The sequence below is a fragment of the Shewanella sairae genome, assembly GCF_023283535.1.
Lineage (GTDB): Bacteria > Pseudomonadota > Gammaproteobacteria > Enterobacterales > Shewanellaceae > Shewanella > Shewanella sairae.
The window spans coordinates 1-57671 of record NZ_JAKILT010000031.1; the positions used below are offsets into that span (position 1 = coordinate 1).

General features: G+C 42.4%; 51 protein-coding genes and 1 pseudogene (1 of these 52 running past the window's edge). 31 read left to right on the forward strand and 21 right to left on the reverse strand.

Annotation, left to right across the window (positions count from 1 at the left end):
- Together L2748_RS13625 and L2748_RS13630 are read left to right on the forward strand one after the other, a co-directional pair.
- Positions 1–410: pseudogene (locus L2748_RS13625) on the forward strand (ribonuclease E); the annotation flags it as partial.
- A gap of 130 nt (positions 411–540) precedes the next feature.
- Positions 541–2100 (forward strand): SulP family inorganic anion transporter, encoded by a 1560-nt coding sequence (locus L2748_RS13630; protein WP_220780179.1) that lies wholly within the window; start codon positions 541–543, stop codon positions 2098–2100.
- 66 nt (positions 2101–2166) lie between these two features.
- Here L2748_RS13630 and L2748_RS13635 read toward each other — a convergent pair whose 3' ends face one another.
- A complete protein-coding gene (locus tag L2748_RS13635; RefSeq protein ID WP_220780180.1) occupies positions 2167–3072 on the reverse strand; it encodes a bifunctional methionine sulfoxide reductase B/A protein in 906 nt (301 codons plus the stop codon).
- A gap of 496 nt (positions 3073–3568) precedes the next feature.
- Here L2748_RS13635 and L2748_RS13640 point away from each other — a divergent pair, with 496 nt between their 5' ends.
- Complete coding sequence (locus tag L2748_RS13640) at positions 3569–4408, forward strand: isopenicillin N synthase family dioxygenase (RefSeq protein ID WP_220780181.1); 840 nt, start codon at positions 3569–3571, stop codon at positions 4406–4408.
- A 116-nt stretch (positions 4409–4524) separates the two neighbouring features.
- A complete protein-coding gene (gene ylqF, locus L2748_RS13645) occupies positions 4525–5463 on the forward strand; it encodes a ribosome biogenesis GTPase YlqF (protein ID WP_220780182.1) in 939 nt (312 codons plus the stop codon).
- 110 nt (positions 5464–5573) lie between these two features.
- Here the strand turns inward: ylqF and L2748_RS13650 are convergent, their stop codons facing one another.
- Complete coding sequence (locus L2748_RS13650) at positions 5574–6062, reverse strand: low molecular weight protein-tyrosine-phosphatase (protein ID WP_220780183.1); 489 nt, start codon at positions 6060–6062, stop codon at positions 5574–5576.
- A gap of 225 nt (positions 6063–6287) precedes the next feature.
- Between L2748_RS13650 and L2748_RS13655 the strand changes: the two genes are divergently transcribed.
- Positions 6288–6944 (forward strand): NAD(P)H-dependent oxidoreductase, encoded by a 657-nt coding sequence (locus L2748_RS13655; protein WP_220780184.1) that lies wholly within the window; start codon positions 6288–6290, stop codon positions 6942–6944.
- A 199-nt stretch (positions 6945–7143) separates the two neighbouring features.
- Here L2748_RS13655 and L2748_RS13660 read toward each other — a convergent pair whose 3' ends face one another.
- On the reverse strand, positions 7144–8013 hold the full coding sequence (locus L2748_RS13660; protein WP_220780185.1) for a DNA ligase: 870 nt from the start codon (positions 8011–8013) through the stop codon (positions 7144–7146).
- A gap of 223 nt (positions 8014–8236) precedes the next feature.
- Here L2748_RS13660 and L2748_RS13665 point away from each other — a divergent pair, with 223 nt between their 5' ends.
- From L2748_RS13665 to L2748_RS13675, 3 genes are all read left to right on the forward strand, one after another.
- A complete protein-coding gene (locus L2748_RS13665) occupies positions 8237–8608 on the forward strand; it encodes a diacylglycerol kinase (protein WP_220780186.1) in 372 nt (123 codons plus the stop codon).
- 393 nt (positions 8609–9001) lie between these two features.
- A complete protein-coding gene (locus tag L2748_RS13670; protein ID WP_220780187.1) occupies positions 9002–9874 on the forward strand; it encodes a hypothetical protein in 873 nt (290 codons plus the stop codon).
- A 319-nt stretch (positions 9875–10193) separates the two neighbouring features.
- Positions 10194–11213 (forward strand): diguanylate cyclase domain-containing protein, encoded by a 1020-nt coding sequence (locus L2748_RS13675; RefSeq protein WP_220780188.1) that lies wholly within the window; start codon positions 10194–10196, stop codon positions 11211–11213.
- Between the two features lie 73 nt (positions 11214–11286).
- Here the strand turns inward: L2748_RS13675 and L2748_RS13680 are convergent, their stop codons facing one another.
- The 3 genes from L2748_RS13680 to pdsO form a co-directional block, all read right to left on the reverse strand.
- The gene (locus tag L2748_RS13680; RefSeq protein ID WP_220780189.1) at positions 11287–11949 is read right to left on the reverse strand and encodes a class GN sortase; all 663 of its coding nucleotides are present in this window, start codon (positions 11947–11949) and stop codon (positions 11287–11289) included.
- Positions 11950–12005: 56 nt separating this feature from the next.
- Positions 12006–14417 carry a marine proteobacterial sortase target protein gene (locus tag L2748_RS13685; RefSeq protein WP_220780190.1) on the reverse strand — a complete coding sequence of 804 codons (2412 nt, stop codon included), beginning with the start codon at positions 14415–14417 and terminating at the stop codon, positions 12006–12008.
- 91 nt (positions 14418–14508) lie between these two features.
- Positions 14509–15258 (reverse strand): sortase-associated OmpA-like protein PdsO, encoded by a 750-nt coding sequence (gene pdsO / locus L2748_RS13690; RefSeq protein WP_220780191.1) that lies wholly within the window; start codon positions 15256–15258, stop codon positions 14509–14511.
- A gap of 248 nt (positions 15259–15506) precedes the next feature.
- Between pdsO and pdsR the strand changes: the two genes are divergently transcribed.
- The 4 genes from pdsR to L2748_RS13710 all read left to right on the forward strand — a co-directional run bounded on the left by pdsR (position 15507) and on the right by L2748_RS13710 (position 20636).
- Entirely contained in the window at positions 15507–16199 is a 693-nt protein-coding gene (gene pdsR, locus L2748_RS13695) for a proteobacterial dedicated sortase system response regulator (RefSeq protein ID WP_220780192.1), read from the forward strand.
- Positions 16200–16266: 67 nt separating this feature from the next.
- Positions 16267–18450 (forward strand): proteobacterial dedicated sortase system histidine kinase, encoded by a 2184-nt coding sequence (pdsS, locus tag L2748_RS13700; RefSeq protein WP_220780193.1) that lies wholly within the window; start codon positions 16267–16269, stop codon positions 18448–18450.
- Positions 18451–18660: 210 nt separating this feature from the next.
- The gene (locus L2748_RS13705) at positions 18661–19842 is read left to right on the forward strand and encodes a cystathionine beta-lyase (RefSeq protein ID WP_220780194.1); all 1182 of its coding nucleotides are present in this window, start codon (positions 18661–18663) and stop codon (positions 19840–19842) included.
- A 218-nt stretch (positions 19843–20060) separates the two neighbouring features.
- Positions 20061–20636: a pilus assembly FimT family protein gene (locus L2748_RS13710; RefSeq protein WP_220780195.1), complete on the forward strand. Its 576-nt coding sequence runs from the start codon at positions 20061–20063 to the stop codon at positions 20634–20636.
- 160 nt (positions 20637–20796) lie between these two features.
- Here the strand turns inward: L2748_RS13710 and L2748_RS13715 are convergent, their stop codons facing one another.
- The 3 genes from L2748_RS13715 to trhO form a co-directional block, all read right to left on the reverse strand.
- A complete protein-coding gene (locus L2748_RS13715) occupies positions 20797–21291 on the reverse strand; it encodes a CreA family protein (protein WP_220780196.1) in 495 nt (164 codons plus the stop codon).
- A gap of 76 nt (positions 21292–21367) precedes the next feature.
- Positions 21368–22738 (reverse strand): molecular chaperone, encoded by a 1371-nt coding sequence (yegD, locus tag L2748_RS13720; RefSeq protein WP_220780197.1) that lies wholly within the window; start codon positions 22736–22738, stop codon positions 21368–21370.
- A gap of 169 nt (positions 22739–22907) precedes the next feature.
- The gene (gene trhO, locus L2748_RS13725; RefSeq protein WP_220780198.1) at positions 22908–23891 is read right to left on the reverse strand and encodes an oxygen-dependent tRNA uridine(34) hydroxylase TrhO; all 984 of its coding nucleotides are present in this window, start codon (positions 23889–23891) and stop codon (positions 22908–22910) included.
- A 315-nt stretch (positions 23892–24206) separates the two neighbouring features.
- Between trhO and L2748_RS13730 the strand changes: the two genes are divergently transcribed.
- Positions 24207–24866, forward strand: coding sequence for a glutathione S-transferase (locus tag L2748_RS13730; RefSeq protein WP_220780199.1), 660 nt, complete (start codon positions 24207–24209; stop codon positions 24864–24866).
- Positions 24867–25020: 154 nt separating this feature from the next.
- On the opposite strand, the gene L2748_RS13735 is transcribed toward L2748_RS13730, so the two are convergent.
- Positions 25021–25626: a LysE family translocator gene (locus tag L2748_RS13735; protein WP_220780200.1), complete on the reverse strand. Its 606-nt coding sequence runs from the start codon at positions 25624–25626 to the stop codon at positions 25021–25023.
- A gap of 150 nt (positions 25627–25776) precedes the next feature.
- Between L2748_RS13735 and L2748_RS13740 the strand changes: the two genes are divergently transcribed.
- Positions 25777–27144, forward strand: a complete 1368-nt coding sequence (locus tag L2748_RS13740) for an aminotransferase-like domain-containing protein (RefSeq protein ID WP_220780201.1) — start codon at positions 25777–25779, stop codon at positions 27142–27144.
- A 52-nt stretch (positions 27145–27196) separates the two neighbouring features.
- Here L2748_RS13740 and L2748_RS13745 read toward each other — a convergent pair whose 3' ends face one another.
- Positions 27197–27673 carry an outer membrane lipoprotein gene (locus L2748_RS13745; RefSeq protein ID WP_220780202.1) on the reverse strand — a complete coding sequence of 159 codons (477 nt, stop codon included), beginning with the start codon at positions 27671–27673 and terminating at the stop codon, positions 27197–27199.
- Between the two features lie 54 nt (positions 27674–27727).
- Here L2748_RS13745 and aat point away from each other — a divergent pair, with 54 nt between their 5' ends.
- The 3 genes from aat (at position 27728) to infA (ending at position 29484) form a co-directional block, all read left to right on the forward strand.
- Positions 27728–28438 carry a leucyl/phenylalanyl-tRNA--protein transferase gene (gene aat, locus L2748_RS13750; protein WP_220780203.1) on the forward strand — a complete coding sequence of 237 codons (711 nt, stop codon included), beginning with the start codon at positions 27728–27730 and terminating at the stop codon, positions 28436–28438.
- Positions 28428–29147 (forward strand): arginyltransferase, encoded by a 720-nt coding sequence (locus tag L2748_RS13755; RefSeq protein WP_220780204.1) that lies wholly within the window; start codon positions 28428–28430, stop codon positions 29145–29147. The genes aat and L2748_RS13755 overlap by 11 nt, the downstream gene beginning before the upstream one ends.
- A gap of 118 nt (positions 29148–29265) precedes the next feature.
- Positions 29266–29484, forward strand: a complete 219-nt coding sequence (gene infA / locus L2748_RS13760; protein ID WP_005500725.1) for a translation initiation factor IF-1 — start codon at positions 29266–29268, stop codon at positions 29482–29484.
- A 208-nt stretch (positions 29485–29692) separates the two neighbouring features.
- Here infA and clpA read toward each other — a convergent pair whose 3' ends face one another.
- Positions 29693–31954 (reverse strand): ATP-dependent Clp protease ATP-binding subunit ClpA, encoded by a 2262-nt coding sequence (gene clpA / locus L2748_RS13765; RefSeq protein ID WP_220780205.1) that lies wholly within the window; start codon positions 31952–31954, stop codon positions 29693–29695.
- Positions 31955–31992: 38 nt separating this feature from the next.
- Positions 31993–32301 carry an ATP-dependent Clp protease adapter ClpS gene (gene clpS, locus L2748_RS13770; protein ID WP_012155760.1) on the reverse strand — a complete coding sequence of 103 codons (309 nt, stop codon included), beginning with the start codon at positions 32299–32301 and terminating at the stop codon, positions 31993–31995.
- Between the two features lie 239 nt (positions 32302–32540).
- Here clpS and cspD point away from each other — a divergent pair, with 239 nt between their 5' ends.
- Entirely contained in the window at positions 32541–32747 is a 207-nt protein-coding gene (gene cspD / locus L2748_RS13775) for a cold shock domain-containing protein CspD (protein WP_012155761.1), read from the forward strand.
- A gap of 250 nt (positions 32748–32997) precedes the next feature.
- Here cspD and L2748_RS13780 read toward each other — a convergent pair whose 3' ends face one another.
- Entirely contained in the window at positions 32998–35220 is a 2223-nt protein-coding gene (locus tag L2748_RS13780; RefSeq protein WP_220780206.1) for an NADP-dependent isocitrate dehydrogenase, read from the reverse strand.
- A 303-nt stretch (positions 35221–35523) separates the two neighbouring features.
- Between L2748_RS13780 and L2748_RS13785 the strand changes: the two genes are divergently transcribed.
- The 6 genes from L2748_RS13785 to L2748_RS13810 all read left to right on the forward strand — a co-directional run bounded on the left by L2748_RS13785 (position 35524) and on the right by L2748_RS13810 (position 41446).
- On the forward strand, positions 35524–36246 hold the full coding sequence (locus tag L2748_RS13785) for an rRNA large subunit pseudouridine synthase E (protein ID WP_220780207.1): 723 nt from the start codon (positions 35524–35526) through the stop codon (positions 36244–36246).
- Between the two features lie 10 nt (positions 36247–36256).
- Positions 36257–36709 carry an NUDIX hydrolase gene (locus L2748_RS13790; RefSeq protein WP_220780208.1) on the forward strand — a complete coding sequence of 151 codons (453 nt, stop codon included), beginning with the start codon at positions 36257–36259 and terminating at the stop codon, positions 36707–36709.
- Positions 36710–37030: 321 nt separating this feature from the next.
- On the forward strand, positions 37031–38146 hold the full coding sequence (gene mnmA, locus L2748_RS13795; protein WP_220780209.1) for a tRNA 2-thiouridine(34) synthase MnmA: 1116 nt from the start codon (positions 37031–37033) through the stop codon (positions 38144–38146).
- 3 nt (positions 38147–38149) lie between these two features.
- Entirely contained in the window at positions 38150–38767 is a 618-nt protein-coding gene (gene hflD, locus L2748_RS13800; RefSeq protein ID WP_220780210.1) for a high frequency lysogenization protein HflD, read from the forward strand.
- A 30-nt stretch (positions 38768–38797) separates the two neighbouring features.
- Positions 38798–40168 carry an adenylosuccinate lyase gene (gene purB, locus L2748_RS13805; protein WP_220780211.1) on the forward strand — a complete coding sequence of 457 codons (1371 nt, stop codon included), beginning with the start codon at positions 38798–38800 and terminating at the stop codon, positions 40166–40168.
- Between the two features lie 147 nt (positions 40169–40315).
- Positions 40316–41446, forward strand: coding sequence for a ribosomal protein uL16 3-hydroxylase (locus L2748_RS13810; RefSeq protein WP_220780212.1), 1131 nt, complete (start codon positions 40316–40318; stop codon positions 41444–41446).
- Positions 41447–41532: 86 nt separating this feature from the next.
- Here L2748_RS13810 and L2748_RS13815 read toward each other — a convergent pair whose 3' ends face one another.
- On the reverse strand, positions 41533–41958 hold the full coding sequence (locus L2748_RS13815) for a DUF4826 family protein (RefSeq protein ID WP_220780213.1): 426 nt from the start codon (positions 41956–41958) through the stop codon (positions 41533–41535).
- A gap of 266 nt (positions 41959–42224) precedes the next feature.
- On the opposite strand from L2748_RS13815, the gene L2748_RS13820 reads away from it, so the two are divergent.
- On the forward strand, positions 42225–43256 hold the full coding sequence (locus L2748_RS13820) for a Glu/Leu/Phe/Val dehydrogenase dimerization domain-containing protein (protein ID WP_220780214.1): 1032 nt from the start codon (positions 42225–42227) through the stop codon (positions 43254–43256).
- A 183-nt stretch (positions 43257–43439) separates the two neighbouring features.
- Entirely contained in the window at positions 43440–43784 is a 345-nt protein-coding gene (locus L2748_RS13825; protein ID WP_220780215.1) for a hypothetical protein, read from the forward strand.
- A gap of 51 nt (positions 43785–43835) precedes the next feature.
- Here L2748_RS13825 and L2748_RS13830 read toward each other — a convergent pair whose 3' ends face one another.
- The 5 genes from L2748_RS13830 to ppsA all read right to left on the reverse strand — a co-directional run bounded on the left by L2748_RS13830 (position 43836) and on the right by ppsA (position 51442).
- Positions 43836–44282: a PliI family lysozyme inhibitor of I-type lysozyme gene (locus L2748_RS13830; RefSeq protein ID WP_220780216.1), complete on the reverse strand. Its 447-nt coding sequence runs from the start codon at positions 44280–44282 to the stop codon at positions 43836–43838.
- A gap of 144 nt (positions 44283–44426) precedes the next feature.
- On the reverse strand, positions 44427–44840 hold the full coding sequence (locus L2748_RS13835) for a MarR family winged helix-turn-helix transcriptional regulator (protein WP_220780217.1): 414 nt from the start codon (positions 44838–44840) through the stop codon (positions 44427–44429).
- Positions 44841–44996: 156 nt separating this feature from the next.
- Positions 44997–45440: a DUF1285 domain-containing protein gene (locus L2748_RS13840; RefSeq protein ID WP_220780218.1), complete on the reverse strand. Its 444-nt coding sequence runs from the start codon at positions 45438–45440 to the stop codon at positions 44997–44999.
- A 452-nt stretch (positions 45441–45892) separates the two neighbouring features.
- The gene (gene ydiJ / locus L2748_RS13845; RefSeq protein ID WP_220780219.1) at positions 45893–48928 is read right to left on the reverse strand and encodes a D-2-hydroxyglutarate dehydrogenase YdiJ; all 3036 of its coding nucleotides are present in this window, start codon (positions 48926–48928) and stop codon (positions 45893–45895) included.
- Positions 48929–49072: 144 nt separating this feature from the next.
- The gene (gene ppsA / locus L2748_RS13850) at positions 49073–51442 is read right to left on the reverse strand and encodes a phosphoenolpyruvate synthase (protein ID WP_220780220.1); all 2370 of its coding nucleotides are present in this window, start codon (positions 51440–51442) and stop codon (positions 49073–49075) included.
- Between the two features lie 127 nt (positions 51443–51569).
- Here ppsA and ppsR point away from each other — a divergent pair, with 127 nt between their 5' ends.
- From ppsR to L2748_RS13875, 5 genes are all read left to right on the forward strand, one after another.
- Positions 51570–52382 carry a posphoenolpyruvate synthetase regulatory kinase/phosphorylase PpsR gene (gene ppsR, locus L2748_RS13855; RefSeq protein WP_220780221.1) on the forward strand — a complete coding sequence of 271 codons (813 nt, stop codon included), beginning with the start codon at positions 51570–51572 and terminating at the stop codon, positions 52380–52382.
- Positions 52383–52571: 189 nt separating this feature from the next.
- Positions 52572–53639, forward strand: a complete 1068-nt coding sequence (locus L2748_RS13860) for a 3-deoxy-7-phosphoheptulonate synthase (RefSeq protein WP_220780222.1) — start codon at positions 52572–52574, stop codon at positions 53637–53639.
- Between the two features lie 309 nt (positions 53640–53948).
- The gene (locus tag L2748_RS13865; protein ID WP_220780223.1) at positions 53949–54383 is read left to right on the forward strand and encodes an acyl-CoA thioesterase; all 435 of its coding nucleotides are present in this window, start codon (positions 53949–53951) and stop codon (positions 54381–54383) included.
- A gap of 261 nt (positions 54384–54644) precedes the next feature.
- On the forward strand, positions 54645–55304 hold the full coding sequence (locus L2748_RS13870; protein ID WP_220780228.1) for a response regulator transcription factor: 660 nt from the start codon (positions 54645–54647) through the stop codon (positions 55302–55304).
- Between the two features lie 332 nt (positions 55305–55636).
- The gene (locus L2748_RS13875) at positions 55637–55969 is read left to right on the forward strand and encodes a hypothetical protein (protein ID WP_220780224.1); all 333 of its coding nucleotides are present in this window, start codon (positions 55637–55639) and stop codon (positions 55967–55969) included.
- Positions 55970–56320: 351 nt separating this feature from the next.
- Here L2748_RS13875 and L2748_RS13880 read toward each other — a convergent pair whose 3' ends face one another.
- A protein-coding gene (locus L2748_RS13880) for a hybrid sensor histidine kinase/response regulator (protein WP_220780225.1) crosses the window boundary here: on the reverse strand, positions 56321–57671 show its 3' portion. Its footprint extends 2078 nt past the window's final position; the window shows 1351 of its 3429 coding nt (coding positions 2079–3429); its start codon lies off the right edge, out of view — the gene reads right to left on this strand; the stop codon is at positions 56321–56323.

Sequence of the window (57671 nt, forward strand, 5' to 3'; positions counted from 1 at the left end):
TGAAAGCTGAGCCAGTAGTTGAAGCTAAAGTTGCAGCACCTGTTGAAGTGAAAGCTGAGCCAGTAGTTGAAGCTAAAGTTGCAGCACCTGTGGAAGTGAAAGCCGAAGCTCCAGCAGCAAAATCAGCCTCTGCACCAATGGCAAAACCTGCAGCGATTCAACCTGCTCCTGCAGCCGCAGCAGTAGAAGCTACGCCAGTAGCAGTAACAGAAGCTGTTGTAGAGGCTAAGCCTGTGGCTAAGCCTGCAAGCCGCTTTGGTTCTATGGTGATGTCAGAAACGACTAAACCAACAGTTGAAAGCAGAGAGAATATTGCAACACCTACCGGTCGCCAATATGAAGCTTCAACCGCTGAAGCAGCAAAGCCTAGAACGGCTAACACTGCAAACTCTGAAACAGTTCGCACTTAATTTAAGTTAACTGTTGCAGCTGAAAGCCATGCCTCTGGGCATGGCTTTTTTATGTTCAAACTGCCGTAATTTTGTTAGTATTCGCGGCAAATTATTATTACCACCAAAACATATATTTAACAGAGGCTAAATGTTCGATCTTATTCGTCACAAAACAGCCAGCCATAGAGCTGACTTACTTTCTGGTCTTACCGTAGCCCTTGCATTGGTTCCTGAAGCCGTCGCTTTTGCATTTGTTGCTGGCGTAGAACCTATGGTTGGCTTATACGCCGCCTTTATTATGGGCCTTATCACCGCGTTAATTGGTGGACGCCCAGGAATGATTTCAGGTGCAACAGGCGCTATGGCCGTGGTTATGGTCGCTTTAGTTGCTGAACATGGCGTGCAGTACTTATTTGCCGCCGTCGTGCTCGCAGGCCTTATTCAGGTATCAGCAGGTGTATTTAAGCTAGGTAAATTTATCCGTATCGTTCCCTACCCTGTGATGATAGGTTTTGTGAACGGTTTAGCGATTGTGATTTTCCTCGCGCAATTAGGTCAATTTAAAACACCTGATGCAAACGGCATCATGACTTGGTTACCACAAGATCAGCTTATTTTGATGTTAGGTTTAGTTGCCCTCACCATGGCGATTATTCAATTTTTACCTAAACTAACCACCGCGATTCCATCTTCATTAGCTGCGATTTTAACCGTAACCTTGCTAGTAACTTTTCTAAACCTTGATACCCGCACAGTGTTAGATTTTCTAAAATCAATGAGCGGTAACGACAATGCTACGATAGCGGGTAGCCTACCGACATTCTCAATCCCTGCGGTAGAGTTCAGCTTAGAAACCTTGTACATCATTCTGCCATACTCGTTAATTCTAGCTGCAGTAGGCTTAATTGAATCGTTACTAACATTAACAGTTATCGATGAAATGACAGGTACTCGTGGTCGCGGTAACAAAGAATGTATTGGTCAAGGCGTGGGTAACATCACCAGTGGCTTCTTTGGCGCTATGGGTGGCTGCGCGATGATTGGTCAATCTATGATCAACATTAATTCTGGTGGTCGTGGGCGTTTATCAGGTATTACAGCAGCGGTTGCACTGCTTGCCTTTATCTTATTTGGCTCATCATTGATTGAAATGATCCCACTGGCAGCACTTGTTGGTGTGATGTTTATGGTGGTATTAGGTACGTTTGAGTGGGCTAGCTTTAAAGTAATGCGCAAAGTCCCTAAGCACGATGCATTTGTGATTGTGTTAGTAACGATAGTCACTGTATTTACTGACCTTGCTTTTGCTGTATTTGTCGGTGTTATCGTGTCTGCACTTGTGTTTGCTTGGGAACATGCAAAACACATTAACGTTGAAGTCAGCGAAGATCAAAACGGCTGGAAAGTGTATAAGCTAAATGGCCCGCTATTCTTTGGTTCAGTTGCTGAATTCTTAGAGCTATTTGACGCTAAAAGCGATCCACAAGACGTAATTGTTGATTTCCAAAACTCTCGTGTTTGTGATCACTCAGCGTTAGATGCCATCGATACGCTAGCAGAGCGTTATGTTGGTACGGGTAAACGCCTGCACCTGCGCCACTTAAGCAATGACTGTAAGAAATTACTCGCTAAAGCGGGTGATCTCGTTGAAGTTAACTTAATCGAAGATCCACATTATAAAGTGGCTGACGATAAGCTTGATTCATAAATAGTATTCAGCATAAATCAAAAAAGACAGGCAATGCCTGTCTTTTTTATTATCTATCTGCACCAATCATTTCAACTTATCAGCAAATAGTGCTTTAACTTTATCGACTTTTGGCTTAACCACCATCTGACAATAAGGTTGCTCACCATTAAGTTCAAAGTAATCATTATGGTAATTTTCTGCAGCAAAGAAGCCAGCATAAGCAACGACCTCTGTCACAATAGGATCAGGCCAAGCAGCAACTTTGGTGAGATCGGCAATCATACTATTGGCAATTAATGCTTGCTCTTCATCATGGATAAAAATCACCGAACGGTATTGCGGCCCTCTGTCATTACCCTGCCTATTTAACGTCGTTGGATCGTGGCTCACCCAAAACACCTCAAGCAAACTCTCAAAGCTCACCTGTTCGGGATCAAATTCTATCTGTACCACTTCAGCATGCGCAGTTTCACCGCTACATACCGCTCTGTAATTAGCGTCAGCAGCATCACCTCCAGCGTATCCGGACGTGACCTTTTCGACGCCTTTGATTGCCGAAAATACCGCTTCAATACACCAAAAACAGCCCCCCCCCAATGTCGCAACCGCTAATTTTTTACGCTGACTGTCCAGCTCATCAGCACTTTTAAACGTCATTGATACAGAGTTAACACAATGCCTGACATTTTTCGGCGTTAAAAACTCGCCCTCGAACACATGTCCTAAGTGACCATCGCAGCGGCTACAAACAATTTCAACTCGTCTACCATCTGCATCAATATTACGTTTTACCGCCCCGGCAATTTCATCATCAAAAGCAGGCCAACCACAGTGAGCATTAAATTTACTGTCTGAATGGTAAAGCGGAGCATCACACTTTTTACAACAATAAACGCCATTAGCACCATGTTGATTATATTCGCCACTGAAAGGACGCTCAGTGCCTTTTTGCTCAATGACGTGCTTTTCAAATTCAGTGAGTTTACGCATCAAAATCTCAGCCCCTTATACTGTCTAGCTGTTTTGCTAATTAAACCTTTATCTCATTAAGTCACTCTTAATTATCTATAAACTCGCTCGTTGGTATAGATAACGAATAACGTTATACAGTAGACCCTATACGTCCATAAAAGCTTTCAAGATTACTTAATAGCTTATCGTAGTTAAGATTGGCTGTTAACTTAAGTCTTTGACTTTAATTCTTAGCGTGCCGTCTTCACTTGACCTTTAGCTAACGTCATAGACTCAAGTCTACTTCACCGGCTCACTATTGGTTTGAATCACCAACAAAATGACGCAATATTTATGATTATTTTTCATGCTAATGTTATCGCTTAAGCCGCTAAAATTTAGATAATTATTACCTTGTAACAGAAGCGTTTTCGATACACCGAACAATAACCAGTGTGATCAAGGTCACTTAGGTTTGCGCACGGTGTTTTGCACCGCTAAACTTGCTCGGGGTTTAATAATAAGAAGAATCAAGATGACATTAGAAACGATCGATTATCGCGCACAAGATGCAGCAGAAAAGTTTGTATCCTCATTAAGAGAGACTGGCTTTGGTGTATTAAGTAACCACCCTATCAATAAAGACCTTGTTGAAAATATCTATAAAGAGTGGCATAGCTTTTTCAATACCGAAGCAAAGCAGGCTTACCTTTTTAACCCAGAAACTCAAGATGGTTTCTTTCCAGCTGAAATCTCTGAGACCGCAAAAGGCCACAGCGTAAAAGATATCAAAGAATATTTTCATGTTTATCCATGGGGACGTATTCCTGACTCTTTGAGAGATAATATTCTTAAATATTACGATGATGCTAACACACTAGCTGCAGAGCTACTTGAATGGGTTGAGCAATATTCTCCAGCAGATGTAAAACAGAAGTTTTCAATCGCATTGCCAAAGATGATTGAAGATAGCCAAAAGACCTTATTACGTGTTTTACACTACCCGCCAATGTCCGGTAATGAAGAGCCTGGTGCTATTCGCGCGGCTGCGCACGAAGATATTAATCTACTGACTGTATTGCCTGCAGCCAATGAACCGGGATTGCAGGTGCAATTAAAAGATGGCAATTGGATTGATGTGCCAAGTGATTTTGGCAACTTGATTATTAATATCGGCGATATGCTGCAAGAAGCATCGAACGGCTATTTCCCATCAACCAGCCATAGAGTGATCAACCCACAAGGACTGGATAAAACTAAATCGCGAATTTCTTTACCGCTATTTTTACACCCAAACCCCGAGGTTAAACTGTCAGATAAATATACTGCCGACAGTTATTTGATGGAACGCTTGCGTGAATTAGGGGTTATTTAGCTGCATTAGCACTGAATAACAGCCCAATAAGCGCCTTAGGGCGCTTTTTGTTTGTTAAACTTAAGCGTTACAAGGTAAAATCCTTTAATTATGTAATTTGATAGTAGAGCACACACATGGCAATTCAGTGGTATCCAGGACACATGCACAAAGCACGAAAAGAGATCGAAGAGGTGATGCCTCAAGTCGATTTGGTGATAGAAGTGCTTGACGCAAGGATCCCTTACAGTAGTGAAAACCCTATGGTGCAAACACTCCGTGGAGATAAGCCATGTATCAAACTACTGAATAAATCCGACTTAGCCGACCCTGAAACGACTCAAGCTTGGATTGAATACCTTGAGCAAGAGCAAGGGGTAAGAGCAATGGCGATTACCACATTACAGGCTGGACAAGTCAAAAAAATCCCTGACTTATGCCGTAAGTTTGTGCCCGGTCGTGACAAAATCGAAAAAGATATTCGAACTATGATCATGGGGATCCCGAACGTCGGTAAATCTACCATTATTAATACTCTAGCCGGCAGAATGATTGCTAAAACCGGTAACGAGCCTGCGGTCACTAAGACCCAGCAACGCATTAATTTAAAAAACGGTATTGTGCTTTCTGATACCCCAGGTATTTTGTGGCCAAAAGTTGATAATGAAAAAAGTAGCTACCGACTAGCGGTAACTGGCGCGATTAAAGACACCGCAATGGAATATGAAGATGTGGCGATGTTTGCAGCTGAATATTTCCTAACCGCTTATCCAGAAGCGATTGCTGAGCGTTATAAAATCAAGCAGATGCCAAATACAGATATTGAGTTACTTGAAGCGATTGGCCGTAACCGCGGTGCACTGCGCCCTGGTGGACGTATCGATTTGCATAAAGCATCTGAAGTATTGCTACATGACTTCCGCGCTGGACGAATTGGTCAGTTGTCACTTGAAACACCTGAAATGGCTGAAATTGAAAAGATTGAAGTGGCAAAACTACTTGCTGAAAAACAAGCTAAAGAAGAAGCACGTAAAGAACAAGAACGCCTTAAGCGCTCAGGTAAACGCTTTAGCTAATAGCTGATTATTTATGTAAAAGCGCTCATATAGAGCGCTTTTACATTAACTCCCGCCTATTTATTCTCATCAAGAAATTAATCCCAGCAACAAACTATTATCATCAGAGATCACAACTGCCCACTTTGGATGCGACTAATAAGACCATTACAGCTATTTTCAAGCAAATCTAAAACAAGCTCAAAACCGTCCCCTTCACCATAATAGGGATCTGGAACTTCTGTATAAATAGCATCTTGTTCTCCAAAAGCACAAAAATCTAACATGAGTGCCAGCTTTGCTTGATACTCCGAAGGGCAAATTCGCTTTAAGTCCTGCAGGTTTTGCTCATCTGCCGCAAGAATTAAGTCAAAGTCACTAAAATCAGTCTGAGTCACCTGTCTGGCTTGCATGCCGCTAAAGTTCAAACCACGTTTAACTCCGGCCGCAATCGAGCGTTTATCGGGAGTATTTCCTTGGTGATAGGCAATCGTCCCTGCAGAATCAATCCTAATATCAAGCTTCGCTGCAGAAGCTTTTGCTCTAAACATCGCTTCAGCGGACGGAGATCGACAGATGTTGCCCATACATACAAATAGAACAGAGGAAATGTGTTTCATTGTCGCCCCTTAATAAAAATGTTTAACATTTCCGATGAATCAATTACTTGCCCTACTTCAATGTAAACCATTGCGGTATTAGCTACACTTTTTATTGTGATAATTTCATTATCAATAAAATCTTGATAATCATTCAACTAAAACACTATTTTTCAAATACACTGATACAGGTAGCATAGCGGCAACTGTTAAATAAGTACTACCGCTCTACATTAGGAAAAGATTATGACTCACCCTATTATTGCTGATCTTGAAAGCCGTTACACAGCAAAACGCTATGATGCTTCTAAGCGTATTCCTCAAGCCGATCTTGATGTTATTTATCAAGCAATGAATCTTTCTGCATCGTCTATCAACTCACAACCATGGAAATTTATTGTGATTGAAAGCGATGAAGCAAAACAGCGTATGCACGACACTTTTGCTAATAAGTTTCAATTCAATCAGCCACATATTAAAGCTGCATCGCATATTGTTTTGTTTGCTCACAATCCTAAATATACTCGTGAAGACTACGCAAAAGTGGTTGATAAAGGCATTGAAGATAAACGTTCAACCGCTGATGAAAGAGAGCAAGCTTTTGGTGCGTTTGCCTTTGTTGATCTTAACACTGATGAAAACGGCAACAATGCGACATGGACTAAAGCACAGACTTACTTAGCACTGGGTAACACCTTACACGTACTTGCACGCTTAGGCATCGACTCTACCACCATGGAAGGCGTTGATAGTGAGTTAATTGGTGAAATCTTTAAAGATGAGCTTGATGGCTATGAGTGCGGTGTTGCACTCGCAATGGGTTATCACCACAGCGCTGAAGATTATAATGCTGCATTACCTAAATCACGTCTGCCATTAGAGCAAGTTTTACAGGTACTGTAATCGTTTGAATTAGCGAGCTAAATCGTTATGTAAGTATTTCAGCTCTAAGATAGACCCAATGAATGTCTTTTAAGGCTCAAGATAAAATTCTTGAGCCTTTTTACTATTTGCAACTTAAACAAAAAATAAAGTGCTTCATTCAAACTTAATAGCCCGACTATAAAGAAAAACGGTTAATTTAAATCCTTTTCAGGCGTTACTATTGAGCTGTTCTCACTCTTAAAAAGCTAGCAAACCTCGGCGTGCCCTTTTGCGTCAAACCATAATACTTATAGGTCACTAAACTACCGACCTTTGGCGGATTAAGCCGTTGTTCATTGCTTAAGCCACTACCTAGCTTAAATACTTTACCGTCTTGATTTTCAACAACTAGCGCACCTAGCATGCCACTAAATTTTCCCTTACCTTCATTGTGAGCGATAACCACAGCTTCAGCATCGTAAAAGGGTTTTAGCTTAACAATATCTTGAGAACGTCCAGCCTGATAAAATGCGGTCTTTTTATGTAACATTAGTCCTTCACCGCCTAGCTCAATTATGGCTTGTAAATCTGCATCTAATACGCCAGTTGTTGTGAGCGAATATTGCTTAATCACCTGCAAATAGGCGCTAACACCAGTAAGTTCATTCTCTGCTTTTTTATAGCGGCTAGCAAAGGGAGTTGTCTCAGTAGGTAAGTCAAATACCATAAATAAAACCCTGCTCCACTCAGTATCTGTCGCTTTAGTTTTTCGGATGATGGCAGATACTTGCTCAAACGCTCCGCGCTTTATCCAAAGTTCACCGTCTAATGGATATTTTGGGAAGTGCTGAACAAACCAATCTGGCGCCGCAATTATTCTGCCACTGCGACTGTAAAGGTTTTTACCATCCCAATAGCCTCTTACGCCATCAAGCTTTTCACTAATCAGATAATCTGACACATTAGATATGGGGCTTGACGCTGTAGTTGCCAGTTGAATTAATGGTTTGGTTGGAGGCATATTACCTACATCAGCAATCGCGATATTGGCAATATATAAAGAAAAACTAAGACTAATGCATAAAAACTGTATCATTCTGATCATCATATCATGGCTCCTTGCTTGATAATTTTACTTTCACATCCTGTGAAGTACTCGCTAAGTCTAGGTGCTTAGTTTGTTAGATGCCAAGCCAGTTGCTGTTAGAGCAGTATCAATTCCAACAAAAACTTGATGCACACACTGCATTTATCCTCAAAATGTTCATGCTATAATCGGAAAAATGCCTAACGATTTTCTCTCGAACGGCCAAATTACATTACGGAACATTATGAAACCTGCTAATAACCACGGTATAAAACGCGTCATTAGAGCAACTGGATTTTCAATACAGGGGTTGAAGCTAGCATGGAAGAACGAAGCGGCTTTTAGGCAAGAACTGATATTAGCAGCGATTATGTTACCGATTGCTCTTATTGTTGACGTCACGAGTGTTGAACGGGTATTACTTATATTAGGGCTGTTTCTGGTGCTGATTGTTGAGCTAATTAACTCCGCGATTGAAGCCGTTGTCGATAGAATCAGCGATGAATTTCACCCTTTAAGCGGTCAAGCTAAAGATATTGCATCTGCCGCAGTTTTTATGAGCCTAGCCTTCTGTGGATTAACCTGGGCAATCATTCTTATTCCAAAATTATTTTAACCCACCTATCGCGTGGCATAACGCCCTCTAAGATCACTGATAACTTTATGAGATTTTAGAGGGCTGCAACCTTTACTCATTTGCGTACTAGATATCAATCCAGTGTGAGTGTTGCCAAGACAGTGCACCAAACTAGCGGTATTATTTAGCCCATATAGCCTTAATTAATAAAATACTCAGAACAGATTTTAAGCTACAGCTCCTCAATACAAGATCTTCAGCTCCCGCTATATTTCAAGTGTTCCCTCTTTTAAATTGCATTAGATCAAACAAGATGTAACTTTTTGAAACAATTTATTCACAAATAGGAAGATCCTGCTATGCTAGAGCTCGAACATCAAAAAGCGTTATTGATTTAAACAAATAAAAATAAGAACGACGGAGTCACTTTTAATGCTTAAAAGTTTCATCATTCGCAGTATGGTTATGCTTACTTTAGTTGCCAGTCCTTTAAGTTATGCTGATAACAATACCGTTATCCGTATCGGCGGCTTTTATGCAAACACAGATTCTACAATTGATGTAAACGATCCAATTTTAGGCAATGCATTTACACTTGATTTCGAATCTGATTTAAAGCTAGAAGAATCACAATTTTTACCTTTTTTCGAATTTTCTCACCACTTCAATGACCGTCATATTTTATATGTTGACTGGAAGCAATTGCATCGAAATGCCCTTGTGCAGTCGGTTGAAAAACCATTTCAATTTACTTGGGATGACACAACCTATGATATCAAGTCAGGTATTTCATTAGACAGCACCTTAAATATCGACATTATGCGCGTGGGTTATGGCTACGATATTTGGCAAGGTCATAACTATGATGTGGGCGTATCAGTCGGTTTGCATGCCATGTTCATCAAAACCGCCTTTAAAGGTCGCATAGGGATCTGTGATTCAGGTACTGAAACACGCTGTCCAGACACAATTGATGTGCCTAAAGTCGTTGATGAGAAATTGTCAGCACCGCTACCCGATATAGGGGTTTACGGGGGGTATGAGTTTTATCCTGGATTTAGGTTAAATGGTCACGCTCAGTATTTCTATATAAAACTTGACGATCTTAAAGGCGGTTTAGTCGACATTCGCCTTGGTGTTGAGGCTGAGATTAGTGAAAACTGGCATATGACAGCCGCATTTAACTACTATGAAGTGGATGTTGAATATACATCAACCTTTACTGATGCTGATATTAAGCTTGCTGATTACAATATCTATTACAGCTTTACCGGTCCAATGCTCTCAGTCAGTTATCAATTCTAAGGGGGAATGGATTCTGGCTTGCTAAATACGACAATTGCGAGTTGCACCACACGCCCCAAATGAAACCACTGTTATAAGTTAAATCTGCTAGCTCAGCTATTTCGATGCGCAACGAATACTCTACTACCTCTGCTAAAGCGAAAAAGTTCGATATACCTTTAATCTCTATCCTAGGTAGCTTCCCCCTCTTTGTTAAGATTATTAATTCAATCATACCTAAAATGCTACATTTATGATTATTCAAGTTTTTTATCCTTTGAAAACATAATAGAATGAGCAAAATAATAATACGCTAATCGATTAGTGATAAGGCTCAAAAATGGCAACTCCCCTACTAAAGGAATCCGCATCTAAGTTAAAAAAAGCGATCCCTTTAATGCTGAAACACCAAATCCCCACAACACCAACAAACTATGCCCTTTGGTACACTTATGTTGGTGAAAAAAGCCCAATGTTAAACCAGCATTTAGACAAGGTCATCGCCCAATATAACACTTGTCCACCTAGCCAAAGCGAATGTCTATACCAAGAGTTCTTATCGGATCCAATGGAGCTAGATATCATTGATATGCAGCTTAATCTTGATGCGATGGTGACAGAGCTTTCTCAATCGATTAAAGATACCAACTTAGATGCTGGCCAGTTCCAAAGTAAAATTAATCAAAATCACAGCAAACTCAACAAAATTGAAAATGAAGGTTTTACGATTGAAGAAGTGCTAACTGTCGTCAAAAGCCTTGTACGCGACTCTAACGAAATCAAATTAAGTGCTCAGCACTTTTCCGAGCAACTCGCCAAAGCCCAGTCTGAAATAGATGCTTTAAAAGCACAATTGAAAAAATCAGAACATGAAATCCGTTTTGATGCGCTAACAGGGTCTTTAAATCGCCGCGCATTTAATAAAGATCTCAAAGGTATTCTCGAACAGTATCCTCAAGGACTTTGCTTGATCATCGCCGATATCGATCACTTTAAAGTGTTTAATGATACTTATGGCCACCAGCTAGGTGATCAAGTACTAAAAGCGGTCAGCAGGCGCTTAGATGAAAGCTGCCAAAACGGCACTAAATTGTATCGTTTCGGCGGAGAAGAGTTTGCCTTAATCGTACCCAATAGTCAGTTAAGACGGGCAAGACAACTGGCGGAGTCAATGCGCAGAAGCTTAGAAAAACTTGTCGTTAAAGATAAACGAAAAGGCGATAACATCAATAATATTAACGCCTCGTTTGGTGTTGCAGAGTTTAGCCAACAAGATACGATTAATACACTTATCGAGCGCGCAGACAAACAGTTATACCAAGCAAAACGCTTAGGCCGTAATCGAGTTATGCCTATTTGATAAGTTATTTTGAGTGTTTGTCTATGTGATAAATCGTTAGCCAAACACTCCAGTTTCCATCCGTAAACAACCACTAGTTTATTGGCCGCGCTTGCACGACATAACGTAGCGGTCCACCCGCAAATTCTGCACCAAATGGATAGCAAGTCACCAAAGTTAAAAGACTCTCACCATCATCTTCAGTGACGCTCATATCCGATTCATGGGTAATCATTGTATGAGTGACTTTATAGAGCAGACTTTTGCCCGAAACACCTTGCACTCGAATCATCTGATCTATTTTGACATCATTAAGCCGAGCAAAATGGGTATCTCTATGGCCTGCAATCACTGTATTTCCACGGCTATTTATATTGGCGGACGACAGTATTTGCGCAGGACCAAAAGCTAAATTTCGGCCCGATGCCCCTGACAGCACATAAAGAGTCGACTCTGTTGAGAAGTTAGATTGGTCATTTTTGGCAGCCAAAAACTCCAGCTTAGCCACGGGATGCGTATCAGCCCAAGACCATGGTTTATGAGTTTGTCGGTCTTGTAGCGTCTTTTGCCACACTTGTTGAATTAAAAATTGGGCAAAATGTGCCTTAGCTTGCATATATCCACCTTGTACTAATAATCCAACGCCGACGATAAGTAGTAACCCAGCGACCAGTCGATGAAAGTAGTGTCCCTTGGCTTGGCTTTTGTTGCTGTTGTCCAAACTTGTAAACAAGTTCAGCCCGTCTATATTTTGCATAAGTGTTCTCGTCAAGTGAGCTAATTCCATCAACTCTTTGTTACCTCAATAGCGCCTCATATCGATGAATTGTCACTTCGGTAAAAAGACAAACGATACAAAGCTGCGAGTAATAAAAGCATGCCGCCAAAAATCAGTAACACATAACTATTGGTCCCCGTTTGCGGCAGTGTTTGCGTTACCCCCTGCAAATTACTATGCCAGCCGTGGGGTAAATGTTGCTTTACTTGAGCACCTAGTACCACAGCGCCTTGTGGTTTAGCCGGGGTGATGTCTACCGCGACCAAACTTGTATAGGCACTCATGATATGAAAGTTCATTGCAACCGCCGTAATCTGCTTTTCTATACGTGCTTTATTCGCTCCTTGTTTGCTTAACTCCAAAGCAGCAATCTGTTTTCTTGCCCAAACCAGATCTAAACCTTTTGCCTCGCCTTTGCTGTCCAGCGGTAAGCGATGCTGCCAAAACTGACCAGCTAAAAAACCTTGGATAAGTAAGTCATCATCCACAAAGCTAGGAATGCGAACCGCAACTAAAATAGGTTCATGGGCATATAGATCGGGGATCCGTACAGGCCAATAATCAGGAATACTGCCATCACTAAACTTAAGGTCGACATCTGTCACTTGTGGCTTTTCAATTTTCTCAAGTAACTTAACCATTTTGTTATTTACTTCATCAAGCTTACCTATGTAGGTATAAGTCCCTCGTCCTAGTTCAGCCGCCCGCTGCATAAAATGCGCATTAGGTGCAGAGCCTATGCCAATGGTGAACAAGCGGCTGTCTGCTAATTGATCTTCGATTTGGGTAAATAACATTGATTCATTTGCCACTGCGCCATCAGTAATAAACAGGACTTGCCTAAGAGTTTGCTCTTTTACAGGATGTGAACTGTGACTTAACAGGCTCTGTTGCGCTAACGCGGCATCAAGCGCTAAGGCCATTTCTGTGCCGCCATTAGCTTGCAAAGCATGAATATAGCGTTGAGCAGCGCCAATGTTGGCAGCGGTGGCAGGCATGGCTTGCTCAGACCATTTAGACACCCCGGAGTTAAATTGCAAAATATTAAAGCTGTCTTGAGATCTTAAGCCTGCAAGGGCATGCTTTAATGCTGATTTTGCCTGAACAATGGCATCTCCAGACATAGAGCCCGATGTATCAATAACCAAAATTAACTCTCTAGGGGTCGATAAGTATGTTTTATCACCTGCTTGTGGCGGCATTAACATCACTAATGCGTACTTATCTTGTTCCTGTTGTTGCGGCTGATTTTTTACCTTTGGCTCTGCTTCGCTACTAACCCCTTCCCCACTCATTAACTTACCACTAACGAATGGTGCTTTTGCAGCAGTACCGGTTGGACTCACTTGGTGAGTTTTACCTTGCTGAGTAAACACAGCTGCAGTAGGTTCGCTGCCTTGCAAGGGCTGCCAAGTCAGCACAAAGTCACGGTTAGCTTTAACATCGCGCTGCAATGTCACCTTAGCGGCGGCATCTTCTACCATATTTATGCTTACGCTATGATAAGGGCTGACGATGTTATCAACCGCCATTGCTGCATCAAACACAACCTCAATGACAACAGTATTTTCGCTATCTGCATTTTCAATATCACTGCTTCTGGTGACTTCCCCAATTGCCGCAACCTGTTGATGTAGGCTCCGATCAGACAAATTGTCAGTATTTGCCAGCCCCGCAACATATTGCTGATACTCCTCAGGCCGGATCTGCTTCATGATTTGTTGGCTCAGCGCCTGCGCTTCATTAAGCTGAGCGTGATCTTGGCGATTAAGCTCCGTTTGCTCAGGCGTATACCTTGGGGCTACAACCATAGGAAAACGCAAACTAAACTCGCCATCTTTATAATCAAGGGTTTCTTGATAGCTAAGCTCTACAATAAGTGTTTCATTAGGCGCAAGGTTTGCCACCTCAGCCTTAAAAATATTTGCCCGTTTTTGCTCAAGTAAGCTGGCCTTCTTGCCTTGAGCTTTAGCTTGTTCAAACATAGCTTTGGCTTTTTTCTTTGGCTGGATCTGCCCTTCTATCACTCTATCGCCGATATAAAGCTTGAGCGTGTCAACCGCCGCCTCATTCGGTAATGGAAAAATATATTGACCATTAACCCATTGAGTCGAATGATTGCTAAATTCATGACGCACAGCCACACGGTTTGTCCAACCAGAAACATGCATGCTCACTATAGTCTGCAGCGGTAATGCCAGGCTCAATTCACCTTGCGCATTCTCAAACACTAAGCTGCCTTGTTTAATTTGATCTAAGTTAAACGGCTTGGCTATTACACCATTCACAGCTGTGGTTGTGTCTTCTATAGACTCTGGTGTTGTTGCCAACGCCGACACATTTGCTGCGAACAATAAACACAACATCGATAATGTTATCGGCGCTCTTTTTAACATGGTGTTGGAGGTTAAAGGCTCTTTTGCCTTAAATGTAAACAACCCAGTCATCTTGACTCCCTAATCCTTGTCAGCAATTTGCTGCGCACTGAGCCAACTCTGCTCTCAATAAATCAACTCAGTGCTTAGCAATCCTTTGCGGTTACTTGGCAGAAAACGCCGCTAACGAGCCATCTTGATTTTGTAGTTTTAGGGTCACTCGGCGATCAAAGAAATCATTCTCAAAGTTTTGCTCCGCCATTAATGGCGATGAATCACCGAATGCTTGATTATGTAAGCGCTGCTCGGCAACCCCCTGTTCAATAAGATAGCTTTTCACTTCAGCAACGCGTTGCTCTGACAAAGCTTGGTTGTAATCGCCATCTCCTCGACGGTCAGCGTAGCCGGTTAAGTCCAGCGTTAACTCAGGCGATAATGACATTGCATAAGCAATATCATTTAGCTGACTCTGAAAGTGCGGCTCAATAGTTGAAGAGCCGGTTTTAAACTGGATATTTAACCCTAATGCCAATTCCGTTAACTTCTGCTCTTGCGCCATTTTTAAATTAGCTAGTTGTTGCTGCGCTTGCTCATACTGTTCTGATAGTTCAACCAGCGATTCATTTTGCTGATTGAGGGCAATTAACTGCTGCTCTTTTTCATCTAACATCGCTTGCTGACTTTTTAAGGTATCGTCATCCCCAACAGACTTACCCACTAATGTACCGGTGAAAGCGCCGATAATGGCACCAACGGGCCCCCCGACTACCGCGCCAAGCACAATGCCAGATGTAAGACCAATCAGTTCTTCGTTATTACTGCTGCTTTCAACTTCAACATTCTGCTCTGCTGCAGCTTGGGTAGAAAATACTAAGGCGCCAATAACGAGAGTAGAGATAAGTTGCTTTTTCATGGTGTTCCCCTTGAGATATTGATTTAATTGCGAATGGTTATAACCGGTCGCTAAATTAAGTTGGTTAAGTGTTGTTGTTTCGATGACTGTATTTAAACTGATTGAAATGGCTTTTAAGGGGAGCAAAAAAGGCGATTTCAGGGTCAATTGTGGCAACAAAATGGCAATCACGGTTCACGACTTCAAACCCAAGTATTTTGCTGTATAGTCACAACCCATTAGGCAGATAAGGTGCAAGTAAAGACATCATGAAACGAATTGCTATAGTCGAAGATGAAGCAGCGATTAGAGAGAACTACAAAGAAGTATTACAGCAACAAGGTTACTGTGTGCAGGCTTATGCTAACCGCCCACAAGCCATGCAAGCATTTAATACCCGCTTACCCGATTTGGCGATTATAGACATTGGCTTAGAAAACGAGATTGATGGTGGTTTTACCCTTTGTCAGTCACTCAGAGCTATGTCGAGTACTTTACCGATTATCTTCTTAACTGCTCGCGATAGTGACTTTGACACTGTGTGTGGCCTGCGCCTTGGCGCCGATGACTACCTAAGTAAAGATGTTAGCTTCCCTCACCTTATTGCACGTCTAGCGGCTTTATTTAGACGCTCAGATCTAAAAAATGCCAGCAGTGATGAGAGCCATATTGTTGAACATGGTTTATTAACGATTGACGTAAATCGAATGCAAGTGTTTTGGAATGGCGTGCAAATTGAGCTCACTGTGACTGAATTTTGGATGGTTCACGCGCTAGCTAAACGCCCAGGTCATGTGCGTCAACGCCAGGAGTTGATGCAAGAAGCTAAAATCTTTGTCGACGACTCAACCATTACCTCCCATGTAAAGCGTATACGTAAAAAGTTTATCGCACAGGATCCACAGTTCGATTGTATCGATACCGTGTATGGCATGGGTTATCGCTGGGACTCACACAGTTAATTATTAAGTTTCGAGCTAAAATAATCAGTTCGCTGAGTAATATCATCATTTAGGTATTGGTTACACCATGTTTAATTTTCCCATAGGTCTGCGCACTAAAGTCGCAGTGTTATCGCTTTTCTTACTCTGCCTACCTTGGCTTGGGTACCAGTACGTATGGGAAATGGAAAAATACCTGCGCCACGGCCAAGAAAAAACCTTAGAAGGCACCACCCAAGCTTTGGCAACAGCCCTGCATGAGCGACCAAAGCTATTTGATAGCCAAGCCAGCTTTTTAACTCAAGTAGAAAAAGGCCGCGACTTATATGCCTATCCACTATCAGGCCCGATTCAACTCGATGGCAAGCTCAACGATTGGAGCAATTATCGCCACCGCACACTTAACTATGGCGTCGATAACCAAATCTATAAACGCGATGAGTCCCAGCCTCTGCAGATGAGCTTCACTCATATGGTGGGCAAATATGCTGGCTACCTATATGCATTCTTTGAAGTCACAGATCCTAGCGTTATCTACCGCGGCAAAAACAGCCTAAGCATAGATAGAAACGATCATATCGCCATTGCCACCCTTGCGCCCGATGGTCAGTTTCGTCGCTATATTGTGGCAACAACTCAAGATGGCTGGATAAGTGCGTTTGAGTTACCCGAAGATCCAGCACTATCAAAACCGGTTACCCCTGAAGTTAAAATTCAAGGAAAGTGGACTAAAAGCAAACAAGGTTACAATGTTGAGCTACGTATCCCGCTTAATATGGTCGGTAGTAAGCTTGGCTTTGCTGTTTACGATATAAACGATAGCAAAACTCGCGCACTTGACGCAGTTGTTGGCACCTCGGCCATCGATGATGTCAGTAAGCTCGGCACTGTATTGGTACCATCACCAGAGATAGAAAGCATTATTAAAGGCATGAGCCATAATAGCTCACGTATTTGGGTTGTTGATAAACACGGCCGCGTATTGGCAAAGTCTGGCGATATTCGCTCAGATAACAGCGTATGGTCACGTTCATCGATTGATAAAGAAGATAACTCTGGCTGGGGTAAGTTTAAGCAAGAATACTTACGCCCACTGTACTACAAAATACTGACCATCCCCGCCAAAGACTTTATTGATTCCTTACAAGATTCTACGGTCCTTCAAGGCAGTCATATCACCAAAGCGCTCAATGGTCAGCAAGGCTCAACTTGGCGCCTCACTCCCGATAGCAAAGCCGTGGTACTTGCCGCTGCAAGCCCTATTTGGATTGACGACAAAGTGATGGGCGTGGTGATTGCAGAAGAAACCACCCATGGTATTCGCACGCTCAGAAACAAAGCTTTAGAAAAGTTGTTCAACGTGATCTTAACCATCATGAGTATGGGCACCTTAGCGCTATTTTTCTTCGCCTCGAATATTTCAAGCCGTATACGTAAACTGCGCGATGAAGCTGAGCAAGCAATTGATAGCCAAGGGCGGATTAAAAATGAAATCCAGGGCTCTAAAGTACGCGATGAAATTGGCGACCTCTCAAGAAGTTTTGCCAGTATTGTTAGCCGCTTAAGTCAGTACACTCATTATTTAGAAAATATGTCTTCACGCTTGTCTCATGAGTTAAGAACCCCTGTAGCCGTGGTGCGATCATCGCTTGAGCACCTAGGACTGCAAGAGTTAAACCCTGATAGCCGTAAATATGTTGATCGGGCACAAGAAGGGGTTAATCGCCTCAATATGATCCTCAATAATATGAGCGAAGCAACCCGTTTAGAAGAGAGCCTCTCTCATGCAGAGCAAACTGTATTTCCTTTAGAGAAAGTCATCAGTGGTTGCATGCAAGGCTATCAAATGACCTACCCGGAGCAAACTTTTACACTGGATATCACACAAGAGAATATCCCTGTAAAAGGAGTGCCCGAGTACATTGCGCAGCTGATGGACAAACTCATCGCCAATGCACTTGAGTTTAGCCATAACAATACACCGATTGAGGTGTCGCTCAACCTAAAAGGCAAGTCTGCTGAGCTCAGTGTGTGTAACCAAGGACCCGCGCTCCCCGAAAATATGGCAGAGCAAATTTTTGAGTCTATGGTGTCGGTTAGAGCGCAAAAAGCCCAAGATAAACCTCACCTTGGTTTAGGGCTTTATATTGCGAGATTAATTTGCCAATTTCACGACGGCAAAATCATCGCACGTAATACCCAAGATAAACAAGCTGAGATCAATGGGGTGAAAATCACCATTAGTCTGCCTATTACCAAAACGTCGGCTTAAGCGTTTTAGCATTTTTGGATTACAGCCATAATGAAAATAGCGACTGACGATAACACTCAAATCCTGCTTCAGTGGACGAGATTAACGTCAGTTACTAAAGCGGCTAATGATAAGTATATGGTGGCATCTTAAAAACTGAAAATATTGGCACTTCCTTTTAGCCGTTTAGATGTTAAGATGGCTAAAAATAAAACTGATGGAATTCACCCTATGAAAAAAGAAACACAAATAATCAGTCTAGGCCGTGATAAAAAGTGGACTCAAGGGGTGATTAACCCGCCAGTTTACCGCGCATCAACCATGGTGTTTGATACCATTGAAGACATGCGTTTTGCTGCAAAAAATAAAGCTAACGGCGAGATGTTTTATGGCCGCCGTGGCGGCCCCACTCACTTTGCGTTCCAAGCTGCAATTGCAGAACTCGAAGGCGGCGTGGGTACTGCATTATATCCATCAGGAAGCGCGGCCATCAGCAACAGTTTATTGTCGTTTTTAAAGGCCGGCGACCATTTGTTAATGGTTGATAGTGCCTATGAACCGACACGCGATCTCTGTAATAAGCTACTGGCAGGCTATGGCATTGAAACCACTTATTACGACCCAATGATTGGCGCGGGTATTGAGGCACTTATTCAGCCCAATACCAAAGTGCTGTTTCTTGAATCACCAGGTTCTATCACCATGGAAATTCAAGATGTACCGACGCTAAGCCGTATCGCCCACCAGCACGATATCGTTGTCATGCTCGACAATACCTGGGCCTCCCCCATTAATTCGCGTCCATTTGAAATGGGCGTCGATATCTCGATTCAAGCCGCGACTAAATACATTGTCGGTCACTCTGATGTAATGATGGGAACAGCAACTGCCAATGCACAGCATTGGGAGCAACTACGTGAAAATAGCTACTTGCTAGGTCAATGTACTTCTCCTGATGACGTGTATCTTGCAAGTCGTGGACTGAGAACATTAGGCATTCGCTTAGCCCAGCATGAGCAAAATGCACTGAAAGTCGCTAATTGGTTGGCGACTCGCCCAGAGGTCGATCATCTGCGACATCCAGCCTTTGAATCCTGTCCGGGTCATGAGTTCTTTAAACGTGACTTTAGTGCTTCAAACGGCTTGTTTTCATTTGTGTTAAAACAAGGAGATGTACGCTCGGTCACCGCCTTTGTTGAAAATATGCAGCACTTTAAAATGGGCTTCTCATGGGGTGGGTTTGAAAGCTTAATTCTTGGCGTATTTGGCATAGATAAATTACGTACTGCAACCCAATGGGACAGCAGTAAACCATTAATTCGTTTACATATTGGTCTTGAAAATGTCGATGACTTAATTGCCGATTTAGATGCCGCCTTTGAGCGTTACAACCAAGTGCTCAATAATCAATAAAATCACCAGTTAATACCTACAAGCCAGCACTATGCTGGCTTTTTATCTAAGAGGCCACTTAAACAATCTGCTCAAAAGTGCCGATAAGCCAAATTGCTAACATCTGCCAAATATATGATCCTTTTACCAAAAAATTCAAATTAGCCCTGAGTTTATTTTTGCATATGCCTAAAATGCATTACTATTAAAGCCATACATTCTAATTAAAGCTGAGCATAATGATAAAACAACGCAATACATCCCAAGGTTTTACTCTCATCGAGCTCGTCGTTGTCATTATTGTTTTAGGCATTTTAGCTGTGGTAGCTGCAGCAAAATATATTGATCTTAGGCGTGACGCAGAAATAGCCCGAGTACAGGCAACCGCGAGCGCATTGCAGCAGTCTTTAACTTTTGCCCACAGTAAATGGCAGCTTATTGCAGGAATGGGAGCGATGAATGACTTACCAGACTTTGCTGGCGGCGAACTTGATATGAATAGTCATGGCTACCCCTTAGGCATCGATAAAAATTCGCCGATGGGACAGCCTAAAAATATCGGTAAAGGTGAGCAAGGTTGCGTGGATTTATGGAATACTTTGCAACAAGATCCCGCCAGCGTTTCACTTTCAAGCGTTGATAATGGCAGTGATTTTCAAGCTTATCGCCATCAGGCTGATACTAACCCTGATGGGCAAAGCCAATGCACCTATGTACTGCGAAAATTGGGTGACACTAAAGGCCGCCGACAAGCCGATATTAAAATTATTTATGATTCAGTTGCTGGCAGTGCCAGCAGCCTCATCAATAATTAATGAGTGTGCTCAGATAGCATCAGAAAACAAAAAAGACGAATATTATATTCGTCTTTTTATTATTAGTTATTATTAGTTATTATTAGTTATTGTTAGTTATTGTTAGTTATTGTTAGTTATTGTTAGTTTCAAACACCATAGGATTTATATAACAGCAACACTAATCTTGAATAACAGCCCCACCAGCTATCCAAGCCTGAGTGCCATACAAAGGCACTGTTGATAGCGCATGCTTATGGCTGCCATTGGTTTCTTTGGTTGAGTAAGACAAATACAAAAGCGTTTGATTCTGAGCATCGTAAATGCGACGTACTTTAAGAGACTTAAACAAAATGCTTAATGACTCTTTAAATACCACTTCGCCGTTTTTACTCTTATCGATATTAGCAATCTCAGCAGCGGTAATTGGCCCGGTTTGACGACAAGAAATGCTCATATCAGACGGGTCTGCAAGACTTAAATCTGCTTCAATTCGGCTAATATGACAAGTCACACCCGGTATTTTAGGGTCGTGGCGTGCATCTATAATCACATCTTTAGTGGTAAATAAGCCTAAACTCACTTTCCCCACATCATCACCACAACCACTCAAACCTAATGTTAAAGCAATCGCTACACTCGTTGTAGTAAGCAGTCTTTTTGTCAAACCTGTCATTTAACACTCCTTAAGAAAAACGATTTAATATTAAATCGTTTTACATTAATCCACGTCATTGTGGCAATCATACAGCTTAAGCAAATACTCTTTGCGCCCAGCGTGTCAATCCGGCTGTCACACTACCAAAGTGATCACCAACTACAATTGGGATCTCAGGGAATAATCCAGCAATGCGTTTATAAATCGCAGGGCTGCGAGCGGTACCACCCGTCACATAGATTCTGTCTGGCGTGACACCCGATTGCTCTAGCGCTTCACGCATCAAGGCCTCAACCTTTGAAAGTGGCATAGTGATTGCTGTTTCAAAGTCGCTATCACTTACCTTAGCATGTAAACCACTGTGGATATAATCCAGCGGTGTATCGACGCTATTGGCATCAGATAAGGCTATTTTGCTTTGCTCTGCACTGCGTACAATCTTATAACCGAGCTGCTCTTTTTGAACCTTTAGCAAACGCTGGATCAGCTCTGGATGCTGCGCATCTTTTATCAGATCTTCAATCAGCTTTTTAGAACCAAGAGCACTGAAATCTCGCTGCGCACTGATATCATTTACCGCAACGGCATTCCAAAAAGGTTTACTTGGCACAGGAAGCTTATTGACCATCAAACTACCTAAACCGAGGTGTGGCATAAATGACGCCATCGACAGTGCGATATCTAAATCGTTACCGCCAATACGTTGGCCACTATGACCAAGAAAATCCGCACTGCGGTCTCGGTTATCAATATGATTAGGCCCCATTTTCACCATAGAGCAATCGGTAGTACCACCACCAACGTCAACTACGAGTACTGTGACGTTTTCGTCAAGTGATGCTTCGTAGTCCATGCCTGCTGCTAAGGGCTCAAACAAGAAATCAACTTCAATAAAGCCAGCTCGCTTAGCAGCTAAAGAAAGAATCGCTTCTGCTTGCTGGTTACTTTCTTCACCGCCAATACCTTGGAAGTTTACCGGACGACCGATAACCGCATGGGTAATTGTACTCTTACCTTGCTCAAGCTGACTTTCTGCCTGCTTTTTAATATGCATCATCATTAAGGTGACGATATCTTCAAACAAGGCTATTTGACTGTCGCGAAGACCTGTCGCGCCTAAAAATGACTTAGGAGAGCGAACATAAAAACCTTCATCCGGCATATCAAGATACGCTTCAATGGCTTGCTCACCGACAAATACTGCTTGTTCATTAGGCAATAGGTCAAGGTCGCGTCTCGCCGCAGCGCCGCGGCTCAATTGGGCTGCACGTATACGTGTATATTCAGCTTGTTCAGCTTGAGGTAATTGTTTTAACACCGCTTCTGCAATTAACTCTCTGTCCATCGCATAAAGGGTAGAACTCATATATTTTGAGTCACCAGATAAGGGCACCAACCGCACGTCATCGCCATCAATAACACCAATAGCGCAATTAGCACTACCGTAGTCAAAACCTACAAACATTCCCTTATCCTTTAAAGCGTAAAAAAGCCGTGCAAAATATCACAGTCAGCGCAGAGTAAAAAGCGCATTTTGAAAATAAAAAAGGCAGCCAATGGCTACCTTTAATTATCGTTTAGCGGGATACAACACAAATCTTTATTCGGCTGTAACCGTGAAGCCCAGCGACCGCTTATTCGGGCTTAGTGTTCTGCGCTTTTTTGAGCTGCGCTTTCTGGTTTCTGCGTGCTTCAATCACTTGGCTAACATCACTGCCAATATGCGCTTCTCCGCGCTGCTTAGACAGTTGAACTTGACGCTCTCGTTCGAGAAAACGTTGGCGCTGTTTCTCGCTAGTTTTATCAATACAGTGCAGACAACTCACACCTTGCACAAAACTCTCTAGCGCCATCTCCTGTTCCGTTACCGGCATACGGCAGGCATTACATTGATCATATTGACCTTTTTCTAAGTCATGATTAACCGCAACCCGATTATCAAACACAAAGCATTCGCCCTGCCATAAGCTCTCTTCTTGCTCAACTTCTTCAAGGTACTTTAAGATCCCGCCTTCTAAATGATAAACCTCATCAAAACCTTGCTCCTTGAGGTATGCAGTTGATTTTTCACAACGTATACCGCCGGTACAAAACATTGCCACTTTTTTGTGCTTAGCAGGATCGAGGTTTTGCTTGACGTATTCAGGGAACTCTCTAAAGGTTTCAGTTTTCGGGTCGACGGCATTTTTAAAGGTACCGATCTGTACTTCATAATCGTTACGAGTATCAACCAACAAGACATCTGGATCTGAAATCAATTGATTCCAATCTTTGGGCTTAACGTAAGTACCGACGACTTTATTAGGGTCAACACCTTCAACCCCCATAGTTACAATTTCTTTCTTCAACTTCACTTTAGTACGGTAAAACGGCATAGCATCATCAAAAGAGAGCTTATAAACAATATTATCTAAACCTGGCTGAGTAGATAGCCAATCCATAAGCCCATCAATTGCAGCTTGTGAACCTGCAACAGTACCGTTAATTCCTTCTTGAGCTAACAGTAAGGTGCCTTTCACGTCTGAATCTTGCATCACTTGTAGCAGTGGTGCTTGCAGAGTTTCAAAGTTAGGCAAACTAACAAATTTGTACATGGCGCATACTACAACTTTTGACATATCTATCCCTTTTACGGCGAGCTGAAGCTTCATCTCCAGTGCTAATAACGGTTACCACAAATGCAATCGCCAATGTGAGCAACTACGCAAATTCGCCGCGAATTCTACCTGAGTCACACACAAACAAACAGGTATAAAAAGTAAGGTTAATAAATAGCTCATAGTTAAATACCAATAGTACTGAAGCAGTTTTCGCTAGCTAACACAAACTGATATGCCGCCAAACTCCAGATGTAAAGTTAGATTATTAATTGTTATTTACCGTTTAACAGTTAACAATATGCGCTATAACATAATCAAAAATAAGTCTTGTATATGCCCCTCCCTACACTCTACTCATTTCGTCGTTGCCCTTATGCTATGCGCGCAAGACTGGGGATTTTACTATCCAAGCAACAAGTTAGCTTGCGAGAAATAGTACTAAAACATAAACCAGAAGCCATGCTAGCAGCGTCACCTAAAGGCACGGTTCCAGTACTGATATTGCCTGATGCAAGTGTGATTGAAGAGAGTATTGAGATCATGTGCTGGGCACTAATGCAATATGATCCGCTGAATTTGTTATTGAGTGAAGCGCCACAACAAGAGATAGCCCAAGCGCTAATTCATACCAATGACCATAGCTTTAAACCTTGGCTAGATAAGTATAAGTACGCAGATAGACACCCAGGCCATAGTGAGCAGTATTATCGACAACAAGCTGAAGTATTTATTGCGCAGCTGGAAAGTATATTGACGAAACACTCGCAATTAATGGGTGATAAGGTTTCCATTGCCGATTACGCCATTTTTCCGTTTATTCGCCAATTCGCGTCCGTAGACAAAGCTTGGTTTGACGCCAGTCACTACACACATCTTAAAAAGTGGCTAAAATTTCATATTGAAAGTGATGCATTTACACAAATCATGAAAAAGTATCCAACATGGTTAGAAAGCGGTGAAAGTTTTGAGTTTGGTGCCAATATCGCTGTTTAAGCTTACAAAAAAGTCGCGCTTAAAAATTTAATTCCAGAATGTGGCGTCATTAAAGTCCACTCACTTTAATGACGCCCTCCACAACTAACATTAACTAAATCAAACAAGATAAAAGCGATAGCTTCAAGTTAACCTTATTCAATACAGCATTGCGCTAGCGAATAATTAGGGGAATGGTCACTAACAAGAGCCCTGCCATCACTATATTAAAGCCTTTACGTCGTTTTACTGTGTTGAGTTTACGCCTAATTGTTGCTCCCAATATCACCCAAGTAAATGACGCAGGAAAACCAATAATATTAAAAATGAATACTCCTGCAATAGCACTTAACCAATAAGCCTCTCCTCCAACGGTAAACGCGGTACACAAGGTTATTGTTGCCATCCATGTCTTAGGGTTTATCCATTGAAATAAAGCAGATTCTTTTATCGTCATTGGTTGGCGCTCAGTAACTGCAACCTCATCATCGACTGGTAAAGTAGCTACTTTATAGGCTAAAAATAATAAGTATGCTAACGAGGCAAATTGCAGCACTTGATGCATAACAGGCCAAGTTTCAAAGACCCCGCCTAATCCCAGCAGTATCGAGACATGCAAAAAAGTTTGCCCCACCCGAATACCTATCAGATGTGGCAAAGTACGCCTAATGCCAAAATTAGCACCAGATGTCGCTAAAAGGACATTATTAGGCCCTGGAGTCATAGTCATTGTTGCGCAAAAGATTGCCGCTGATATCATTAAGGGCCACATACTTTCCATCTTACTGCCTCCAAAATTCAAGGATATTGTCGATATAAAATATCATTCGACAAAGTTAAACCCGCAAATTGCACCCGCACAATTGTTGAGCAATTAAACTATTAGGTGCATACTAACGCCAACGATTATCAATACAATGGTTTTATTGTCATGGGTACAATTTGGACGCCGCAGTTAAACAGTTATTCTGGAGCTAAATATTTACGCCTTGCACAAGCAGCAGAAGATGCCATCAACCAAAGAGAGTTATTACCAAACACCAAGTTACCGCCGCAAAGACGTTTGGCTGATGCGTTAGGTGTTACGGTAGGCACGGTTACTCGGGCTTACGCGGTACTTGAACAACGTGGCTACGTGTATGCAAAAGTTGGCGCAGGGACATTTGTAAGAGCTGAAGATAGCGGATTCAAAAATAAACAAGTTAATTTCGCGACTTGTCAGCCACCGCTGACCAACCAGATTAGCGTGTTAAGTGACGCAATGAATCAATTGGCAAAGTCACCCCAACGGCTAACACAATTAATGGCATATCATGGTGAGCCTTTACTTGAGCATCAACAGATCTTTAGTCAATGGTTACACAAGCGAGGGATTGCGCAGCAAGCGAAACAAATCGTTTTCACCCACGGCGCACAACAAGGTATTTTTGCGGTGCTAAATGGGTTAATGCAAGCCGGTGATACCCTACTTTGCGAAGGCAATTGCTACCCGGGGATCCATACAGCAGCGGCGCAATTAGCAATTAATATTGAGCCCATTACGCTAAATGATGAAGGTTTAGACTTAAGTGAGCTTGAAGAAAAGATTATCGCTCACAAACCAAAAGTACTTTACATCACCCCTAACAACCAAAATCCAACTTGTATTCAGTACAGCCAAAGTCAGCGCCATACAATTTTAGCGTTAGCTAAAAAATACAATGTCGTGATCCTTGAAGATGATGTTAATTATTGCCTTAGCAATGAATGGTATTCTCCAATGTGGTCTTTAGAGCAAGACTTTGATCATAACGAAGAACAAAGACAAATTATTTACTTATCAAGCTTGTCGAAGGTATTTTGTGGTGGATTACGTCAAGGCTTTTTGTTGGTCCCAAGTCATTATGCTCTCAAGATCAAACAAGCCATCCATAGCCAGTGTTGGATGATATCCCCCCTCAATACTGAACTCGCTTGTCGAGTTATTCAAAACCCTGAGTTTATGGGGCAGCGTGAGCAAATTATCGCTCAACGGCAACAGTTATGTATCGAGATGGGGCAGCGCCTAGGACTGAAACAAAGGTGGCGAGGTTTAAATGGTTGGTTACAGTTAACCTTGCCGCTAAAAGCGCACCATGTAGTTACAGCCCTTGCGCAACAAAATTTACTGGTCAGAAATGGCGATGACTTTAATAATCACCAAAACTATATTCGACTGAGTATCGGTGACGCCGCTGACAACCAGCTATTTGCAGAGCAATTAGCGCAAATAGAATCGTGTATCAAATCGCTTAGTCAAACAACGTATTCGGTTGTTTAACCTTGGGCAATAAAAAAGCCGCTCTATGCGGCTGTTAAAGATTCCATCTAAATTACATCTGTCTGTCGACTCGAACAAAGCCTTGTAAATAGACGACTCTAACATCGTCATCGACATTAAACACCATACCTGGGTCAAGATCTTGGAGCACCATCACTTGTTCGCCAGTATCAAGGCTTATCATCATTTCAACCAAGCTTAGTTCTTGATAATAAGAGCTATCACCGTAGCGATTACCGACACCTGCGCCAAGTAAGGCTCCTAGCACCGTAGCAACATCTTGGCCTGAACCACCACCAAACTGATGGCCAATAACGCCGCCAACTAAAGCACCGCCAAAAGTTTTCCAGCCGGTATTGCGGTCTTCAACCAGCTGTTTTTGAGTGATATTACGTACAGAGGTCACCTGACCAAATTCGACTTTTTCAACGGCAACAGCCTGATTACGATCATAAGGCGCTGCAATCGTCGTTGATGTAGCAAAAAATAAACAGATAACAGTGAAAACAATAAGATGAGGTTTCAACATATGACTTTTTCCGCTAACTTTAAGGATAAGTATATTTATTAATCTTACTCAATTGTGAACTCACTGTCTTATTTAAATCATGATCAGCAAGGTTTCCCGCCTCCTGAGCAAGCATTAACAGATCCTAACGGTCTATTGGCGGTAGGCGGCGACTTGCGGCCTGAACGCCTACTCAACGCTTATTATAACGGCATATTCCCTTGGTTTAATTTCGATGACCCTATTTTGTGGTGGTCACCAGACCCCCGCGCCGTTTTTGTGCCTGGCAATATGAAAATTAGCCGCAGTTTAATTAAGTATCTCAAAAAACAAGACTGGACCTTTACCATTAACCATAGCTTTAAATCTGTTACCGAAGGCTGTGCAGCACCTCGAGCTGGTCAAGACGGCACTTGGATCTCGACTGAAATTCAACAGGCCTATTTGACTCTCCATGAGCAAGGCCACGCCCATTCTCTTGAAGTTTGGCAAGGCTCAGAGCTTATTGGCGGCCTTTATGGCTTAGCAATAGGGCAAGTTTTTTGTGGTGAATCTATGTTCCATCGAACAACGAACGCCTCGAAAGCTGCTATGATCGTATTACAGCAACATCTGCAGCACTGTGGGTTTAAGCTTATCGACGCCCAAGTCGTTAACCCACATTTAGACAGCTTAGGCGCAAAGTCTATTAGGCGTGAAGATTTTCTTCGGCTATTGACCCATTTGAGAGACGGTCAAGTAAGCTCCGATAGCTGGCTTAAAACAGAGGTATTCCTTGAACTCTAAATCGAGACCCGTCACTGTAGGTAGAACTAAAACCTTTCCTTGCAGCTATTTAGACGATGAACAAGAACAGCTAATGGTTTTGCAAGAAGATGTCATCGATAGCAATTTATTCGAGCAACTACTTGCGCTTGGATTTCGCCGCAGTGGCAGTATGATCTACAAGCCACAATGCCCACAATGCAGCGCTTGTTTACCTATTCGTTTACCCATTAATGATTTTACTCTGTCTAAGCGCCAAAAACGCACCTTGAAAAATAATCAAGATTTAAGCTGGAAAATCATTGACCATAAAACTGAGCAGCAATATGCGCTTTACGAGCGCTATGTGAATACTCGCCATCATGACGGCCCTATGTTTCCAGCAACACCTGAACAATATGATAGTTTTGCCACCGCTAACTGGATGCAGCCGTTATTTATTGAGCTGCGTTTAGGTGATGAACTGATTGGCGTCGCGGTTACAGACGTTTTGCCTCACAGCCTATCAGCAATATACAGCTATTTTGCCCCAGAGCATGAAAAACGCTCATTAGGCAGTTTGCTCATTTTACTCCAAACTCAAATTGCCAAAATGATGCAAAAACAATTTTTATATCTCGGCTATCAAATTGATGAGTCTCGAAAAATGAATTACAAACGCGACTATCGCCCTCACCAAATCTTGACTCAATCAGGTTGGGTTAATGAGATTAAGATCAAAAACCAGTGAATTAAACCATAACTAAGCTGCAGATAGCGTATATACTCAACCTTTGCTTTACAGCGGGGCTAATTTGCGGCATGATGTGCCCGTTTTATTATTTGAAGGCTAACAGGATAACTGATTAATGGCGAAAGAAGACAACATTGAAATGCAAGGCACAATCCTTGAAACCTTGCCAAATACAATGTTTCGTGTAGAACTTGAAAATGGTCATGTCGTAACGGCACACATTTCAGGAAAAATGCGTAAAAACTACATCCGTATTTTAACGGGTGACAAGGTAACGGTTCAGCTGACACCTTACGATTTGAGCAAAGGACGCATCGTCTTCCGTTCACGCTAAGAGTTATTAGCCTACAACGTAATGAAAAAGCCGGCAATGCCGGCTTTTTGTTGTCTAAAATTTGTAAGCACACCAATAATGATAAAGCTTTATCCAAAAACGCACTGAGTTTCTCTCATTCTTATACTGATTGGTATAAAAGCAAAGAGCCAATAACTCTGCAGCTATTGGCTCTATTATCATTGCTTAAAAAGTTAACGCACTCGCTTTAGGAATGAGTCACTTTTTCCAGTGATTCGGTAGAAATAACGATTTCATCGCCCTTCACATCCACTCTCGCAATGCCGCCCTTCTCAAGCTCGCCGAATAAGATCTCATCCGCTAACGGACGCTTAATCAATTCAGTCACTACCCGTGCCATCGGACGAGCGCCCATAGACTTATCGTAGCCCTTCTCAGCCAGTAAAGTTCTAGCTTCATCACTCACTTCAAGCGTAACTGACTTATCATCAAGCTGTGCTTGTAGCTCCACTAAGAACTTATCAACGACTTTGGCGATAACCGTCATATCTAAATGGTTAAACCAAATAATCGAATCTAATCGGTTACGGAACTCTGGTGAGAAAACTTTATTGATTTCAGATAACGCATCCTGAGTATGATCCTGCTGTTTAAAACCAATCGACTTACGAATCGTTTCTTGTACACCAGCGTTAGTGGTCATCACTAAGGTTACATGCCTAAAGTCCGCTTTACGGCCATTGTTATCAGTCAGTGTACCGTGGTCCATCACTTGCAGTAGCAAGTTGTAAACGTCCGGATGCGCTTTTTCAATCTCATCGAGCAGCACCACACAATGTGGGTTTTTAATCACTGCATCGGTCAGCAAACCACCTTGGTCATAACCCACATAGCCCGGTGGTGCACCAATTAAGCGTGACACCGTATGGCTTTCCATATACTCAGACATATCAAATCGAACAAGGTTAAGGCTTAAACATTTAGCAAGTTGACTGGTAACCTCTGTTTTACCCACACCGGTAGGTCCAGCAAATAGGAAACTACCAACAGGTTTGTTTTCACCGCCTAGACCACTGCGAGATAAGCGAATTGCCGAGCTAAGCCCCTCAATTGCTGGATTTTGACCGAACACCACCATTTTAAGGTTACGCTCAAGATTCTTCAGTAAGTCTCTATCAGAGCTTGATACGGACTTCTCAGGGATCCGTGCCATCTTAGCGATAATCGACTCGATTTCAGTCTGACCAATGGTCTTTTTACGTTTGCTTGCTGGCTGCATAGCCATGCGCGCGCCGGCTTCATCAATCACGTCAATCGCTTTGTCTGGCAAATGTCTGTCATTAATATGTTTGTCAGACAACCTTGCTGCCACACTGAGTGCCGCCAAGGTATAGCGCACGTTGTGGTGCTCTTCATACTTTGACTTGAGCCCTTGCAAAATCTTCGTGGTTTCAGCAACCGAAGGCTCATTAATATCCACCTTCTGGAAACGACGCGCTAAAGCTCGGTCTTTCTCAAAAATACTTTGATACTCTTGGAATGTGGTTGACCCCATGCAACGTAATTTACCTCCGGATAATAATGGCTTAAGTAAGTTAGAGGCATCCATCACGCCACCAGAAGCAGAACCAGCACCGATAATCGTATGGATTTCATCGATAAATAAAATCGCATGTTCATCATTTGCCAGCTCTTTTAATAAGCCTTTGAAGCGTTTTTCAAAATCGCCGCGGTATTTAGTCCCCGCAAGCAGCGCACCTAAGTCGAGTGAGTAAACTGTCGCTTTACTCATCACCTCTGGCACTTCTTCTTTAACAATTCGGTAAGCTAAGCCTTCCGCGATTGCGGTTTTACCTACACCCGCCTCACCCACTAACAGTGGATTGTTCTTACGTCGGCGGCAAAGAATTTGAATAGAACGCTCAATTTCCTCGGTACGACCAATCAGCGGATCAATATTGCCGCTTTTAGCAAGTTCGTTCAGGTTAGCTGTGAACTGCGATAAAATACTGCGCTCTTCTTCAGTCTCGCTTTGATCTTCAATTCTGCTTGGCTCACCATCAGTATCAATGTCGTTTTTAGAAAATCCGTGAGAAATAAAATTAACGACATCTAAGCGTGTTACATCGCCAGTGCGCAGCAAGTAAACAGCTTGCGATTCTTGTTCGCTAAAAATAGCCACCAGCACATTAGCACCTGTCACTTCATTGCGACCAGATGACTGCACATGAAAGACCGCTCGTTGTAAAACACGTTGGAACCCAAGCGTAGGTTGTGTTTCCTTTTCGTCTTCGGGATCAGAAATAATCGGCGTGGTTTGTTGAATGAAGCTGGCCACTTCATCCCTGAGTTTTTCTATATTTGCTCCGCAAGCAACAAGCGCCTCTTGTGCGGCTGGGTTATCGATTAACGCCAACAATAGATGCTCTACCGTCATGTACTCATGACGCGCATCTCTGGCTTGTTGAAAAGCCAGGTTTAAGGTGACTTCAAGATCTTTGTTTAGCATAAGCACCCCCTAAAAATTAACAACAGAGCAAAGCCAAATTAGGCTTCCTCTAAAGAACACAGTAACGGATGTTGGTTTTGTCTTGCAAATTGATTTACTTGCGCAACCTTAGTTTCTGCAATTCCAAATGGGTAAATACCGCAAATTCCTTTACCTTTATGATGGATTGCTAACATGATTTCCGTTGCTTGTTGCTCATCTTTCTTGAAGAACAGTTGTAATATCTCGATGACAAAATCCATTGGTGTGTAGTCATCGTTGTTTAAAATGACTTTATACATAGAAGGCTGTTTAAGCTCTGACTCAACACTTTCTTCTACGTGTTCAATATTTTCTGTTCTACTCATATCCCAATATTAGCCTCTAGTTTTGGCTTGTACCAATTGATTATGTAACTCAGTCTGTTTGTTGGACAAATTCTATCAAATTATACTCAGGTACGACTTGTTAAAAAATGTTGCTTTTTTGTTAACTTTATCTTGACAACCACTTATTCAGCTTTCATTCTGTTCATTAAGCGAGGAGTTTCCCCGCTGATAAGTTTTACTATCTTACTGGGAAGTGGACAACAGAAGGAAGTGGAAGTATGGCAAGCGGAACTGTTAAATGGTTCAACAACGCCAAAGGATTCGGGTTTATATGCCCTGATGCTGGCGGTGAAGATGTTTTTGCACACTATTCTACCATTGAAATGGAAGGCTATCGAACGCTAAAAGCGGGCCAACCAGTCAGTTTTGAGGTAGAAGCAGGTCCAAAAGGAATGCACGCGTCAGCAATATCGCCAACGAACTAAAATAAAATTAGATAAACCCAGCTATATAAGTAAAGATATTTATATAGATTGGTTTATGTTGCGATACGAACATAAAAAGCAGAGTAGCTAAGCTATTCTGCTTTTTTATTGGTTAAATGCATCTCGCCACTACTGTAAACAACAAAAAGGCCTGCATTACGCAGACCTTAGAGGTTAAATTGAATCTATTGCTTTACATCACATGGGCGCTATCAAATACCCATGTGACTCAAACAATTTGTCACTCAACCTAGCCAACAATAGCGTTCAATGTCGCACTTGGACGCATTGCAACTGACGCTTTAGCTGCATCCAAACGATAATAACCGCCTAAATCAACAGCAGGTCCTTGGACGCCATTTAATTCAGCAATAATCTTAGCTTCATTGCTAGTTAACGACTCTGCAAGTTGAGCAAACTCAACTTGAAGAGCAGCGTCGTTAGCTTGAGCCACTAATGCTTGTGCCCAGTACATAGCAAGATAGAAGTGACTACCACGATTATCCAGTTCACCTACACGGCGTGAAGGCGACTTGTTGCTATCTAGGAACTGACCAATCGCAATATCTAACGTGTCAGCAAGCACTTGCGCCTGTGCATTGTCAGTCGTTTGGCTTAGGTGCTCTAAAGATGCGCCTAATGCTAAGAATTCACCAAGTGAATCCCAACGTAAGTGACCTTCTTTTTCTACCTGTTGCACGTGTTTAGGTGCACTACCACCCGCGCCAGTTTCAAATAAACCACCACCATTCATTAGCGGCACAATAGACAACATTTTAGCACTGGTGCCCAATTCTAGGATTGGGAACAAGTCCGTTAAGTAGTCACGCAGTACGTTACCGGTAACAGAAATAGTGTCTTTACCTGCTTTAACGCGATCTAGTGTAAAGCGAGTTGCCGCAACTGGTGACATGACATGCAGTTCAAGACCACTTGTGTCGTGATCTTGTAAGTAAAGCTCTACTTTCTTAATGATTTCAGCATCGTGGGCACGATCTGCATCTAACCAAAATACTGCAGGTGTATTTGATAGACGCGAGCGGTTAACCGCAAGCTTAACCCAGTCACGGATTGGCGCGTCTTTAACCTGACACATTCTGAAAATATCGCCCACTTCTACATTGTGCGACATTAATACATTGCCGTTTTGGTCAACGACGTTAACCGTGCCGGCAGCTGCAATTTCAAATGTCTTATCGTGGCTACCGTATTCTTCCGCTTTTTGCGCCATTAGGCCAACGTTTGGTACGCTACCCATAGTGCTAGGGTCGAAGGCGCCGTTATTGATACAGAAATCGATAGTTTCTTGATAAACACCGGCATAACAACGATCTGGGATCATCGCTTTCATGTCTTTTAATTGGCCATCAGGACCCCACATCTGCCCTGAAGTACGAATAGCAGCAGGCATAGATGCATCAATGATCACATCACTTGGTACATGCAAGTTAGTAATGCCACGATCAGAATCGACCATAGCAAGCTCAGCGCGCTCACTATAAACCGCCGCTAAATCAGCCTCGACTGCCGCTTTTTGTTCTGCCGGTAATGTTGCGATTTTCGCGTAAACATCACCCACACCGTTGTTTACATCAACACCTAGCTGTTCAAACAACTCCCCGTGCTTAGCAAATACGTCTTTGTAGTAAACCTTTACCGCGTGGCCAAATAAAATTGGATCTGACACTTTCATCATTGTTGCTTTCAAGTGCAAGGATAATAATACATCTTGCTCTTTAGCCAGATTCGTTTCACGCTCGTAAAACTCAAGCAATGCCTTTTTGCTCATCACAGCTGAATCAATCACTTCACCCGCTTGCAGTGTTATTGCGCTACGTAGCACCTGCTCTGAACCATCAGCTTTATTCAATACAATAGAAACGCTACCAGCGTCAGCTACAGTGACAGACTTTTCGCTACCGTAAAAATCACCTTCGTTCATGTGTGCGACGTGTGATTTAGAGTCTGCTAGCCACTTACCCATTGAGTGTGGATTTTTCTGGGCAAACTTTTTAACAGAACCTGGTGCGCGACGATCAGAGTTACCTTCACGTAGTACTGGGTTTACCGCACTACCTTTGATCTTGTCGTAACGTGATTGAATCTCTTTTTCAGCGTCGTTTTGCGGCTCATCAGGGTAGTTAGGAATATCGTATCCCTTGTTTTGTAGCTCTAAAATACAGGCTTTTAGCTGCGGAATAGACGCACTGATGTTTGGTAATTTAATAATGTTCGCTTCTGGGGTTTTAGCCAGCTCACCTAATTCAGCCAGCGCATCATTAATACGCTGCTCTGCTGTTAAGTTTTCAGGGAAATTAGCAATCACGCGACCAGATAAAGAGATGTCACGCGTTTCTACGTCAACACCTGCAGTTCGGGTAAACTTTTGGATAAGAGGCAATAGAGATAAGGTTGCGAGTGCCGGTGCTTCGTCAGTTTCGGTATAGATGATCGTTGATGTTTTATCGTTCATTTTGTGTCCTACATTGATTTAAATTTAAGATTTTTATAATAATTATTCTGTATTTTTACGATTAAAAAACTGTAACGGTCTTGAGTTATCACTTTGAATTGCTAGTGATAATTTATGCGATCTTGTGTGCAATAAGCCAGCGACATTATTCGCACACCTCTCACAAATGAAAATAATTAGTTGCGGATCACACTTTTTAATTTGCCGACATCATAAAACATTCCGCGCAATTTTCAAATTCCACTAAAAGCCAATGCGCAGTACAATAGTGAAATAGCCCGTATAGATGAAAAGTATTCCAGCGTGACGCAACCATTTTCAAAGAAAAATACCAGTAATAAAAAAAATCTCCGCAGTGTGCGTGCTAGCAATAGCGGTAATCGCCCCAGTAGTAACAACACAGGGTCGAATAATTCATTTTCTCGGGTAGGCTTTAAACGTAAGAGCACGGCTAATCCCAAAAGCGTCGCCAATCCGATTATCGTGCTGTTTAACAAACCCTTTGATGTGCTTTGCCAATTCACTGACGAGCAAGGACGTCAGACCTTAAAAGATTTTATTCCTGTGCCTGGCGTTTATGCCGCAGGTCGACTCGACAGAGATAGCGAAGGTTTATTATTGCTGACTAATGACGGTAAATTGCAGTCACAAATTACTGAACCTAAAAAGAAAACCTTTAAAACCTATTGGGCTCAGGTAGAAGGTTCACCGACTGAAGCGGCGCTTGAGCAATTGCGTCAAGGTGTTGAGTTAAAAGACGGTATGACGCTACCGGCTAAAATTAGCATTATGGATAAGCCCAAGGTCTGGGATAGAACCCCGCCTATTCGCGAGCGCGCTAATATTCCGACGACTTGGTTAGAAATACAGATCTGTGAAGGTAGAAATCGACAAGTAAGACGTATGACGGCGCATATCGGTTTTCCGACATTAAGATTAATCCGCTATAAAATAGGTCAATGGAGTCTAGATGATCTGCAAAACGGTGAATATCGTCAACTTGATATGAAAAACAAATCTGTGTGAGTAATTAGCCATGACTGAGCGCTACAAACCCAATACCACTGTCGCCTGCGTTATTGAGGCTCAAGGTAAATACTTGTTAGTTGAAGAGCTCATTGACGGTGAAGTTAAATATAATCAGCCTGCAGGGCATCTTGAAGCCCATGAATCGATTATCAGCGCCTGCTCTCGTGAGGTATATGAAGAGACAGGTCTTAGGCTTGCCCCTCAAGGCTTGGTGGGGATTTATCAATTTAGCGCCAGTGAATCACTTGCCTTTGTGCGTTACACCTTTTACGTTCAGCTTGACAAAATCATAACCTCAGCCCCTATAGATCCGGCAATTAATGCCTTAGCTTGGTTAACGCTTGAAGAAATTCGTTCATTAAGCCCACAACTTAGAAGTCCGTTAGTCATTAAATCGATTAACGATTACTTAGCGGGGAAACATTTTCCTTTAGCGCTGCTTAATGACGACTATTTCTAGCTTAAGTGTGAGTATAGGTGTGCAGACGCTGATTCTCCGTTTGACTAGCGCTGGCGGATTGTCATCTGAAATGCCCTTACTTGCAGCAATTAATACTCATCAGTTTAAGTCCTTTGATAGTTCAGTATGAGTGAATATTCAACGCCGTAGCAGCCAAAATAAAAGATAGCTCTTCACTAGATAGCCCAGCCTTATAATGCATGATAGAATATGCACCCGCAGAAAGCCGCGGCTTGAACAACGTATCTCGATTATCACTGTTATTCATTGAGATACCGATTCGCAGCAATATTCAGTAAACACAAGGTTTTTTTAGGATTTATGACGTCAATCGAACCCACTCATCTTGGTAAAAAAGTCATCGTCGGTATGTCCGGTGGTGTTGATTCATCAGTTTCAGCCTACCTGTTAATGAAACAGGGTTACCAGGTTGAAGGCCTGTTCATGAAGAACTGGGAAGAAGATGACACGGATGAATATTGCGCGGCAGCAGACGATCTTAAAGATGCACAAGCTGTATGCGACAAATTAGGCATTAAATTGCACACGGTTAACTTCGCATCAGAGTATTGGGACAATGTGTTCGAATACTTCCTAGCAGAGTACAAAGCCGGCCGTACCCCCAATCCAGATATCATGTGTAACAAAGAGATTAAGTTTAAAGCTTTTCTCGAGTTTGCAGATGAAATCTTAGACGCTGATTACATCGCGATGGGCCATTATGTGCGCCGCCGTGATATTGATGGCACCAGCCAGATGCTGCGTGGCGTTGATGGCAATAAAGATCAAAGCTATTTCTTATACACATTAGGCTACGAGCAAGTTGCTCGCTCATTGTTCCCAGTTGGTGAACTCGATAAGAGCGAAGTTCGCGAAATTGCTAAAGAAATGGGCTTAATCACCCACGATAAGAAAGACAGCACAGGTATTTGTTTTATCGGTGAACGCAAGTTTACTGATTTCTTACAAACCTTCTTACCAGCACAACCTGGCAATATTGAAACCAGCGAAGGTGAAGTCATTGGTACTCATCAAGGTTTGATGTACCACACCTTAGGTCAACGTAAGGGCCTAGGTATTGGCGGTCTTAAAAACAGTAATGAAGACCCATGGTACGTGGTTGAGAAAGATTTAGTCCGTAATGTATTGATTGTAGGACAAGGTGGTAACCACCCTCGCCTAATGTCAAATGGTCTAATCGCCAACCAACTGCACTGGGTTGACCGTAAAGGCCCTGCTGATGGCTCAAACATCACAGTGAAAACACGCTATCGCCAACAAGATGTACCGTGTCGCGTTACCTATGATAGCGATGACGTGCTACGGGTGATTTTTGATGAGCCTGTTGCTGCGGTAACGCCTGGCCAATCAGCGGTTTTCTATGATGGTGAAATCTGCCTAGGTGGCGGTATTATTGACGCACTAATAAGAGATTAATTGATGAGTGATCAGCTGTTTGAACGCACTATGGCCTTTGCTGGTATTTTACAAGCAGTGGCCCAAGTTCAATATATTGCAAGGCATGGTGATTCAGATAAAGACGCATTAGCAGCAAGCCTACAATCAGTATTAGTGACCAATCCAGAGTCGACAAGTGATGTCTATGCAGACAAATTTGCGCTAAGAAAAGGTTACGAGCTGATTGTTAGCCAGCTTGGTGACGTAAAGCAAAAAGACGTGGAAGTGACTCGCTATTTAGTCGGCATTCTAGCTTTAGAGCGCAAACTAACCCGCTCTTCAAACGCGATGGGCATGCTAAGCGAGCGCATTAACCAAGTTCACCGTCAACTCAATCACTTTGAGATCACCGACGAGCAAGTCATCGCTAATTTTGCCGGTATTTATAGCGACATTATTAGTGAGCTTGGGCCTAAACTGCAGATCTCTGGCAATCCTGAGTTTCTTAAGCGTACCCAAACACAACATAAAATTCGCGCTTTATTGCTGTCTGCCATGCGCAGCGCAGTGCTATGGCGTCAATTAGGAGGCAAGCGTAGGCATCTTGTCTTCGCAAGAAAAACAATAGTCGATACAGCTATGAAAAGCCTCACCCTATAATTTTAAGCCTAGTTCACCAAGGAGCTTCAAATGGAACTTTCCGCACTAACTGCTATCTCTCCGGTAGACGGTCGTTATGGTAGTAAAACCGCCTCATTAAGAGGGATTTTCAGCGAGTACGGCCTGACCAAATACCGTGTTCAAGTCGAAATTAACTGGCTTAAGCTGCTTTCAAGCTGCCCAGAAATTGAAGAAGTTCCACCTTTTAGCGAAGCTGCATTGACTTTGCTTGATCAAATTAAAGATAACTTTAGCGAAGCTGATGCATTGCGCGTTAAAGAAATTGAAGCAACAACTAACCATGACGTTAAAGCGGTTGAATACTTCATTAAAGAACGTATTGCCGATAACGCTGAGCTAGTTGCAATTGACGAGTTCGTGCACTTTGCTTGTACCTCTGAAGACATTAACAACCTGTCTCATGCTTTGATGCTAACAGAAGCGCGTGATCAAGTGATTCTGCCTTATTGCCAAAAAGTCGTTGATGCCGTTAAAGCGTTAGCACATGAGCATAAGTCAGTACCGTTAATGTCACGTACTCACGGCCAACCAGCTTCACCTTCAACATTAGGTAAAGAGATGGCTAACGTGGCTGTACGTTTAGAGCGTCAGCTATCTCAAGTTTCTAAAGTTGAAATCATGGGTAAGATCAATGGCGCAGTAGGTAACTACAACGCTCACATCTCTGCTTATCCAGAAGTTGACTGGCATGCTCTGTCACAGCGCTTCGTTACTAGCCTTGGCATTAACTGGAACCCATACACCACGCAAATTGAGCCACACGATTACATCGCAGAATTGTTTGATGCCCTAGCGCGCTTCAACACAATCTTGATCGATTTCGACCGCGACATTTGGGGTTACATTGCATTAGGTCACTTTAAGCAAAAGACCATTGCCGGTGAAATTGGTTCTTCAACCATGCCACACAAAGTTAACCCAATCGACTTTGAAAACTCTGAAGGTAACCTAGGTATTGCTAACGCATTAATGCAACACCTTGCCGCTAAGCTTCCAGTTTCTCGCTGGCAGCGTGACCTTACCGACTCTACAGTGCTACGTAACTTAGGTGTAGGTATGGCGCACTCTCTAATCGCTTACCAAGCAACATTAAAAGGGATTAGCAAGCTAGAAGTTAACGAAGAACAACTTCGTAAAGAGCTAGATGGCAACTGGGAAGTTCTAGCAGAGCCTGTGCAAACTGTTATGCGTCGTTACGGTATTGAAAAGCCATATGAGAAGCTAAAAGAGCTAACTCGTGGTAAGCGTATTGATGGCGCACAGCTTGCAGTATTCATCGATGGTCTTGAGCTACCAGAAGACGTTAAAGTTGAACTTAAAAAGATGACTCCTGCTAACTACATTGGTCGTGCTGAAGCATTTGTTGACGAGTTAAACTAATAACCTTTGTAGCAACTTGCTATTAAAGAATTGATAAAGGCGTTAAGCTTAGGCTTAGCGCCTTTATTTTATCTAAGATTTAGCCACTGCTTACAGCAATATTTCTCATTTAAACCTTCTCCATCCAACAAGAGTAGCCTCCTCATTATGTTTAGTCTTAACTTTGATATCAGCGAATTCTTAACTCAATACTGGCAAAAAAAGCCCATCTTAATAAAGAATGCTTTTCCCAATTTTGAAGATCTTATTAGCGCAGATGAACTTGCCGGCCTTGCCTGTGAAGAGTCAGTGGCATCGCGAGTGGTAGTGACCAAGCCTAATGATTGGCAAATTATTGAAGGTCCGTTTAAAGACTATGAGCAATTTGGTGATGAAAACTGGCAATTACTGGTTCAAGCATTAAACCACTGGCATCCAGATTCAAGCGAATTTATTAATGCATTTCGCTTTATTCCTGACTGGCGCTTTGATGATTTGATGGTTTCTTTTGCCACGCCAGGTGGCGGCGTCGGTGCGCATATCGATAATTACGATGTATTTATTATTCAGGGCGAAGGTGAGCGCCACTGGACTGTGGGTGATAAAGGCCAATACGCCCCTAAAAATAACGATCCAACTACACCGCTAATTGAAAGCTTTGAGCCCATTATCGATGTGGTATTAGAAAAAGGCGATATGTTATATATCCCTCCAGGCTTCCCACATCAAGGTCAAACATTAACCTTAGCAATGAGCTACTCGATTGGCTTTCGCGCGCCAAGCCAGCAAGAACTGTTTAGCGAAATGGCTGATGCATTAATTGACGCCAATAGCGGATTAAAACGCTTCACCTCAAGCTATGAACCAAAGCTTGCTAGCCAAATAAGTAGCTCGCAGCAGAAAGATATGATGGCATTGATTACTGAGCTCGCTGCAAACCCTAATTGTTACCAAGCCATGCTAGGTAAAATGCTAAGCCAAAACCGTTTTGAGCTCGATATTTGCGAACCTGAAGAGGCTTATACCAGCGATGATATCAGTGACTATATTGAACAAGGCGCGCTGTTATACCGTATTGGCGGTTTAAAGTTACTTAAACTTGAAGATGATAGTGAGTCTCGAATCTTTGTTAATGGCGAAGCCTTTGGCTATAGCGACGCGATTGACGCAGATGTACAGCAACTATGCGAGCACTTCAGCTTTGATAATGAACAAGCTGCACACTTGATTCAAACAACAGCAACACAAAGCTTATTACTTGAATTGCTCAATCGCGGCTACTTCTATTTTGGCGAGTAATAGCTTTAACTTACTAATAATCGCGATCAAAAAAGGCATCTAGTGATGCCTTTTTAGTACAACAAATACTTGCCGGTGAAATGAACTTAAGCGCTAGGGCCCCAGATAGAATCATCGGCTTGCATCTTGTAAAGGCTTTCAGCGCGCGATACCAACAGCTGAGCAAACTTGGCTTGTGCCGGATCTTTGGTTAAGCCAGAGCGCTGAATGTTTTCAGCTTTCATCTGCCACATCATTGAAAAATGACGTAATGCGTCACGGGCTGTTTCAGCGACACTCACTTCAACATAATCAGACGGTAAGTCACCCGACATCACCCAGTAAGTCTTTTTAGTTGGCTTTTTAGAATCGATTTTCCATATAGCAACATAAGGGGCTAAAAAGCGGCTTTCGTCTGGATGAACCTTACTCGGCATAACACCTTTTTCAGCCAAAAACTTATTTGCCTTTTGAAACTGAACTCTGGTCCACTCTTGGATCTGCTGCTCTTGATCTACTACTTCTTCAGCCATCTAACACTTCCTTTCTTATTGTTATCTTTGTTTCTGCCTTTTCGAAAATATAAAAAAACTTTCACACTTCTGAGCTTTAAATTAAGCAACAACTTTACGTTAACGTAAAGTGGAAAGCAAAATTGCCAGAAAGATCACAAATATTCCGAATCTTTACTTTATTGAGAGTATCCCTAAATGCTATCGTTCTGCAATAAATATAACAAGTAGACTACTCTGTAATCCTACAGCGGCGGTCATTCGATGCTCAAAGCGGAGATCAACAAGTGGCAATTTTCAATCACATCTCTTTCGACGACCATGAACAGGTCGTTTTTTGTCATGATAAAGAAAGCGGCTTAAAGGCCATCATTGCAATCCACAACACTAACCTTGGACCTGCTGTTGGTGGTTGTAGAATGTGGAACTACGAGTCAGACGATGAAGCTGTCACTGACGTTCTGCGTTTATCACGTGGCATGACTTATAAGAATGCGATGGCTGGTTTAGCAATGGGGGGCGGTAAGTCTGTCATTATTGCCGATCCAAAAGTACAAGACCGTGAAGCGTTATTTAGAGCTTTTGGTCGCTGTATTGATACCTTAGGCGGTAAATACTACTCAGCAGAAGATGTTGGCGTTTCAACTTCGGATATCATGATTGCCCACCAAGAAACCCCTTATATGGCTGGTCTTGAAGGCAAAAGTGGCGATCCATCTCCATTTACTGCGCTAGGTACATACTTAGGCATTAAAGCCGCGGTAAAGCATCAACGCGGCATTGATAGCTTGAAGGGACTTAAGATTTCAGTGCAAGGCGTTGGTCATGTCGGTTATTACCTATGCCGTCACCTGCATGCAGAAGGCGCAGAGCTAATTGTTACTGATATCCATCAAGCCTCTTTAGACAAAGTTGCCACTGAGTTTGGTGCAACTGTTGTTGCTCCACAGGATATCTACCATCAAGATGTAGATGTTTACGCACCGTGCGCTTTAGGTGCAACCATCAACGACATCACGATTCCAATGATTAAGGCGACAATTGTTGCTGGTTGTGCCAACAATCAGTTAGCTGAAGTACGCCATGGCGAAATGCTAAAAGATTTAGGTATTTTGTACGCTCCAGACTATGTCATTAATGCAGGCGGGATCATCAACGTATCTTTTGAAAAAGATTATGATGCATCTGCTGCCACAGCGAAAGTTGAAGAGATTTATAACACGTTGCTCACCGTTTTCTCTCATGCAGATGAGCAAAACCGTACCACAGGTGATGTTGCAGATGAGATGGCACGAGCCATTATTGACGCCGCAAAATAAACCAGCTGTATTCATGAGATACCCAGCCTTAGCGCTGGGTATTTTTTTGCCTATTTACTGGAAGATAGAGTAATTATCAGCATTTTTTAAACGCTGGCTTTCATCACCTGCCGTTGTTAAGACTGGCAAACTGTCACATCCTCTGCTTGAATTAATAGCTATCAATTAAAAAGGTAGGATTAAATGGCGATATTTAAGTATGCACTTAATCAAGACTATATTGAGCTACAAGCCAGTAACTGGTGCGGTTTAGAGCAGATGTTTATTAACGGTAAACGGGTTTCTAGAAAGCTCAATTTCGGTCGGCAAAGTGAACACTCTCTAACACTAAACGATGGCAAAGCGGCCAAGCTACAACTTTTACTCGATCCTATAACAGAGCAACTTACTTGTAAGATCTACAAGCAAAACAACTTAATTGCGAGTCTCAAGCAAGGAAAAAAAGAGTTATATCGTAGCCGCCAATTAACCCAGCAAGGCATTTTAGCGATTGGCCTATTTATCGTTTTTTTACTGACTTTTAGTTAGTTCAAGCCTATTTCAGGACCAGTCACAATCAAAACAACTTTCAAAAACAATTTACTCACACAGGGCTATGCTGGAAGTCGTTATACAAATTAACTGTGTGTTTTGGTAATTACCGCTATCGGCAGTAACCGTAGTCACTGCAAGTTTTTGTTCATTCACGCTATTGTCTAATAACTTTGTGGTTAAAATCGTGCCATCACGAGCAAAACTCACCGCACCGACAAAATCTCCAACATTCAAATCTCGGTATAACTTCACGGTTATGCTACCGATTGAACGAGGCTCCAGCCGTCCCTCTTCTATAATTAAACTGCTGCCGTTGCCTAAGGTGACAGTTTGTAAATAACCTGCGTTATGACTCGGTTTTTGCGTGCTGTCTGTAACCCTGGATACAGAGCCATTGGCCCTATCATCAACATTTTTTTCTTTACCTTGATGCAGGTTTATCGAGCATCCTGCGATAAAGAACGCGACACAAACAACCATTAATCTATGCATACTATTTCTCTAAGTTAATAAGCTTAAACTCATAAACCTAAAAATTTATAGGCCTAAGTGAATAGCCAAGATTCAAGAGCGACCAGTACCTGTCTCACAGGCGAATTTGTAAGCTAAGTCTATAGACAATCTAGGCAGTAAAATTTAGTAGCGGTTAATCTTATTTAGTAAGGCTAAAAACAGCTCACGCTCTTCTTCAGCAAGATGATTTAAGAAAGTCTCATTCACTCTCTCAGCTTCTCGAACGAGATCTTGCTCTAGCGCCTTACCATTATCAGTGAGATAAATTTGAAACGCGCGGCGATTTTCCGCGTCTTGATGGCGGGTAATTAACCCTTGTGATTGCAGTTGATCTAGCAGGCGAGTCATGGTGTAGTTTGCAACTGCGCAGCGCTTAGAGAGAGCGGTTTGAGTCACGCCCTCCTCTTGCCAAAGTGAAAATAGCACTGGCCAAAGTTTAATATCTAACTGGTATCGTTTAAGACGCTGATCTAACTCATTTTGTAGATCAACATTCAAGTGAGAAACCAAGTCACCTAGACTCTCAAATCGATTCAATTAGCACCTCCAGTTCGCTTTATAAGCTGCTTTTAATCTTACCACTTACACAAAAAGAAACTAGCCTAGATGAACAATTATCACTCAAAATGATTTAAACAACATATAAATCATTGCGTTAAATAAGAACAATTTACCTTGATGTTGCAAATGACCTTAAATGATAAATTCTTCAATAAATCGATAGAAACAGGCGCGGTTTAACCTTGCCTCTACACCTTTACCTAACAGCAATGTTATCGAATCATCAGTCACAACAAATTGTGCTAATGACGCCACTTTATGCTCGGTGTTAATACTTGATTTAACCCTAAAGCTGCCATCAGCTTGCTTATCATAATCAACCAGAATAAGCGCTTGAGAAGCAACGCAGACTTTGAGTTTTTCAACCGGAGTTATCAAAAAGTACTCCCGTTCAATGCGATGCAAAATACTCGCGAACAGCTTACAAAACTTAATTGGCAACTTACCACCTTGATAAAACCACTCTCCGCAATCAGTGATGACAAAGATTGGTTTTTCGCTGCATAGTGATGCCCCTGACGTTAATGACGACATCGCTTCAGCAACTTGCTTGTTATCAAAATTCCGCTGTGACATAAGGCTTCTCATTTCCCTGCTTAACGAATAATACCAATCAGTATAAACATTTAGTCGCTCAGCGAGAGTTTAGCGGTTTTGAGGCAAGGCAACGAACGAAGGGCATAGTTATTCTACGTTCAAGTTCGTTAACACAGCATCAGAATCGCTAAAACTCGCCAGTCTGGAACGTTTTTGGCTGCCTACTTCTGCGTTGAATAGATTTATAAGGGAATAACCATTATTACAGCTATTCGTCTTGAATTAGTTTGCCAAAAATCGTTCAGAGCTGATCAAATTCTTATACTGATTGGTATAACAGCTTTACATGAACCTGTATTGCGAAAAGCAAAAAACTAGCCCAAAGCTAGTTCTTTGTATTTATACTTAAAATTCAATTTAAGCCATTTTGACAGTCTATTAGTTCGCAGCCTTTATAAACATTAGCCTAAACTCAATTAATAAACAGTAAACTAAATTAACGTTAATAATGCCTCTAGCGGATGTTTTGGTTTAAAACCGCTAAAACGCTTAACTTGACTTCGGCATGAATAACCAGAGATCAGCACTTGCGATTGTGGCAGCTTGGATAAAGTCTGTTCCCACGACATGCTATAGAGTGTTTTAGAGCGCTCAAGATTCTCCGCTTCATGACCATAAGTACCCGCCATACCACAACAGCCTAAATTAACCGTATTAAGCTTAGCGCCAAAGTGCGCAAAGATGCCTTGCCATTCATTGGCGGTATTAGGCTTAGCGGTTGATTCTGTGCAGTGGCTAAACCAGGTAAACTCTGACTCAGCAGCCTCACGCTTGGGTTGATTTACAACTACTTCTAACAACCACTCATTTGCCAGCTGCACATGGAAGTTGCCACGAGCACCACCTAATACCTCGGCATATTCATCACGGTAACAAAGCACTAATGCTGGGTCGATTCCGACCATCGGCATATTAAGCTTAGCCACCTGATTGAGAAAATCAGCTGTTGACTTAGCGGTTCGAGCAAACTTGTCGAGGAAACCTTTAATATGAATAGGTTTTCCATTTGGTTTAAATGGCAATAAAACAGGTTTAAGACCTAACTTTTCAATAAGTTGGATAAAGTGATAAACCGTTCCTGCCTCATAAAAACTATTGAAAGGATCTTGTACCACCAGCACATATTGGCTACGTTCGCTTTCAGGGATTTGTTGTAGCGCCGCTAGGTCATAACCACGGCTAGGATGCCCTTCTAAGCGTTGCTTTAACGTTGGTACAGATAACGCCGGTGCGTCAACATACCCTAACGACTTTTTAATTACCCATTTACTTAGACTATTTTGCGATACCGCATTCACCAGTCTCGGTGCACTCGCCATTAACGGCAATGAATCTTCGATACCTGCCACTAAATAGTCTTTTGCTGGACGTAAATAACGCTGGTAGTAAATATCAAAAAACTGCGCTCTAAATTTTGGCACATCCACTTTTACCGGGCACTGACTTGAGCACGCTTTACAGGCTAAACACCCCTTTAAAGACTCCATCACCTCATGGGAGTAATCGTATTCTTTATCTATTTTTAAGCTGTTCTGTGCACGCTGCAGCCAACCTAGTGGTTTGCTACGGCTAAGCTCATTAACATCAATCCCTTCAGCTTCGAGTAAACGCAGCCATTCTCGCATTAAACCCGCGCGACCCTTTGGCGATTGTACTCTGTCGCCAGTGACTTTAAATGAAGGACACATAGGTGAGTAAGCGCTGTAATTAAAGCACAAACCGTTACCATTGCAATTCATCACATCAGGAAACGCTTCACGGACCTTAATTGGGATCTGTCTGTCAAAAGCGCCACGCTTTACACTATCGACGTTATATAGCATTGGACCGCTATTTTTTGGCGCGACAAGTTTACCTGGATTGAGCTTATTTCTAGGGTCAAATAAGCCCTTAACCTCTTCCAGTAATCCATACAAATGCTCGCCAAATACCGCGGGGCCATATTCACCGCGTACGCCTTTACCGTGCTCGCCCCACATCAAGCCGCCATATTTAAGCGTTAGATCAGCGACTTGGTCTGAAATGGTTTTCAGTAGCCTTTCATCTTGCTCATCACACATATCCAGTGCAGGGCGAACATGCAGCACCCCGGCATCAACATGACCAAACATGCCATATTGTAATTGGTGGCTATCAAGCAGCGCTCTGAACTCTAAAATAAAATCAGCTAACTTTTCAGGTGGTACCGCCGTATCTTCAGCAAAAGCTATCGGTTTACGAGTGCCTTTTGCTGCGCCTAATAAGCCCACCGCCTTTTTACGCATAGCATAAATAGTGTTAATACTGGCTTTATCGGAAGTGACTTGATAACCAAGCAGTCCGGCTTCACTTTGACTGATTTGCGCAGTTAACATGGCTTCAAGATTAGCGACTCGCGCCTCTACATCCGCTTGCTCACCAGCAAACTCAACCATATTAAGGCCATCTATTTCTTTACCTGGCACATCTTTAATCAGTGACGACACTGAATGCCAAATAATGTCTTGTTTAGCAAGGTTAAGGACTTTTGAGTCTACAGTTTCAACCACTGTCGCGTTTGCTTCTACTAAAGTCGGAGCATGACGCAGCGCTGATTCAAACGAGTCGTACTTGATATTAACCATCATGCGACAAGTCGGCAGTGGCGTAATATTCAATTTAGCTTCGGTAATTACCGCTAATGTACCTTCAGAGCCTGCAATGATGCGTGATAAGTCAAAATGCTCTAGCTTGTCATCCCAGACATTTTTCAAATCATAGCCAGTTAAAAAGCGATTTAACTTAGGAAAACGTTGCTCAATTTGGTCACGATTGCCCTTACACATATCAGCAATAGTAGAGATAAGCTTCTGAGCCAATACATTATCGGTAATGGTATCGATATTGGCTAACTGTTCACGACTCACGGGACGAGTTGCAAGCTCAGAGCCATCAAATAAAATACTGGTTAAGCCCAGCACGTGATCAGAGGTTTTACCATAAACCAATGACCCCGCACCGGATGCGTCTGTGTTAATCATTCCACCTAAAGTGGCACGATTGGATGTTGATAAGTCCGGACTGAAAAAGAAACCATGTGGTCTAAGCGCATCATTGAGCGCATCTTTAACCACTCCCGCTTGTACTTTTACCCAACCTTCAGTGGCGTTAACTTCAAGCACTTGATTCATGTAACGCGACATGTCGATGATGATACCGTGGGTCAATGACTGACCATTGGTACCTGTACCGCCACCACGGGCACTAAATACCACTTCATCAAACTCAGTTGTTGCCGCAAGGATTAACGCAGCTTGCACATCACGTTGGCTTTTAGGATATATCACTGCTTGGGGCAAAAATTGATACACCGAGTTATCGGTCGCTTGGGCTAAACGCGCACTGTAACGGGTGTCGATATCCCCCGAAAATGCACTTTCTTCTAACGCAGATAAAAAAGAAAGGTAAATTGGTTCAAGCGTTTGTTGATGCGATAACTTGGGTAACATAGGGACTTCTATCAATTATTATTCTTTAGGTATGCCAGCATTATAAACAAAAAAAAGCCGCTAAATAGCGGCTTTTTTAATGTTTTTAACGAAATGTTAAATCGCGCAGAAGAAACACCCCATTTTAACGCTTAACGAATGCTGTTAGGCGTGTGCTTCAGCTAGGTATAACCAAGTGTCGATAACGGTATCTGGGTTAAGCGATACGGTATCAATGCCTTGCTCTACTAACCATGCAGCAAAGTCAGGGTGGTCCGATGGGCCTTGACCACAAATCCCCACATAAGCACCTTTTGCTTTCGCTGCTTTAATTGCAAGAGACAATAGCGCTTTAACCGCTTCATTGCGCTCATCGAATAGATGACTAATGATGCCTGAATCTCGGTCAAGACCAAGAGTCAACTGGGTTAAGTCATTAGAACCGATAGAGAAACCATCGAAATATTCTAGGAACTGCTCTGCAAGTAAAGCGTTTGAAGGTAACTCACACATCATGATAACGCGTAGACCATCTTTACCGCGTTCTAAACCTTGCTCTTTTAGTAGCTCAATCACTTGCGCCGCTTCATCAAGGGTACGTACGAATGGGATCATGATTTCAACGTTCTTCAGACCCATATCATTACGAACTCGCTTAATCGCTTCACACTCTAATGCAAAACAATCGCGGAATGATTCAGATATATAACGACTTGCCCCGCGGAAGCCCAACATTGGGTTTTCTTCTTCAGGCTCGTAACGGTCACCACCAACCAAGTTAGCATATTCGTTTGACTTAAAGTCAGACATACGCACAATCACTTTTTTCGGATGGAAAGCAGAGCCAATTGTTGCGATACCTTCAACAAGACGTGCCACGTAGTATTCTACTGGTGACTCGTAACCCGCGATCATCTCGTGGATCTCTTGTTGTAGTTCAGCAGTTTGGTCATTGAACTCAAGCAATGCTTTAGGGTGAATACCAATCATGCGGTTAATGATGAACTCAAGACGCGCAAGACCCACACCTTCGTTAGGAAGACGAGCAAAGTCAAATGCTCTATCTGGGTTACCCACGTTCATAGTGATCTTCATTGGCAGTTCAGGCATCGCGTCAACACGTGATGAAATCACTTCGAAGTCTTGTAAGCCGCTGTAGATAAAGCCTGTATCCCCTTCAGCACAAGAAACAGTAATTTCTTGACCGCTTTGGATACGCTCAGTCACGTCACCACAACCAACAACTGCAGGAACACCTAGTTCACGTGCGATAATCGCAGCGTGACAAGTACGGCCACCACGGTTAGTCACAATCGCGCTTGCACGCTTCATGATTGGTTCCCAATCTGGGTCAGTCATGTCTGTAACTAATACGTCACCTGGTTGGATTTGATCCATGTCTTCGATTGACTTAAGCACTTTAGCAACGCCTTTACCAATCTTGTGACCAATTGCGCGACCTTCACAAACAACATCACCTTGCGTTTTAAGGTGGTAACGCTCAATAAGCTGCACATCTTCACGAGAACGAACAGTTTCAGGACGAGCCTGTACGATATACAACTTACCGTCGTTACCGTCTTTAGCCCATTCGATGTCCATTGGACGACCGTAATGCTTCTCGATAGTCATAGCTTGCTTAGCAAGTTCTTGTACTTCAGCATCGTTGATAGAGAATTCGCGGCGCTTATCTGCTGCAACGTCTTCAATCTTAACTTGCTTACCATGTGACTCATCATCTGAGTACACCATTTGGATAAGCTTGCTACCGATGTTGCGGCGTACAACCGCTTTATGGCCTGCAACCAAACTTGGTTTGTGCACATAAAATTCGTCAGGGTTAACCGCACCTTGAACAACCATTTCGCCTAGGCCGAATGAAGAAGTAATAAATACTACATCATTGTTACCCGACTCAGTGTCCATAGTGAACATTACACCAGAGGCTGCTGTATCTGAACGCACCATGCGTTGAATACCCGCAGATAATGCTACGCCTTTATGGTCATAACCTTGGTGAACACGGTATGAAATTGCGCGGTCGTTGAACAAAGAAGCAAATACATGCTTAGTCGCTTCAAGAACGGCTTCATAACCCTTAACGTTTAGGAATGTTTCTTGTTGACCAGCAAATGATGCATCAGGCATGTCTTCTGCTGTTGCTGAAGAGCGTACCGCAAATGATGCGTCAGTTGTTTCAGAACTTAGCTTTTCGTATGACTCACGAACAGCTTGTTCAAATTCTGGGTGGAAAGGAGTGTCAATAACCCACTGTCTAATCTGTGCACCGGCTGTAGCGAGTGCGTTCACATCATCTACATCTAGCGTTTCTAGAATTTCGTATATCTTCTGGTTTAGTCCACTTTGTTCAAGAAATTCATTGAACGCAAAAGATGTTGTCGCAAATCCACCAGGCACTTGAACACCTGCGTTTGATAGGTTGCTAATCATCTCACCAAGAGAAGCGTTCTTACCGCCTACCTTGTTAACATCGCCCATGCCTAATTCTTGATACCAGAGTACGTATTGCTGCACAGTTTTTATCTCCGCAAGTATATTTTTAGTGTGGCTCTTCACACGAGAGCAAGGGCATCTTACACTCCATGACAACAAGCGTAAATGTATAATTTTATTTGTAATTTTATTACTACAAGAGGTCAAAATGTTACGTAAAGTATTCTATATCTCAGATGGCACAGCGATAACAGCTGAGGTATTCGGACATGCAGTGTTATCACAGTTTCCACTTGAATTTGATGCACTTACAATTCCATTTGTGGAAACTGAAGCAAAAGCAGAAGCTGTTAAGGCCCAAATAAATGATTGTTTTATTACAACAGGCGAAAGGCCTCTTGTTTTTCATTCCATCGTAAAACCTGAGATACGAGATATCATTTATAGCAGTGAAGGCTTAGATTACGACTTTTTGAATACATTTGTGGCGCCTTTAGAGAAACAACTAGGTATTGCTGCTGCTCCAGCACTGCATCGCACCCATGGCAAAGCAAATGATGGTTATGAAGCACGTATAGATGCAATTAACTATGCTATGGAAAACGATGACGGCCAAACCATGAAGCATATGGATAAAGCTGACCTTATTTTATTGGGCGTATCTCGCTGCGGTAAAACGCCATCGAGTCTCTACCTTTCTATGCAATTTGGTATAAAGGCCGCGAACTATCCATTTACAGAAGATGATATGGATAACTTAAAGCTACCTGAAGCCCTTAAAAGAAACAAAAGCAAACTATTTGGTCTCACCATTGATCCAGAAAGATTGCATGAAATTCGTCAAAGCCGTATGTCAGACAGCCGTTACTCATCCTTGCGTCAATGTCGATTAGAAGTCAAAGAAGTTGAGATGATGTATAAACGGGAACGTATCCCATACGTCAACACAACTAATCACTCTGTTGAAGAAATAGCCACCAAGATCATTGAGGCTACCGGATTAAAACGTCACATGTTCTGAATCTAAAGTGAATTTTTAACTCTGAAATTAAAGGCTTTTTAACCTAAAAGCCTTTAATTTATATCAAATAAATATCGATATCGCGCAAATTAGCCCCATTTTTACGACAATTGCCACTGTGCATAGGCAAACTATTAGTTATAATCCGAGTAATTAAGGCGAAAGCCATACGAACGCTCGGTATTGTTAATGACCATTAAAACAGACGAACTCCGCACCTCCCTTTTATGTAAGGTAATTTCACCTGCGCAACTCGCTGCAGAATATCCTTTAACGCAAGACGCAGCTGACTACTTAGTCCAGCAACGCCGTGAAGTCGAAGCCATTATTAACGGTGACGACCAACGCCTATTAGTGATTATTGGCCCTTGCTCTATTCATGACACTGAAGCAGCTCTTGATTACGCTAAGCGTTTAGCAGAACTACACCAGCAATATAAAGATGATTTATGCATCTTAATGCGCGTCTATTTTGAAAAGCCTCGTACCACGGTCGGCTGGAAAGGACTGATTTCCGATCCTGATTTAGACGGCAGCTTTAGTCCTAATAAGGGACTTCGTAAAGCACGTCATCTATTACAGCAAATCACCGAACTAAAGCTGCCGATTGCCACTGAGTTTTTAGATATGGTGAACGGACAGTATATTGCCGACTTAATCACTTGGGGTGCAATCGGTGCCCGCACGACTGAAAGTCAAATTCACCGTGAAATGGCATCAGCACTTTCATGCCCTGTCGGCTTTAAAAATGGCACTAATGGCAGTATTGATATTGCAGTTGATGCTGTACGTGCAGCACAAGCACCACATATTTTCTACTCGCCAGATAAAGATGGTGCGATGGCAGTCTACCGAACACATGGTAACCCATTCGGTCACATTATTTTACGTGGCGGTAAAGAGCCAAACTACCACGCAGAAGATATTGCGGCAGCAGCGGCACAACTTGACAGTGTTGGGGTCACTCAGCGCATGGTCGTTGACTTTAGTCATGGTAATAGCCGCAAGCAGCATAAAGAGCAGTTAAGCGTAGCTGAATCTATCATGCAGCAGATGGCACAAGGTTCTACTGCAATTGCAGGCATTATGGCAGAAAGCTTTATTGAAGAAGGCAATCAAAAGGTTGTCCCTGGCGAAGCACTTGTTTACGGTAAGAGTATTACCGATGCCTGTATCCACTGGGAAGACTCTGTGGTATTGCTAAAAGATCTTGCCAAGGCATCGCGCGCGCGCATGGATTTACTAAAACAAAAGTAAGGCTAATGCTGTAGCAAATTAAAGACGCACCGACTTAACGAGCTGGTGCGTTTTTTTATGCCTATAACCTGATTTTATAAACCTATAGGTCCTAACAATCATTAGCGCCTATGTCAGTTTCCCCTGCGCCGGTCCCATTGCGTAAATATCTACGTTTTAGACTAAACTAAAGAAAGTGACTTCTAACTACCACCAGAGTGTAAATCGCTATTAACAACCTCCATACGTGTATAAAGCCTACAACCTGTTATAAAATTACATAAACGGCTATAATCTCGCCTCTTTAAAAGCATAACCATAGGTTGCCGTATGCCACTCACTGAAACTTCTCAACAATTTCCTGACGATGTCGCCCTTAGAATTGAACAATCTGAAGCTCGGGTAATTAAAGCAGTATTCCCGTCTATTACTAACCACCACAATACTCTTTTTGGTGGTGAGGCATTAGCATGGATGGATGAGACGGCTTTCATTGCTGCAACCCGTTTTTGCCGTAAAACCTTAGTCACAGTGAGCTCAGATAGAATAGACTTTAATAAGCCTATCCCTGCTGGCACATTAGCGGAAATCATTGCCAGAGTGATCCACGTAGGTAATACCTCAATTAAAGTTGAAGTGAATATTTTTGTAGAAGATATGTATCAGGACCTAAGGGAACATGCCATTCGCGGTGTTTTCACTTTCGTTGCTGTAGATGAACAAAGAAAACCAACCACAGTTTGGCCTCCACACGGCTTAATCTAAGTGTTTAAACTTTAGATGTAAGCACATCTAATAATCATCCCGCAAAAATACATAATAAAGGAGGGCTAGCCCCTCTTTTAAGCGGGGCACTCACCTTAAAAATTGAAAAATCAATTACAATCAATGCTATCGACTAAAGTCTAACTTCTGCAATTATTTTAACAAATAATAACTTTTCCAGCTGAAAGCCATAGAATCAGTTGTCATTTATCTGTTACATTGAACTATCTTCACGTGCAACCAAAACTACCCTATAAAGCCATGAAGCCTGAAAACTTAAATATAATTATTGCAGACGACCATCCGTTATTTCGGAACGCACTTAGACAAGCACTCTCGTCTGAGTTTACCAATACTCAATGGTTTGAAGCAGATAGCGCTGACGCGCTACAAGCCCTAATTGAAAATAAAAACATTGAATATGATGCGGTGTTATTAGATTTACAAATGCCAGGATCTCATGGTTATTCGACCTTGATCCACTTGCGTACCCATTTTCAAGAGTTACCCGTGGTGGTTATTTCCGCCCATGAAGACAGTCTCACCATCAGTCGAGCGATTCATTATGGTAGCTCGGGTTTTATCCCTAAGTCCTCTTCAATGGAGACTTTAGCTGAAGCATTAGAAGCAGTATTAATGGGTGATGTTTGGCTGCCGGAAGGCGTTGAATTGCAAGAAATCCATGAAGACGAAACTAATCAGATGGCGAGCAAACTGGCGGATCTCACTCCACAACAATACAAAGTGCTACAGATGTTTGCAGAAGGGTTACTCAATAAACAGATTGCTTACGATCTCGGCGTATCAGAAGCCACGATTAAAGCCCATGCAACAGCGATATTCAGAAAGCTTGGCGTTAGAAACCGTACTCAAGCAGTTATAGCGCTGCAACAGTTGGAAATGGATAAAGTGGATATTTAACCATACGACCAAACTGAATCTATAAGCCGCAGTTAGCACTAGCCTGCGGCTTTTTTGTTTCAAGTGATTTCAATTTACCTTTTGACAGGCATCCCCCCAAAGCATCAACAACAGCACAAAGCTCAAAATAGCTGTAACTTTAACCTTAAAGGCCCTGCTGGCTATGATCTATTTACTCCATTCTAAGCAATAACTTGTCGAGATAAATTTCAGCGACTATCTTCAATAGTAGGTTTGATAACCCAGCCAATTGTAATTGTCTAATGCAGCACCACATAGCTCCTCGTGGATAAGATAAGCAAAACTGATTATTTACTAGCAAGGAAAGTGACATGAAAAAACTCGGTTTACTGATGATTATTTTAACCCTTAGCGCCTGTGCTTCTTCTCCTGCCACTTGGAAAGGAATGTCAGAGCGCGACATTGCGGAATGGAAAGAGATTGGCTTTAACGCAGAGCAAGCACAAGCTTGGAATGGTGCAGGTTTTGATGCAAAGCAATCAAGTGCTTGGACAAAAGCAGGATTCGATTTAGATAATGCGCAGAGCTGGAAAAACCAATCCTTTAACCCCGAGGAAGCTAAAGCTTGGAAAACTGGCGGCTTCGATGTAGAAACCGCTTTAGAGTCAAGAGACAAAGGGTTAACGCCTGTCAAAGTAGAGTAGCTTATATTTAAAAAGCTTCTAAACTAGGTCTCTTAAAGTAAAAAAGGTACGTATATTATACCAATCAGTACAAGAATTTGATCTACTCAGAGCGTTTTTGACAAACTAATTCAAGGCGAATAATTGAAAGAATGGTCGCTCCCTTTTGAAGTTATTCAACGCAGAAGTAGGCAGCCAAAAACGCTCCAGAAAGGCGAGTTTTAGCGGATTTGATGCTGTGTTAACGAGCTTGAACGTAGAATAACTATGCTCTTCATTCGTTGCCTTGCCTCAAAGCCGCTAAATTCTCGCTGAGCGACCAAATGTTTATACTGATTGGTATTACGTACCTTTTTGCTTGTATTCTTTAAGCTAACCCTTTTTCACAAGGCTTGAAATTAATGCCCTTAGCGCCGCAGGCTTAACCATTTTTGCCATATAATGGTATCCCCTAGTTTGCATTTCATCGATAAGATCTTTGCGGGTATTAGCTGTAATTAAGATACCCGGCAAGTGCTCACCATATAAATTCCTTATACCATCCATTGCATCAACACCATTTTGTCCATCATCGAGATGATAATCAGCAAGCACTATGTCGGGGGCCACACCTTTTAATCCTAACTTAATCCGCGCATCAGCAAGATCTTTTGCACAAACCACTTCACATTGCCAGCGACTTAGCAGACTTTCTAAGCCGGCTAAAATAGCTTCCTCATTATCAATACAAAGTACTTTCACACCTGCTAATGGTTGCAGTAATGATGGTGCTTTCTTGACTTTAGGCGTACTGACTTTAACTCCAATAGGAACCCTAATAGAGAACACGGAGCCTTTACCCAGTTCAGAAGTCACAGTAATTTCATGTGAGAGCACTCGACTAATACGATCAGCAATTGCCAAGCCTAGTCCTAATCCACTAACACTCTTACTTTCTGGATTATCCAAACGCTTAAACTCTTTAAAAATTTCTGAAGTTTCACTTTCATCAATACCACAACCAGTATCTATCACTTGAATTTCAAGTTCAGCGCCTCTGCGCCGACATCCCAGCAGCACTCGATTACCTTTAGCGTAACGGTAAGCATTTGTTAGAAAGTTTTGTAGCACGCGACGTAACAAACTGGGATCAGAGTTAATAGTGGCAGAACTTGAAATACAGCTAAATTTGATAGAGCAGTCTTTAGACATCGCATCAAACTCAACGGCAAGACCATCAATTAAATCTGAAATAGAAAAGTCTCGACGGTTTACATCAACCATACCGGAATCAAGCTTTGAAATATCAAGCAAGTCCGTTAACAGCTCACCGGCAATTTTGAGTGAACTATTCACATGATTAAGCGTGGTTTTACCCTCTTGATCGAGATTTGGATATTGCGACAATGACGCTGTAAATAGTCTCGCGGCATTGAGAGGCTGCATAAGATCATGCCCGACAGCGGCTAAAAAACGGCTTTTAGAAGCATTTGCCATCTCTTCTTGGGCCTTCGCTTCTAATAGCTGGCTGTTAAGCAAAGATAACTCATAAGTCCGCTCTTGTACTCTTGCCTCCAGCGTTTCATTAGCTTCTTGCAGCGCTTTGGCTTGCAAACGGTACTGGGTAATATCCGTGAAGGTCATAACAAAACCACCGTCGGGCATTGGGTTACCCTGAATTTTGATCACCTTGCCGTCGCGGCGCTGCCGTTCTGACACATGGGGCGTGCCGTTGCGCATATGC

Bases quoted from the DNA above. Each gene is read 5' to 3' on its own strand.
- infA (WP_005500725.1), top strand. From the start codon at position 29,266: ATGGCGAAAGAAGACAACATTGAAATGCAAGGCACAATCCTTGAAACC.
- L2748_RS13705 (WP_220780194.1), top strand. From the start codon at position 18,661: ATGAAAAAAGAAACACAAATAATCAGTCTAGGCCGTGATAAAAAGTGG.
- L2748_RS13815 (WP_220780213.1), bottom strand. From the start codon at position 41,958: ATGGCTGAAGAAGTAGTAGATCAAGAGCAGCAGATCCAAGAGTGGACC.
- pdsS (WP_220780193.1), top strand. From the start codon at position 16,267: ATGTTTAATTTTCCCATAGGTCTGCGCACTAAAGTCGCAGTGTTATCG.
- pdsO (WP_220780191.1), bottom strand. From the start codon at position 15,258: ATGAAAAAGCAACTTATCTCTACTCTCGTTATTGGCGCCTTAGTATTT.
- L2748_RS13860 (WP_220780222.1), top strand. From the start codon at position 52,572: ATGACCATTAAAACAGACGAACTCCGCACCTCCCTTTTATGTAAGGTA.
- L2748_RS13875 (WP_220780224.1), top strand. From the start codon at position 55,637: ATGAAAAAACTCGGTTTACTGATGATTATTTTAACCCTTAGCGCCTGT.
- yegD (WP_220780197.1), bottom strand. From the start codon at position 22,738: ATGTTTGTAGGTTTTGACTACGGTAGTGCTAATTGCGCTATTGGTGTT.
- ylqF (WP_220780182.1), top strand. From the start codon at position 4,525: ATGGCAATTCAGTGGTATCCAGGACACATGCACAAAGCACGAAAAGAG.
- mnmA (WP_220780209.1), top strand. From the start codon at position 37,031: ATGACGTCAATCGAACCCACTCATCTTGGTAAAAAAGTCATCGTCGGT.
- L2748_RS13740 (WP_220780201.1), top strand. From the start codon at position 25,777: ATGGGTACAATTTGGACGCCGCAGTTAAACAGTTATTCTGGAGCTAAA.
- L2748_RS13790 (WP_220780208.1), top strand. From the start codon at position 36,257: ATGACTGAGCGCTACAAACCCAATACCACTGTCGCCTGCGTTATTGAG.
- ppsR (WP_220780221.1), top strand. From the start codon at position 51,570: ATGTTACGTAAAGTATTCTATATCTCAGATGGCACAGCGATAACAGCT.
- L2748_RS13870 (WP_220780228.1), top strand. From the start codon at position 54,645: ATGAAGCCTGAAAACTTAAATATAATTATTGCAGACGACCATCCGTTA.
- pdsR (WP_220780192.1), top strand. From the start codon at position 15,507: ATGAAACGAATTGCTATAGTCGAAGATGAAGCAGCGATTAGAGAGAAC.
- cspD (WP_012155761.1), top strand. From the start codon at position 32,541: ATGGCAAGCGGAACTGTTAAATGGTTCAACAACGCCAAAGGATTCGGG.
- L2748_RS13635 (WP_220780180.1), bottom strand. From the start codon at position 3,072: ATGCGTAAACTCACTGAATTTGAAAAGCACGTCATTGAGCAAAAAGGC.
- L2748_RS13650 (WP_220780183.1), bottom strand. From the start codon at position 6,062: ATGAAACACATTTCCTCTGTTCTATTTGTATGTATGGGCAACATCTGT.
- L2748_RS13730 (WP_220780199.1), top strand. From the start codon at position 24,207: ATGCCCCTCCCTACACTCTACTCATTTCGTCGTTGCCCTTATGCTATG.
- L2748_RS13735 (WP_220780200.1), bottom strand. From the start codon at position 25,626: ATGGAAAGTATGTGGCCCTTAATGATATCAGCGGCAATCTTTTGCGCA.
- L2748_RS13640 (WP_220780181.1), top strand. From the start codon at position 3,569: ATGACATTAGAAACGATCGATTATCGCGCACAAGATGCAGCAGAAAAG.
- L2748_RS13825 (WP_220780215.1), top strand. From the start codon at position 43,440: ATGGCGATATTTAAGTATGCACTTAATCAAGACTATATTGAGCTACAA.
- L2748_RS13840 (WP_220780218.1), bottom strand. From the start codon at position 45,440: ATGTCACAGCGGAATTTTGATAACAAGCAAGTTGCTGAAGCGATGTCG.
- L2748_RS13865 (WP_220780223.1), top strand. From the start codon at position 53,949: ATGCCACTCACTGAAACTTCTCAACAATTTCCTGACGATGTCGCCCTT.
- L2748_RS13685 (WP_220780190.1), bottom strand. From the start codon at position 14,417: ATGACTGGGTTGTTTACATTTAAGGCAAAAGAGCCTTTAACCTCCAAC.
- L2748_RS13830 (WP_220780216.1), bottom strand. From the start codon at position 44,282: ATGCATAGATTAATGGTTGTTTGTGTCGCGTTCTTTATCGCAGGATGC.
- L2748_RS13655 (WP_220780184.1), top strand. From the start codon at position 6,288: ATGACTCACCCTATTATTGCTGATCTTGAAAGCCGTTACACAGCAAAA.
- trhO (WP_220780198.1), bottom strand. From the start codon at position 23,891: ATGTCAAAAGTTGTAGTATGCGCCATGTACAAATTTGTTAGTTTGCCT.
- clpA (WP_220780205.1), bottom strand. From the start codon at position 31,954: ATGCTAAACAAAGATCTTGAAGTCACCTTAAACCTGGCTTTTCAACAA.
- L2748_RS13665 (WP_220780186.1), top strand. From the start codon at position 8,237: ATGAAACCTGCTAATAACCACGGTATAAAACGCGTCATTAGAGCAACT.
- L2748_RS13780 (WP_220780206.1), bottom strand. From the start codon at position 35,220: ATGAACGATAAAACATCAACGATCATCTATACCGAAACTGACGAAGCA.
- L2748_RS13710 (WP_220780195.1), top strand. From the start codon at position 20,061: ATGATAAAACAACGCAATACATCCCAAGGTTTTACTCTCATCGAGCTC.
- L2748_RS13745 (WP_220780202.1), bottom strand. From the start codon at position 27,673: ATGTTGAAACCTCATCTTATTGTTTTCACTGTTATCTGTTTATTTTTT.
- ydiJ (WP_220780219.1), bottom strand. From the start codon at position 48,928: ATGTTACCCAAGTTATCGCATCAACAAACGCTTGAACCAATTTACCTT.
- hflD (WP_220780210.1), top strand. From the start codon at position 38,150: ATGAGTGATCAGCTGTTTGAACGCACTATGGCCTTTGCTGGTATTTTA.
- L2748_RS13660 (WP_220780185.1), bottom strand. From the start codon at position 8,013: ATGATGATCAGAATGATACAGTTTTTATGCATTAGTCTTAGTTTTTCT.
- L2748_RS13680 (WP_220780189.1), bottom strand. From the start codon at position 11,949: ATGCAAAATATAGACGGGCTGAACTTGTTTACAAGTTTGGACAACAGC.
- L2748_RS13810 (WP_220780212.1), top strand. From the start codon at position 40,316: ATGTTTAGTCTTAACTTTGATATCAGCGAATTCTTAACTCAATACTGG.
- clpS (WP_012155760.1), bottom strand. From the start codon at position 32,301: ATGAGTAGAACAGAAAATATTGAACACGTAGAAGAAAGTGTTGAGTCA.
- L2748_RS13670 (WP_220780187.1), top strand. From the start codon at position 9,002: ATGCTTAAAAGTTTCATCATTCGCAGTATGGTTATGCTTACTTTAGTT.
- L2748_RS13715 (WP_220780196.1), bottom strand. From the start codon at position 21,291: ATGACAGGTTTGACAAAAAGACTGCTTACTACAACGAGTGTAGCGATT.
- purB (WP_220780211.1), top strand. From the start codon at position 38,798: ATGGAACTTTCCGCACTAACTGCTATCTCTCCGGTAGACGGTCGTTAT.
- L2748_RS13630 (WP_220780179.1), top strand. From the start codon at position 541: ATGTTCGATCTTATTCGTCACAAAACAGCCAGCCATAGAGCTGACTTA.
- L2748_RS13675 (WP_220780188.1), top strand. From the start codon at position 10,194: ATGGCAACTCCCCTACTAAAGGAATCCGCATCTAAGTTAAAAAAAGCG.